We start from the raw sequence: 56281 nt of genomic DNA, 5'->3' as shown, positions 1-56281 counted from the left end.
GGGCTGGGGGCCGGGGCCGGGGCCGGGGCTGGGGGCCGGGGGTGCCTCGCGGGCGGTCGAAGCAGCCCCGAGGCACCCTTGTGACGGTGCGGTACGGGCTGTGACACTGCGTGGATGGGGCGACGGACGCAGGCGGATCGCGACGCGATCACGATAGAGATCGGCTACGCGTTCGTCAGCGGGTGCTTCGCGGCCGCGCTCGTCTTCGGGGCGGTGTACGGCCCCGCCCTCGTCTTCGACGTCTCCCCCACCGCCGACGGGGTGCTCACGGTGACGGCCGGGGTCCTGGCGGGGGCGGTGTTCCTGTTCCGGATCACCCACGTCCTGTGGCGCTTCGCCCGCCGCACGGAGAACGACGGCCGCTGACCGCCGCGTCCCCGGCCGCCGTCAGCCGTCGGCCGTCCCGTCCGTCAGCCCAGAGTGGCGGCGTACAGCGTCTGGTTCCGGTACTTCCAACTCGGTGACTCGTCCCAGGGGTTGGGCATCCGCGTGCCGGTCGCGTACGCGTAGCCGGCGCCGCGCTCGAAGGCGGTGCGGAGCGTGGTGCGCATGGCGGTGGTGTCCGGGACGGCGTGGACGAGGTGCCAGAACGCGGTGCCGGTCGGGTCGAGTTCCGTACCGGCGCGGTAGCCGCCCGACTCTGCGAAAACGTTCCCTCCGAGCCAGCCGCTTCCCGTGTACGCGGCGTACGTGTCCTCGAAGGTGACGAAGACGTCCGCGGTGCGGTGGCCGGGCTCCAGGTAGCAGTCGGCGATGGCGGTGCCGGGGTTGTCGACCACGAGCTCGGCGGCCGTGGGGTCCGCGGCGTCCATGGTGTCCTGCACGTACGCGCGCAGCTGCGCGTAGTGGTCCCGGGTGGCGTTGCCGGGGCCGCAGTCGCGGCTGACGACGTCGAAGAAGATGCCGTCCACGTGCAGCCGGCCGTCGCGGGTCTTGAGGTAGTTGTCCACGGAGGCCTTGACGGCGGCGATGTCGCGGTTGCCGTGGTCCGTGTGGACGTAGCCGAGGACCTTCGTCTTCTCCCCGGTGGCGGTGGTCCCGGCCCGCAGCGCGTCGGCGCGGGCCTGCCAGCGGGCGTCGAAGGGGGCGTCGCCGTTGCCCGGGTTGAGGACGACCACGGACGCGGCGGGGGTGCTGGCGACGAGGTCGCCGAGCATGCGGTCCCCGGCCCATGCGTACGCGGGGACGCCGATCTCCAGTCCCCGCACGCCGGCTGCCCGGGGTCTCGGGGCCGGGACGGCGTCCTCGGCCGCGGTGCCGGCCGAGGCGGGCACGGCGGGCGCCGGGGCGGCCAGTAAGGAGGTGACCAGGACGGCGTACAGGGCCTTCACGGCGCGGGCCATGGCTGTTCCTCCGACGAGGGGCGGGGGCAGGAGCACGACCCGACGAACACTAGACGGGCGCCCGTTCGGTGAAAGCCGAACCACTCGCATTGGTATGAGGAACAGACAAGCGATCCGTCACCTCATCATGTGAATCCCGCGCGTCACGCGGCCGCACGGGCCGTCGTACGGACGGGCGCACGGGCGCACGGGCCGTCATACGGCGGGCAGCCCGATCCCGTGGGCCAGTTGGCCCGCCGCGTGCGTGAAGAAGGTGGCGCGGTCCTCGACGACCCGGTTGAACTGGCCGAACAGCTCGAAGGAGATGAGGCCGACCAGCTGCGCCCAGGCCGCGACCAGGGCGGCGGTGACCTCCGGGGGCAGCCCCTCGGCGAAGTCCGCGGTCATCCGTACGGCCTCGGGGCGCAGGGCGGCGGGCAGCGGCGGCAGCGCGAGGCCGCGCCCGGCGTGGGCGGCCCGGACGATGCCGATGAAGGTGTTGCCGACGCGGGAGGCGGGGGCGACCGTGTCCATGGGGGCGCTGTAACCGGGGACCGGGGAGCCGTAGATCAGGGAGTACTCGTGCGGGTGGCCCAGGGCCCAGGAGCGGACGGCCTCGCAGACGGCCGTCCAGCGCCCGCGGGGCGCGGCGCCGGCGGCGCGGGCGCGGGCGTCGGCCTCCTCGGCGGCGGCGCCGATGCTGTCGTAGGCGTCGACGATGAGGGCGGTGAGGAGCTCGTCGCGGCTCGGGAAGTAGCGGTAGAGGGCCGAGGAGACCATGCCCAGCTCGCGGGCCACGGCGCGCAGCGAGAGCTTGGCGGCGCCCTCGGCGGCGAGCATGCGGCGCGCCTCGTCCTTGATGGCGGCGGTGACCTCGATACGGGCCCGCTCCCGGGCCCCGCGCACGGTAGTCATACGAGCAGTGTGCCAGAAGGCAGAGCACTGCCCAAAAATCAGAGCGTCGCTCCATTCAGAGAGCACTGCTCTTGTTTTGGAGCGGCAATCCGTGCACACTGATCTCAAGCGAGAGCACCGCTCTCCCAACGACCCCGGAGCAGGCCATGAACGCGCCCACCCCGTACTACGTCCAGGCAAGTCCGCTCGCCACCCGCTTCAACGCCCTCTTCGGGAAGCTGGCCCGGCTCGGCATCAGCCTGGCCGGCTCCGCCGAGCTGTCGGTACGCGGCCGCAAGTCCGGCCAGATGCAGCGGATCCCGGTCAACCCGCACACGTACGAGGGCGAGCAGTACCTGGTGTCGGCGCGCGGCCACTCGCAGTGGGTCCGCAACATGCGGGTGGCGGGCGGCGGTGAGCTGCGCGTGGGCCGCAAGGTGCGCACCTTCACGGTCACCGAGATCACCGACCCGGTGCAGAAGGCCGCCGTGCTGCGCACCTACCTGGAGAAGTGGGGCTGGGAGGTCAACCGGTTCTTCCAGGGCGTCACCGCCCGGTCCACCGACGCGGAGCTCCAGGCCACCGCCGGCGACCACCCGGTCTTCCGCATCACGATGTCACACTGACGCGCACGGTTCAGGCGGCGCGGCGCACCCCGGGCCGCACCCCTTGCCGCACCCCGGGCGACCCCGGCCGGCCCCCCGCCCGCCCCGCCCCGCCCAAAAAGCAGCGGCGGCCTCGCCCGCACACCCGGCAAGACCGCCACCCTCGTCCATCCGCCGGCCAGGAAGAGCCCGGCCGCCGTACCACCCGCCCCCTCAGGGCCGGGCCGGCGCTTTAAGCCTTCTCCGTCTCCTGCCCTTGCCCCTGGCCCTGCTCCGGGCCCTCGGCCCGGTTCCGCGCCTGCCGGCCGTCCAGGACGTGCAGCGCCTTGCGGGCGATCGGATACGTCCGCACCAGGTCCGGCAGCGTCGTCGCGCCCCGGGTGATGCGGGCGAAGGCCCGCCATGCCGGACGGAAGCCGGTGATCGCCGCGTGCATCAGCCCCGGCCGGGCCTCGAAGGCTGTCAGCATCCGCTTGCCGATGCCCATCTCGACGCCCAGTCCGGCCTTGACCGCGAACGCGTAGTTCAGGGCCTGGCGGCGCGCGTCCACCGCGTCCTGCGCCTCGGAGATCTTCACCGCCCACTCCCCGGCCAGCCGGCCCGAGCGCAGCGCGAAGGAGATCCCCTCCCGGGTCCACGGCTCCAGCAGTCCGGCCGCGTCGCCCGCGACCAGGACCCGGCCCCGCGACAGCGGCGATTCGGGCTTGCGGCAGCGGGTCAGGTGCCCGGACGAGATGACGGGCTCGAACCCGGCGAGTCCGAGCCGGGCGATGAAGTCCTCCAGGTACCGCTTGGTCGCGGCCCCGTCGCCCTTCGCCGAGATGACCCCGACGGTCAGGGTGTCGCCCTTGGGGAAGACCCAGCCGTAACTGCCGGGCAGCGGGCCCCAGTCGAGGAGCACCCGCCCCTTCCAGTCTTCCGCGACCGTCTCCGGGACCGGGATCTCCGCCTCCAGGCCGAGGTCCACCTGGTCCATCTCGACGCCGACGTGCGCGCCGATCCGGCTCGCGCTGCCGTCCGCGCCGACCACCGCGCGCGCCAGGACGGTCTCCCCGTCGGCGAGGACCACGGCGACCGTGCGCCGGTCGGGCACCGCCGCCCCGTGCTGCTCGACCCGTGCGACGGCCGTCCCCGTGCGGATGGTGGCGCCGGCCTTCTCGGCCTCGGCGACCAGCGCCGCGTCGAACTCCGGCCGGTTGACGAGCCCGAAGAGCATCTGCCGCGCACGGCGGGTCCGGGTCAGCTTCCCGTTCAGCGAGAAGGTGACCGCGTGGATGCGGTCCTTGAACGGCAGGACGAAACCGGGCGGGAGGGCATCGCGCGAAGGCCCGATGATCCCGCCGCCGCACGTCTTGTACCGGGGCAGCTCGGCCTTCTCCAGCAGCAGTACGCGCCGCCCTGCCGTCGCCGCCGCGAACGCGGCCGAGGCGCCGGCCGGCCCGGCCCCGACCACGACCACGTCCCACACCTCACCGGTGCCCCCGGGCACCTCGGCCACCCCGTCCTCCGCCCCCTGAGCGGCCTGCCCTGCTACTGAGTCGGGTCCCCCGACGGTGCTGTCGTCGCTGCTCACGATGTGCTGCTGCTCCTGATCATGCGGTTGCTCCGATGCAGGGAAATCCTACGGCGCGAGTCCGCCCCGTCCTGCTGTGCGAGGATCGGGACTGTCTTTCGCCGTACCCGGCATACGCCCACCACGCGGATGCGGGCGGCGTACCCGACCGCCGAGTACACCCACACGGCGTAGGCGTACACGGCGTACACCTACACAACGTCGCACCCAAGAGGAGCGTGCCCATGTCCCAGAATCCGATCGCCGAGACCATCACCTCGCTGATGCCCCGCGCCAAGCAGGAGCTGAGCGAGCTGGTGGCCTTCCAGTCGGTGGCGGACTGGGCGCAGTTCCCGCAGAGCGAGAGCGAGGGCGCGGCCAACTGGGTGGCCGACGCGCTGCGCGCCGAGGGCTTCCAGGACGTGGCGCTCCTCGACACCCCCGACGGCACCCAGTCGGTGTACGGCTTCCTGCCCGGCCCGGAGGGTGCGCCGACCGTCCTCCTGTACGCGCACTACGACGTGCAGCCGCCGCTGGACGACGCCGCCTGGATCTCCCCCGCCTTCGAGCTGACCGAGCGCGACGGCCGCTGGTACGGGCGCGGCGCCGCGGACTGCAAGGGCGGGTTCATCATGCACCTGCTGGCGCTGCGCGCGCTGAAGGCCAACGGCGGGGTGCCGGTGAGCGTGAAGGTGATCGTCGAGGGCTCGGAGGAGCAGGGCACCGGCGGTCTCCAGCAGTACGCCGAGGCGCACCCGGAGCTGCTGACCGCCGACACGATCGTCATCGGCGACACGGGCAACTTCCGGCTCGGCCTGCCGACGGTCACGGCCACCTTGCGCGGCATGTGCCTGATCAAGGTGAAGATCGACACCCTCGGCGGCAACCTGCACTCCGGCATGTTCGGCGGCGCCGCGCCCGACGCGCTGGCCGCGCTGATCCGGCTGCTGGACTCGCTGCGCGCCGCGGACGGTTCGACGACCGTCGACGGCCTGGCCTCGGACGCCGTCTGGGAGGGCCTGCAGTACCCGGAGGCGGACTTCCGCGCCGACGCGAAGGTGCTGGACGGGGTCGGGCTGATCGGCGAGGGCACGATCGCGGACCGGCTCTGGGCCCGCCCGGCCGTCACCGTGCTCGGCATCGACTGCCCGCCGGTCGTCGGCGCCACCCCCTCGGTGCACGCGAGCGCCGGCGCCCTGATCAGCCTGCGCGTGCCGCCGGGCGTGGACACGGCCGCCGCCGTCAAGCTGCTGGAGGCGCACCTGGTGGCGCACACCCCGTGGCAGGCGCGCCTCGACCTCGAGGTCGTGGGCCAGGGCCAGCCGTTCCGGGCGGACACCGACAGCCCGGCGTACGCGTCGATGAAGGCGGCCCTTCAGGAGGCTTACCCGGGCCAGGAGATGCAGATCAGCGGCATGGGCGGATCGATTCCGCTGTGCAACACGCTGAACTCGCTCTACCCGGAGGCGGAGATGCTGCTGATCGGGCTGAGCGAGCCCGAGGCGCAGATCCACGCGGTGAACGAGAGCGTCTCGCCGGAGGAGCTGGAGCGGCTGTCGGTCGCCGAGGCCCTGTTCCTGGTCAACTACGCGGAGTCCAAGCGCGGCTGACCGGCTGACCGACGGATCGGCGGACCGACGGATCGGCGGATCGGCGGATCGGCGGATCGGCGGATCGGCGGATCGGCGGATCGGCCGACCTGCGGATCGGCCGACCTGCGGATCGGCCGACCTGCGGATCGGCTGACCTGCGGATCGGCCGGCCCGTCGGCCCGTCGGCCTGCGCCACGGGCGAAATCCGCTCCCGGTGAAAGGCCGGCCGGGAGCGGAGCCGGCGGACGTACGTTCGGGGCATGGATCTTGTCGAAGTACTCCCGCAGCGGCTCCACATGCTCCGCTTCCCGATCGGCCAGGCGTACCTGTGGCGCGACGGTGAGTCTCTGACCCTGATCGACTCCGGCCACGTCGGCGCCGCCGCGGCGATCGAGGAGGCCGTCCGCTCCCTCGGGCTGCGCCCGGAGCGGCTGGAGCGGATCGTCCTGACCCACTGCCACCGCGACCACATCGGCGCCGCGGAGGAACTCGCCGGGCGCTGGGGTGCGCAGGTGCTGGCGCACCGGCTGGAGGCACCGGTGATCCGGGGCGAGCTCCCGGTCCCGGAGCCGGTCCTGCTGGACTGGGAACTCCCGCTGTACGCGCACGGCCTGACGGTGCCGCAGGCGCCGCCGACGCGGGTCGACCGGGAGGTCGAGGACGGGGAGGTGCTCCCGTTCGGCGGCGGCGCGGTGGTGGTCCACGCCCCCGGCCACACGCCGGGCAGCATCGGCATCCATCTGCCGCGCCACGGAGTGCTGTTCGCGGGCGACTGCATCGCGGGGGTGGGACAGGTGATGCTGGGCGTGTTCAACGTGGACCGCGCGCAGGCCCAGGCCTCGTTCCGGCGTCTGGCGGGGCTGTCCCCGTCGGTGGCCTGCTTCGGCCACGGAGACCCGCTCACCGAGGCCGCGGCGGCCACCCTCCGCGCAGCCGCGGCCATCCCGTAGCCGCGGCCCCGAGGGGCCGGGAGCCGAACTCCCGGCCAAAGGGAGTCAAGGGGAGTCAAGGGGAGTCATGGCGTCGGGCGGCCGGCCTCCAGGTAGAGGGGGCGGCCGCGCTCGCGGGCTCGCAGGGCCCAGCGCAGGCGCTCGTAGCGGACCGGTGGGAGCAGGCCCGCCGCCTCCTCCTCCGTGACGAACCGCCACGCCCGCAGCTCCGGACCCGGCAGCCGGAGCCCCGCGGCGGCGGCGGGCGAGAGGCGGCCCCCGTCGAACAGCAGCCGCAGTCCCCCGTACGCCGGAGCCATCGGCGGCTCCCAGTCCACGACCAGCAGCCCCGGTACGGCGTCCAGCGCCAGGCCCAGTTCCTCCGCGACCTCCCGCACCCCCGCGCCGCCCGGCGCCTCGCCCGCCTCCACGACCCCGCCCGGGAACTCCCAGCCCGGCTTGTACGTCGGATCGACCAACAGCACCCGGTCCTCGTCGTCGAACAGCAGTACCCCGGCCGCCACCGTCTCCCGGGTCGGCTCCGGCGTCTGCACGATGTCGCAGACCCGGGCCGCGTCCGTGCGTACGGCTTCGGCTATCCGCTCCGCCGTCTCCCGTACGCTCAGGGCGCCGTTGTCGATGACGTGCGCGTCCGCCGCCAGCCAGCCGCCCAGCGCCTGCCGGTAGGCGGGGATGTGGTCGTACGCCCACTGCCGCACCCGCACGTCCGCGTCGGCCGGGTCCCCCGGCTCCTCCCGCGTCGCGATCCGCTCGCGCAGGATCGTTTCCGCCGGGGCGAGCAGCACATGCCGCACCGGAATCCGGCGCGCCGCCAGCCCGCCGAAGATCTCGTCCCGGTACTCCTGCCGCAACAGCGTCATCGGCACGACCAGCACCCCGCCCAGCTCCGCGAGCATCGCGGCGGCGGTGTCCACCACCAGGCGCCGCCAGCTCGGCAGGTCCTGGTAGTCGGAGACCTCCACGAGGCGTTTGCGCGGCAGCAGTTGGCGTAGTGAGTCGCCGACGAGCTCCGGGTCGTACAGGGTGCTGTCCGGCAGGATCCCGGTCAGTTCGCGGGCCGTGCTGGTCTTCCCGGCGCCGAATGTGCCGTTGATCCAGACAATCACGTCTACCCCTCTCCCCATGGCTCGTCCGGAGCCCCCAGTGGCTTGCCCGCATCACCCTGCCACGGAAACCCGCTCCTCCGCCCAGTGCTTATCCTCAAGGTCGGAAAGGTCAGAACCAGCCCCGCCCGCCCCGCCGCCTCCGGAGGTTTCCGTCCCGTGCCGCACACCCGCCGCCCGTCCGACCCCCGCTACGGCAACCGGCCGACCATGAAGGACGTGGCGTCCCGTGCGGGCGTGGGCCTCAAGACGGTCTCGCGCGTGGTCAACGGCGAGGCGGGGGTCACCCCGGACACCGTGCGCCGGGTCCAGGAGGCCATCGAGGCGCTCGGTTTCCGCCGCAACGACAGCGCCCGCGTGTTGCGCAAGGGCCGTACGGCCACCGTCGGACTGGTCCTGGAGGACCTCGCGGACCCCTTCTACGGGCCGCTGAACCGGGCCGTGGAGGAAGTGGCCCGGGCCCACGGGGCACTGCTCATCAACGGGTCCAGCGCCGAGGACCCCGACCGGGAGCGGGAGTTGGCGCTGGCGCTGTGCGCGCGCCGGGTGGACGGGCTGATCGTGATCCCGGCCGGGGACGACCACCGCTACCTGGAGCCGGAGATCCGGGCGGGGGTGGCCACGGTGTTCGTGGACCGGCCGGCGGGCCGGATCGAGGCGGACGTGGTGCTGTCGGACAGCTTCGGCGGTTCCCGCGCGGGCGTGGCGCACCTCATCGGGGGCGGCCACCGCCGGATCGGCTTCATCGGCGACCATCCGCACATCCACACGGCGACGGAGCGCCTGCGCGGCTACCGGGCGGCGATGGCGGACGCGGGCCTGCCGGTCGCGGAGCCCTGGGTCTCCCTCGGCTCGACCTCCCCGGACCGCGTCCGCGAGGCGGCCCGCGCGATGCTGACGGGCCCGGACCGCGTCACGGCGCTCTTCGCGGGGAACAACCGGGTGACGGTGACGCTGGTACGGGTCCTGGCCGAGCACCCGGTGCCGGTGGCCCTGGTCGGCTTCGACGACTTCGAGCTGGCCGACCTGCTGCGGCCCGGGGTGACGGTGGTGGCCCAGGACGCGGCGGCCCTGGGCCGGGTGGCCACGGACCGCCTCTTCCAGCGCCTCTCGGGCGCGGCCCTCGCTCCGGCCCGCATCGAACTCCCGACCCGGCTGATCCCCCGCGGCTCGGGAGAACTCCCCCCGGCCGCGTGAGGGTTCGGCTTCAGCGGATCAGCCCCCGCAGTACGGGCACGGCCCCGCCGGCGGCGGTGAGCCCGGCGAGTACGGAGAGGGCGACGGGGACGCCGCCCATGAAGCTCAGCCCGCCGACGGCGCACCCGATCAGCAGGGCGATGACGAGCACGACGGCGGCGTGCAGGGACAGGAACGGCTGTTCCGTTTCACGTGGAGTGGTCATGGCTCGATTGCACCCCCGGCCGAACCGTCGGCAGGCACGTACGGAACGAACCCGGTCCGAGCCGATCGCCCCGGAAACACCTTGAACGACACGGGTGTTCGGCGGAACGCGCCGGCCGTTCCGCGCTGTTCGGGAAAGTTCGGGACTGTTCCGCCGACGTCGTTCTAACCTGGGCGGCCACACATGGCCGAGGGGGGACATGGGGGACATGGAGCCGCAGCCGAACGGCACCTTCACGACCTTCGAGGAGGGACTCGCCGCGCTTACCGATGATCTGACACGATTACGGATCGAGCGGGGCAGGCCCTCGTACCGCGATCTCGAAGCGCGCGCGGCCGGTTCCGGTACCGAGCTCCGGCTGTCGGTGGCCACGCAGAGCGAGATCTTCAACGGCAAGCGGCTCGTCCGGCCCGACACCTTCATGGCACTGATCCGGATCCTGCTGTCGTACGACGAGTACGGCCGGCGCACCGCCGTCCCCTCCCACACCGACCCCGAAGTCGCCGTCTGGCGGCGGCGCTGGCAGGAACTGGCCGCCCTCCAGCCTCCCGGGCACTCGCGCGCCCGCGCACGCACCGGTGTGCCGCAGGCGGCCACCGCGGCCGAGGAGGCGGTCCGGGAGGCCGCCCCGCACGACACGGCCGCCCGACCCCACGCACCCGCCGGTCCGGCCGAACCCCGCGAACCCCACGGGCCCACCGGACAGGCCCGGCCGCCCTGGGATCCCGAACCGCCCGCCCGGCCCATGCCCGGACCGGCTCCCGGGCCGGCCCCCGGGCCGCCCGCCGGACCACCGCCCGGCCTGCACGCCGGCCCGGGCCCGTACGCCCTCCGCCACCGCCTCGTCGGGCACCTCGCCCCGGTCCGGGACCTGGCCTTCTCCCCCGACGGCCGCCTGCTGGCCTCCGCCGGCGGCGACACCGTCCAGCTGTGGGACACCACGACGGGCCTCGGCACCATCACCCCCTTCACCGCGACGCACCCCCTCGCGTTCACCCCCGAAGGGCGGCTGCTGGCGGCCGACTCCAGAGACCCCTGCGTACTCCACCGGATCGACCCCGCGACCGGCCGCCCCGACGGCCCGCCCCTCACCGGCCACGCCTCCCCCGTCACCGGAATCACCTGCGCACCGACCGGAGGCATGGCCGCCACCCTCGAACTCGGCGGCACCGTACGGCTCTGCGACCTGTCCGTCGGCCGCCTCCCGGTCGTCGTCACCCACGGCGGCGGCGCGGACCCGATCGACGCGGTGGCCTTCGCCCGCGACGGCCGGCTGCTCGCCGCCGCCCGCAGTTCACGGGTCTGGGACCTGCTCGGCGGAGGGGTCGCCGGTGCGCCCCGCGCCGCGGCCGCCGGCATTCCGGATGCGATCGCCCTCTCCCCCGACGGGCTGCTGCTCGCCCTCGGCCACCGCGACGGCCGGACGTCCGTGTACGAGGCGGCCGGCGGCCGTGACGCGCTGACCCTCCGGGGCCACGCCGGCCCGGTCTGTGCGCTGGCTTTCTCCCCCGACGGGCGGCTCCTCGCCACCGGCTCCGACGACGCGACCGTACGCCTGTGGGACACGGCCACCGGCCTGCCGGTCGGCCCGCCGCTGAGCGACCACGCCGGCCGGGTCGAGGACATCGCCTTCTCGACCACCGGACGGCTGCTTGCCACCTCGTCGTCCGACGAGACGGTGATGCTGTACGAACGGTCCGGCGCCCCCCGTACGACACGGCTCGCGGCCAAAGCCCTGGCCGTCGCCCTGCGCGAACGTCAGCCGGTCCGGCTGCCGCCCGTCCAGGCCGAAGCCGCCCTCATCAGGGTGGCCTTCTCCCCAGACGGCCGCCTCGTCGTGGCGACCACCGGCGCGGGGTCCGTACACGTGTGGGACCCGGTCACCCGACGGCCCGTCGGTCCGCCCCCGGCCCAGCTCGCCACCCTGCCCTGGTGCCTGGCCTTCTCTCCCGACGGGACCGTGCTCGCCACGGCGTCCGCCAACCGGACCGTGTACCTGCGGGATCCGGTGACCGGCGCGAGGGTCCGGGAGCTGCCGACCGACCACCGCGGCCCGCTGAAACGCCTCGCGTTCTCCCCTGACGGGCAACTGCTCGCCACGGGGAGCACGGACGGCACCGTGGAGCTGTGGAATCCGGCCACCGGCAGACGTTTCCGTGAGCCCCTCAGCGGTCACACCAACGAGGTCGTGGGGCTCGCCTTCGCCCCGGACGGGCGGCGCCTGGTCACCTCCGGCGCCGACGGCCGGGTGCTGTGGCGGGATCCCGGCAGGCCGCTGCTGCCCGACGGTGTCTCGCTCGGCCATCAGGGCGCGGTGTGGTCGGCGGTGTTCTCACCGGACGGGACCCTACTGGCCACGGCGGGCGGTGACGCCACCGTACGGGTGTGGGATCCGGACGGCGGCCTGCCGGTCGGCGAACCGCTGACCGGCCACCGCTCCGCGGTGTACGACGTGGCGTTCTCGCCGGACGGGCAGCTACTGGCCTCGGCGGGCGAAGACGGCGTCGTCCTGTTGTGGCACCCGGCCACCGGCAGGCGCGTCGGCGGTCCGCTCGAAGGCCACGAGGCCGTCAACGCCGTGGCCTTCTCCCCCGACGGGAGCCTGCTCGTCACCGCGGGCCGGGACGGAACCCTGAACCGCTGGATCATCGGCCCGCTGTAAAACGCGCAAGACGTCGCGAGGCCCGGCCGGGGCGTCCCCGGCCGGGCCTCGTCCACCGCGCGGCGGATCAGGCGGTCGCCGTCAGCGTCGCCGAGCGGCGCGGGATCGCGAAGGCGTCCAGCTCGGCGCGGGTCAGGCCGGTCAGGGCGGTGACCTCCTCGGCACCCACCGCGCCGCAGTCCAGGCCGCGGACCAGGTAGCCGGCCAGGGCCTTGGCCGTGGCGGGCTCGTCCATCACGTCGCCCTCGATCTTCGCGACGTACGCCTTCAGTCGCGCGGCAGCGGCTTCGAGGCCCTCGCGGTAGAAGGTGAACACCGCCGCGTAGCGGGTCGGCAGGTGGCCCGGGTGCATGTCCCAGCCCTGGTAGTAGGCGCGGGCCAGGGCCCGGCGGGTGAGGCCGTAGTGCAGCTTCCAGGCCTCGTGTACGTGCTCGGTGCTGCCGATCGGCAGGACGTTCGTGGAGCCGTCGGAGACGCGTACTCCGGTGCCGGCGGCCGCGACCTGCATGATCGCCTTGGCGTGGTCGGCGGCGGGGTGGTCGCTCGACTGGTACGCGGCGGAGACGCCGACGCAGGCGCTGTAGTCGAAGGTGCCGTAGTGCAGGCCGGTGGCGCGGCCCTTGGAGGCCTCGATCATCCGGGCCACGGTGGCGGTGCCGTCGGAGGCGACGATCGACTGGCTGGTCTCGATCTGGATCTCGAAGCCGATCCGGCCCGGGCGCAGGCCGCGGGCGGTCTCGAAGGCCTCCAGCAGCTTGACGAAGGCGCTGACCTGCTCGGCGTACGTGACCTTCGGGAGGGTCAGGACGAGACCCTCGGGCAGCCCGCCGTGCTCCAGCAGCCCGGACAGGAAGATGTCGGTGGTGCGGATGCCGCGGTCGCGGACGTTGGACTCCATGCACTTCATGCGGATGCCCATGTACGGGGCGTTCGTGCCGTTGGAGAAGGCTTCGGAGACGAGGCGGGCGGCGCGGGCGGCCGCCTGGTCCTCCTCCTCGTCGGAGCGGACGCCGAAGCCGTCCTCGAAGTCGACGCGGAGGTCCTCGATGGGCTCGCGCCGCAGCTTGGCGCGGACGCGGTCGTAGACGGGGACGGCGAGCTCGTCGGAGATGCCGAGGACCTTGGCGAAGGTGGCGGCGTCCGGGGCGTGCTCGTCGAGGGCGGCGAGGGCCTGGTCGCCCCAGGAGCGGATGGTGTCGGCGGCGAAGACGTCACCGGGGACGTAGACCGTGTGGATGGGCTGGCGGGTGCCGGGGTCGCCCGGGTAGTGGCGCGCGAGCTCCGCGTCCACCGGGGCGAGGGAGGCGCTGATTCCCTCGCTGACCGCGCCTGCGAGGCTCGTCGCCACCTTCTCCTGCTGACCCATCGTGCACTCTCCTCTTTTTCCGCTTCACGGAAGCTTAGATCCGCATAGCAGAATTTAATGATGAGTACATTGTCTAGTCAATGGTTGCAGGAAACAGCTCGGGGCCGCGTGGTGAGTCACCACGCGGCCCCGAGTCACAGCATCGACGCAGGTCAGCCCTTGCGGGCCTTGATCTCGTCGGTCAGCTGCGGGACGACCGCGAAGAGGTCGCCGACCACGCCGTAGTCGACCAGGTCGAAGATCGGGGCCTCGGCGTCCTTGTTGATGGCCACGATGGTCTTCGAGGTCTGCATGCCGGCCCGGTGCTGGATCGCGCCCGAGATGCCGGAGGCGATGTACAGCTGCGGGGAGACCGACTTGCCGGTCTGGCCGACCTGGTTGGAGTGCGGGTACCAGCCGGCGTCGACGGCGGCGCGCGAGGCGCCGACGGCGGCACCGAGGGAGTCCGCGAGCTCCTCGATGATGTGGAAGTTCTCGGCGCCGTTGACGCCGCGGCCGCCGGAGACCACGATCGCGGCCTCGGTCAGCTCGGGGCGGCCGGTCGACTCGCGCGGGGTGCGGGAGACGACCTTGGTGCCGGTGGCCAGGGCGCCGAAGGTGACGGCGAGCGCCTCGACGGTGCCGGCGGCCGGGGCGGCCTCGACCGGAGCCGAGTTCGGCTTGACGGTGATGACCGGGGTGCCCTTGGAGACGCGGGACTTGGTGGTGAAGGACGCGGCGAAGGCGGCCTGCGTCGCGACCGGACCCTCGTCACCGGCCTCCAGGTCGATGGCGTCGGTGATGATGCCGGAGCCGATGCGGACCGCCAGGCGGGCGGCGATCTCCTTGCCCTCGGCGGAGGAGGGGACGAGCACGGCGGCCGGGGAGACGGCGTCGTACGCGGCCTGGAGCGCGTCCACCTTCGGTACGACGAGGTACTCGGTGAACTCGGGGGCGTCGGCGGTCAGGACCTTGACCGCACCGTGCTCGGCGAGCACGGCGGCGGTGTTCTCGGCACCGGCGCCGAGGGCGACGGCGACGGGCTCGCCGATGCGGCGGGCCAGGGTCAGCAGCTCGAGGGTGGGCTTGCGGACGGCGCCGTCCGCGTGGTCGACGTAGACGAGGACTTCAGCCATGGGAATGCTCCTGCGAATGCGAAGTAGTCAGGGGGCGATCGAGAGGGTTTCGGCCGAAGCTCTTAGATGAACTTCTGGCCGGCCAGAAACTCGGCCAGCGCCTTGCCGCCCTCGCCCTCGTCCTTGACGATCGTGCCGGCGGTGCGGGCCGGGCGCTGCGTCGCGGAGTCGACCGCGGTCCAGGAGCCTTCGAGGCCGACCTCGTCCGACTCGATCTCCAGCTCCTCCAGGTCCCAGGACTCCACCGGCTTCTTCTTGGCGGCCATGATGCCCTTGAAGGAGGGGTAGCGGGCCTCGCCCGACTGGTCCGTCACGGAGACGAGCGCCGGGAGGGAGGCCTCCAGCTGCTCGCTCGCGGAGTCGCCGTCGCGGCGGCCCGTCACGGTGCCGTCCTCGACCTTGACCTCGGAGAGCAGGGTGACCTGCGGGACGCCCAGGCGCTCGGCCAGGATCGCCGGGAGCACGCCCATGGTGCCGTCGGTCGAGGCCATACCGGTGATGACCAGGTCGTAGCCGGCCTTCTCGATCGCCTTGGCGAGCACCAGCGAGGTGCCCATGACGTCGCTGCCGTGCAGGTCGTCGTCCTCGACGTGGATGGCCTTGTCGGCGCCCATGGACAGCGCCTTGCGCAGCGCGTCCTTGGCGTCCTCGGGGCCCACCGTCAGGACGGTGATCTCGGCGTCGTCGGCGTCTTCGGCGATCTGCAGCGCCTGCTCGACGGCGTACTCGTCGAGCTCCGACAGCAGACCGTCGACGTCGTCGCGGTCGACCGTCAGGTCATCGGCGAAGTGCCGGTCGCCGGTGGCGTCGGGCACGTACTTCACACAGACAACGATCCTCAGGCTCACGCCGGCTCTCCTACCGCATCGTCTTTTTTCTGATACCGCCTTGTGCAGGCAGCATAGGCGCCTTGTCGGGCGGATCCCGGTCGGGGCGGCCCGCGCTCCGAAGGGAATGTTACTCGCCAGTACACCGTGGGTGCCCCGCGGTGGCAAGGCCGGTGAACTGTGATCTGTCCAACGCCGCCCGAACCCGCCCCAGCAGGGACGTTTCAGTCGCGCAGCGCGTTGAAGCGGCCCTGGTGGTACAGCAGCGGCCGGCCCTCCCCGGCGGGGTCCCCGGCCACCGCCTCCGCGATGATCACCCGGTGCGCCCCGGCCGGCACGCGCGCCACCACCCGGCACACCAGCCACGCCAGTACGCCGTCCAGCACCGGAACCCCGTACGGACCCGGGGCCCAGCCCGTGCCGGACCCGAACCGGTCGGCTCCGCTGCGGGCGAACAGGCCCGCGAGGTCCTCCTGGTGCTCGCCGAGTATGTGGACGCCGAGGTGCTCGGAGTCGCGTATCGCGGGCCAGCTGGAGGCCCCCGTGGCGATGGTGAAGGACAGCAGTGGAGGATCGGCGGAGACCGAGTTGAGCGAGGTCGCGGTGAACCCGACGGGGCGGCCGCCGTCCTCGGCGGTGATCACGGCCACTCCCGCGGCATGCCGGCGGAAGACGGAGCGCAGCAGGTCGGGCGAGCCGGGCCGGCCGGAGTCGGCGGTGGCGGTGGCGGGGACGGTGGAGGCGGTCGGGGCCGTCATGGAGGTGCTTCCTTCTGCCGCGGAGGCGGCGGGCACGGGCGCGGTGGGATCGGGTCGGGGACCGGGTTCGTTCAGTGGCCCCGACAACGCGCGCTCGCGTAGCGGACGAGGTCCACGTGGGCCCGCCCGTAAAGCAGGAGTTCATACCGCATGCCGCCAGCCTGGCGATCTCCCGTGTACACAGTCAAGCCGCATCGGGCAGATGCGAGGCGCGTCACGCTGCGTGCGGGCGCGTGCACCGGCGTACCGGCGGTCGGGCCGACCGCCGGGCCGATGATCGGGCCGGCCGCCGCGCGCGTCATACCGCGGCGCCCAGCGCGGCGATCACGTCCGCCTTGCGCGGCATCCCCACCGCGCGCCGCACGATCCGGCCCTCGGCGTCCAGGACGAGCACGGTCGGTGTCTTCTCGATGCCGAGGGCGCGCACCAGCTCGAGACGGGCCTCAGCGTCGATCTCGATGTGCCGGACGCCCTCGACCAGGCCGGTCACGTCGGCGAGGATCCGCCGGGTGGCCCGGCAGGGCTGGCAGAACGCGCTGGAGAACTGCACCAGGGTGGCCCGGCGCCCAAGCGGTACGCCCAGTTCCGCCGCGCCCAGCCGTGCCAGGCCCGTGACCTGCCCGTCCTCATCGCCGTGCACGCTGCTCCCGTCGCCGCGGACCCCGTTGCCGCATCATTGAATTGCGTTCGTACGGTGATCCGAGCGCCCCGGCCGCGCGCCGCATTCCCGGCGTGATGAGAATCTCCTCGGGCACGGTCGTCTGGGCTGGCCAGCAGCCCGCGTATGGGGCACGATCCCCAAGGGCAGCGTACCTACGCAGCCGTAACTTCCGGCCGGGAGCACCTCCCCAGGCAGAAAGCGGGGTCTCCCCCTCATGGCTGAGTTCGTCTACCCTCCGGTGATCGGCGCCGCCCACACCCTCTTCAAGGCGCTGGACATCCGCATCGACATGAAGGGCACGGAGAACATCCCGCGCAAGGGCGGGGCGGTACTCGTGTCGAACCACATCGGCTACCTCGACTTCATCTTCGCCGGCCTGACCGCGCGGCCGCAGAAGCGCCTGGTCCGCTTCATGGCGAAGGAGTCGGTCTTCCGCCACAAGGTGTCCGGTCCGCTGATGCGCGCGATGAAGCACATCCCGGTCGACCGCAAGCAGGGCGAGACGGCCTACCAGCACGCCCTCGACTCGCTGCGCGCGGGCGAGATCATCGGCGTGTTCCCGGAGGCGACGATCTCCCAGTCGTTCACCCTCAAGAGCTTCAAGTCGGGCGCCGCGCGCATGGCCCAGGAGGCCGGCGTCCCGCTGATCCCGGTGGCGCTGTGGGGCACCCAGCGGCTGTGGGCCAAGGGCCGCCCGAAGAACCTCAAGCGCAGCCACATCCCGGTGACGATGCGGGTCGGCGAGCCGATCGAGGCGCCCTCCGACCAGTACGCCGGTGCCATCACCCGCCGCCTGCGCGAGCGGGTGCAGGAGCTGCTCGACGCCGCGCAGAGCGCCTACCCGGGCAAGCCCAAGGGCCCCGAGGACACCTGGTGGGTGCCGGCGCACCTGGGCGGCACCGCGCCGACGGCCGCCCAGGTCAAGGAAGCGGGCTGATCCCGCACCACCAGGTCGGGTGATCCTGCGGCCCCGCCGTTCACGGCGGGGCCGTTCGTACGTGCGCTTCCCATCTCCGTCGGGAGGTTCCGCCACAGCTCCGGCCGGTCGGCGGACCCCTGGAGGGCCCCCAGCGCGGCCGGGTGCGCCGCGGCGTACAGCTCGGGGTAGTCGACCTCGCCGAGTTCGGGGCGTACGGGGAAGGCGAGCCGCTCGGCGTCCAGTGCGAACCGGGCGTCCACGCCTGGTTTGTTCCCCCGCGGGTCCTGGCGGGCCCAGTCCGCGGCCCCCGGCAGCCGGAGGGCGATCAGCCCGTGCACGACGGGGTTCGAGCCGTCGTCCTCGGTGAGCCGCTGGTAGCAGAGGCCGGCCGGGATGCCCCTGGCCCGCAACAGGGCGACCAGCGCATGGGACTTGGCGAAGCAGATGCCGTTGCGGGTGCGCAGCACGTCCGAGGCGCGCCAGGAGACGCGCAGGTCCCCGGAGTCGGCGGAGTGCGGGATGGTGTCGCGGACGAACTCGAAGGCGACCTTGACGTATGAATATGCGTCGCCGGTGGCGGTCCAGAGGGCGTCGGCGGTCTCCCGTACGAGCGGGTGGTCATGGTCGATGACCTCATCTGCCGCCAGATAGGCGCGCGCATCCGGGCTTTGCGGGATCAGCTGCATGGCCCGGAGCATAGGCATACCCCCGACCGCGAATCAATGGATTTGCGGTCGGGGGTATATCTATTCAGATCTTCAGCGGGACAGCTCTTCCTTCAGTGCCTGGAGGAAGCCGTCCACGTCTTCCTCCTGGGTGTCGAAGCCGCACATCCAGCGCACGTGGCCGGCGGCCTCGTCCCAGAAGTAGAAGCGGTAGCGCTTCTGCAGCCGCCGCGACACCTCCTGCGGCAGCTTCGCGAACACCGCGTTGGCCTGCACCGGGTAGAGGATCTCCACCCCGTCGGTCTCGCGCACCCCCGCCGCCAGCCGCTGTGCCATCGCGTTGGCGTGCCGGGCGTTGCGCAGCCACAGGTCCTTGGCGAGCAGCGCCTCCAGCTGCACCGACACGAACCGCATCTTGGACGCGAGCTGCATCGACATCTTGCGGATGTGCTTCATCTGCCGGACCGCGTCCGGGTTGACGACCACCACGGCCTCGCCGAACATCATGCCGTTCTTGGTGCCGCCGTAGGACAGCACGTCCACGCCCACCGTGTTGGTGAACGTGCGCATCGGCACGTCGAGTGAGGCCGCGGCGTTGGCTATGCGGGCACCGTCGAGGTGGACCTTCATGCCGTGGGCGTGCGCGTGCTCGCAGATCGCCCGGATCTCGTCCGGCGTGTAGACCGTGCCGAGCTCGGTGTTCTGGGTGATCGAGACGACCTGCGGCATCGCCCGGTGCTCGTCCTCCCAGCCCCAGGCCTGCCGGTCGATGAGCTCGGGGGTGAGCTTGCCGTCCGGGGTCGGGACGGTGAGCAGCTTGAGCCCGGCCATCCGCTCCGGGGCGCCGCCCTCGTCGACGTTGATGTGCGCCGTCTCCGCGCAGATCACCGCACCCCAGCGGTCCGTCAGGGCCTGGAGGGCCGTGACGTTCGCGCCGGTGCCGTTGAAGACCGGGAAGGCCTCCGCGTACGGGCCGAAGTGGCTGCGGATGATCTTCTGCAGATGCTCGGTGTACTCGTCCTCGCCATAGGCGACCTGGTGGCCGCCGTTGGCCAGGGCGAGGGCCTCCAGGATCTCCGGATGGACCCCCGCGTAGTTGTCGCTCGCGAATCCGCGCACCGCCGGATCGTGGTGGCGGTGGGCATCGGTCTTCACGGTTGCGGAGTGAGCCACAGACGCTGTCCGTTCACATCGATGGCGGGCCGCTCCCAGACGCCGGCGATGGCCTCGGCCAGCTCCTTGACGTCGGTGAAGCCCGCGAACTTCGCATTGGGGCGCTCGGCGCGCATCGCGTCGTGCACCAGTGCCTTGATCACCAGGATCGCAGCCGCGGCGCCCGGGCCGTCCTCGCCCCCCGCCTTGCGGAAGGAGTCGGCGAGGGCGAGCGTCCAGGCCTCGGCGGCCGCCTTGCCCGCGTTGTACGCGGCGTTGTTGGCGACCGGCTTGTGCGCGCCGGACTGGCTGATCAGCACGTAGCGGCCGCGGTCACTGCGCAGCAGCCCGTCGTGGAAGGCGAGCGAGGTGTGCTGGACGGTGCGGATCAGGAGCTTCTCCAGGAAGTCCCAGTCCGCGAGGTCCACGTCGGTGAAGGTCTTGCTGCCGCGCCAGCCGCCGACGAGGTGGACGACCCCGTCGATGCGGCCGAACTCCTTCTCGGTCCGCTCGGCCCAGGCCTTGGTGGCCTCCAGGTCGAGCAGGTCCACGGTGTCACCGGTGACGGTGGCACCGCCGTGGGCGTAGCGGGCCGCGTCCACGGACTCCGCGAGGCGCGTCGGGTCGGCGTCGGCCGCGACGACCACGGCACCGGCCTCGGCGAGGCGGACCAGGGCGGCGCGACCGGCGGGGCCGCCGGCCCCGGCGACCGCCACGACGGCACCGTGGAGCTTGCCGTTCCCGGACTTCCCTGCGCTGTTCATCTGTGCAGCCTCCTGTGCGCGAGCGCTCACGCGGCGACCCGCTCGGCCGAATCGGCGTTCACTGCAGTGATGCCCTTCGTGGAGGCGATCACTCCCTTGAGCTTCTTGGCGAGCGCCTCATAGAACATGCTCAGCGGAAACTCGTCGGGAAGCACGTCGTCGACGAGCTTGCGCGGCGGCTGCGTCAGGTCGAGCGCGTCGGGGCCCTTGGCCCACTTGGAGCCCGGGTGAGGGGCGAGGTAGGTGGAGACGAGCTCGTACGCCTTGAACCAGTGGACGAGCTTCGGGCGGTCGATGCCGGCCCGGTAGAGGTCCTCGATCTCGGCGCACAGCTGGTTGGTGACCTGCGGGGCACGCATCCAGTCGATCTTCAGCTTGTTGTCCGTCCAGCGCACGACGTCGTGCTTGTGGAGGTACGCGAAGAGCAGCTGGCCGCCGAGGCCGTCGTAGTTGCGGTTGCGGTCACCGGAGACCGGGAAGCGGAACATCCGGTCGAAGAGGACGGCGTACTGCACGTCACGGCCGTGCTCGTTGCCCTCGGACTCCAGCTTCACGGCCTCCTTGAAGGCGGTGAGGTCGCAGCGCAGCTCCTCCAGGCCGTACATCCAGAACGGCTGGCGCTGCTTGATCATGAAGGGGTCGAACGGCAGGTCGCCGTGGCTGTGGGTGCGGTCGTGGACCATGTCCCACAGGACGAAGGCCTTCTCGCAGCGCTCCTGGTCCTCGACCATGCGGGCGATGTCCTCGGGCAGCTCGATGCCCAGGATGTCGACGGCGGCCTCGGTGACCTTGCGGTAGCGGGCGGCCTCGCGGTCGCAGAAGATGCCGCCCCAGGTGAAGCGCTCGGGGGCCTCGCGGACGGCGATGGTCTCCGGGAAGAGCACGGCGGAGTGCGTGTCGTAGCCCGGGGTGAAGTCCTCGAAGGTGATGCCGAGGAAGAGCGGGTTGTCGTACCGGGTGCGCTCCAGCTCGGAGAGCCACTCGGGCCACACCATCTTCAGGACGACGGCCTCGAAGTTGCGGTCGAGGTTGCCGTTCTGCGTGTACATGGGGAAGACGACCAGGTGCTGGAGCCCGTCGGCACGCTCGGCGGCCGGGTGGAAGGCCAGCAGGGAGTCCAGGAAGTCCGGCACCTTGAAGCCGTCCGCCACCCACTTGCGCAGGTCGGAGACGAGCGCGCGGTGGTACGCGGCGGCGTGCGGCAGCAGCGGCGACAGCGTCTCCACGGCGGCGATCGCCCGCTCGACGGCCGCTGCGACCTCGGTCGGAGCCGGGGCGCCCGCGGCCTCGAAGTCGATCGAGCCGTCCTTGGCCTGCCAGGGGCGGATCTCCTCCACGGCGGCCTTGAGCTCGGGCCACGCCGGGTGGTCGACCACCCGCGCACCGGCGGCTATCACCGCACCGCCAGAACCCGGCACAAGAATTTCCGTCATGTCACTTCCTCCACAGGAGAACCTCGCGTCAACACAGCGTATGCGTGCGGGCCTGTCCTGCTCAAGGGGCTGCGCGGGAAATTATCCTGCGCGACCCCTGTCGGCACCGTAATTCTTCCCGCCGTCCACCGTCCGAGCGAGCGCTTCGCCCCTTTCGCGCACCGCCACTCGCACCCGCCGGCCCTTCGGGCGGCCACCCGAAGGGCCGGTGGGTGACGTCCGTCACTCAGGCGGTGCGGAAGTGCGGGATGACCTTCTCGCCCCACTGCCGCAGGGTTTCCATGCAGGCCTCCTGCGGCACCGTGCCCATCTGGATCAGGCACATGACCTCGTCCGCACCCGCCTCCTTGAGCCGCTGCACGTACGCGATGGCGTCGTCGGCGCTCCCGTACGCGTGATCGGCGTGGAAGGTCGCCGTCGACGTGGGCCGTACCGGTACGGCCTGCTCGTGCAGCCGGGCCACCACCTGCTCGGCCGCCCGGCGCATCAGCGCCGCCTCGTCGGCGCCCGCGACCACGGCCTCGTCCGGGATGCCGGCGCCGCCGTACCAGTGGCCGATGGACTGGGCGAAGAACCGCTGGCCGCGGATGCCGATCCGGCGCGCCTCGGCCGGATCGTCGAGCACGATGGTCGGGCAGAGCACCGAGAAGTGGTCGTTGACCGCGGTGGAGACGAAGCGCGCGCCGTCCCGGCCGGCCACCGCCCCGTCGTACACGGCCCGCATCCCGGCGATGGACTCCGGCCCGGCGAAGCCCATCACCAGGGCCCCCACGCCCAGTTCGGCGGCCTGTACGAGGGTCTCGGCGCGGCTGCACGCCAGGAACAGCGGCGGGTGCGGGGTCTGGCGCGGCCGCGGCAGGATCGGGTGCGGGTCGATGTCGATCAGCTCGCCGTGGTACTCCAGCTCCTCCTCCTGCCAGGCCTTGCCGATGATCCGCAGCGCCTCCTCCACCTCCTGCGCGGTGCGCTCCCGGTCGACCCCGCACAGGGAGGTCTCCTGCTCGGTGCCGCCGCGCCCGGCTCCGAGGTCGAGGCGGCCGCCGGAGAGCAGGTCGAGCATGGCCGCCCGCTCGGCCACCCGCACCGGGTGGTTGAAGTGGAAGGGCATGCAGACGACCCCGTGGCCGATGCGTATGGTGTGCGTCCGGGCCGCGACCCAGGTCAGGAAGACCTCGGGAGCCGACATGTGCGCGTACCACTTCAGGGAGTGGTGCTCGACGGCCCAGATCCGGTCGAATCCCACCCGCTCGGCGAGCACGGCCTGCTCCACGCAGTCGTGGATGACCTGGTGCTCCCGCTCCACGGTCGGGTCGGCGAGCTGAGCTTCGAAGATCACGGAGAATTTCACGATGCCTCCAGGGTTGCGTCCCGTGCCCGGCCTTACTTCAATTCGGAATATGACTAGTAGTCAGACGTCGAAGAAGCAAGACCTGCCGGCCACCGCGTGGGCCGTGCTCGGGCTGCTGTCCTTCCCCGGGGAGCGCACCGGGTACGAGCTGAAGAAGTGGGCGGACTCCTCGCTGCGCTTCTTCTACTGGTCCCCGGCCATCAGCCAGATCTACGCCGAACTGCGCCGGCTGGAGGAGCTCGGGTACGCGGCCTCCGCGCGCTCGGGACCCGAGGAGGCCCGGGCCAAGCGCCGCTACGCCATCACCGACGCGGGGCGCGCGGCCCTCGCCGGCTGGGCCTCGGACACCGCGGAGGCCGGACCCCCGGTGCTCAAGCACGGGCTGCTGCTGCGGATCTGGCTCGGCCACCTCGCCGAGCCGGAGCTGCTGCGCGCGATGGTCGGCGAGCACCTGGAGCGCACCCGGGGCGAACTGGCCGCCGTACGGGAGGCCATGGCGCAGGCGGGGGACGTACCGGAGTGGGCCTTCCCCGCGCTCGCGCTGCGCTGGAGCGAGCGGCAGCACCTGGCCGAACTGGAGCTGGGCGAGGCCCTGCTGGCCGATCTCGCGGAGCTGGACCCGGCCACTGCGGGAGCCCCGGCCGGAGCCCAGGCCGCGGACCGTCAAGGCGGCGGGGACGCGCCCACGCCCGGGTGACGCGGCAGGGCCGCCGCGGCGCGCGCGGCGGCGTACGGCCCTGGCGGGAACCGGCCGAAGGGCCCGTTCCGGGCGCTGCACGGGCGGTCCCATCGCATCCCCGGCGCACTAGCATGCGTCCTCACCGCCCGGGCCGGTAGGGACACCGTGACCGTGCGGCGAGCCGCCGTCGACGGAAGCGAGAGAACCTTGACTTTCCTCACCATCGGTCACCGCGGGGTCATGGGTGTCGAACCGGAGAACACCCTGCGCTCGTTCGTCCGCGCGGAACGTTCCGGGATGGACGTCATCGCGCTGGATCTGCAGCTGAGCAAGGACGGCGTGCTCGTCGTCCTGCATGACGCCGAGGTGGACCGCACCACCGACGGCTCCGGAGCCGTCGCCGACCTGACCCTGGCCGCGCTGCGCGAGCTGGACGCCGGCCAGGGTGAGCGCGTGCCGGTGTTCGAGGAGGTCCTGGACGCGGTCCGGACCCCGCTCCAGGTGTCGGTCCAGGACGGGCCGACCGCGGCGGCGCTGGCGGAGCTGCTGCTGCGCCGCGACCTGGGCGCACGGGTGGAGGTGGCCTCCTTCCGCGACGAGGTGCTCGCCGAGACGGCCCGGCTGCTGCCGGGGGTGCGCGGCTGCCTGTACGCGGACCGGCACCTCGCGCACCGCGCGACCGTCGTGGACCGGGCGCTGGCCGTCGGCGCGCACACGGTCGCCCTGAACATCCGCGAACTCGCCCTGGACACGGTGGAGTCCGTGCACGCGGCCGGGCTGCGGGTGACCGGCTGGACCGTCAACACCCTGCAACAGCTGCGGGTGGCGCGGGCGCTCGAACTGGACGGCGCGGCCACCGACTTCCCGGAGATCCGCAGCACGGGCCGGTTCATCGCCTGACGGCGGCTCCCGCTGCGCGCTACAGCGGCTTGACCAGCAGCTCGAAGGCCAGGTCGTCGCGGAGCGGGACGCCGAAGCGCTCGTCGCCGTAGGGGAAGGGGCTCAGTTCGCCGGTGCGCAGGTATCCGCGGCGCACGTAGTACGCGATGAGATCCTCCCGTACGTTCACCACCGTCATCCGCATCTCCTTGGCGCCCCACGTCTCGCGGGCGCGGCGCTCGGCCTCGGCGAGTATCTCCTTGCCGAGGCCGCCGCCCTGCAGGCCCGGGCGGACCGCGAACATCCCGAAGTAGACGTGGTCGCCCCGGTGTTCGAGCTGGCAGCAGGCGACGAGCTCGCCCGCGCGCTCGACGGCAAGCAGGACGCTGTCGGTGGAGTCGATGATCGCGCGGACCCCCGCGGGGTCGGTGCGCTGCCCGTCCAGGTAGTCCGCCTCGGTGGTCCAGCCGGCGCGGCTGGCGTCCCCGCGGTAGGCCGACTCGACCAGGATCACGAGTTCCGGTACGTCCGCCTCCACGGCACTGCGGAAGTTCAGGGCGGTGGGGTGGGCGGTCGACATCGGGTGCTCCCGTTCTGCTCGGCGGCATATGACATGCCCGGTGCGGCAAGGAGAGCCTAACCCGGGGCGGCGTGCGGGCATCCGGGCCGGGGCATCTCTTCCCGTGACGCCGACGAACCGGGAGGTTCCGCCGTGCACGGTCCCGCGATGTCCTTTCCCGCTTCCCTCTCCGCCTGGCTGCTCGTACTGCTGTGTGCCGTGAGCGGTGCGTACTGCCTGTGGCGGGTGCGCAGATCGGAGCGGGAGGCGCGCGGCGGGGCGGGGGGCGAGGCGCTGATGGGGTTCGGGATGGCGGTGATGGCCGTGCCCTCGGGCATCGGGCCGTGGGGGCCCGGGATCCTGCTGGCCGTCTTCTGCGGGGCCGCGCTGCATGCGCTGTGGCTGCTGCGCGGCGGGGTGCACCACGCGCACCACCTGGTCGGCTCGCTGGCGATGGCGTACATGGCGCTGACGATGGCCGACGGGCACGGGCACGGCGGGGGCCCGCCGCTCGTCACCGGGGCGCTGCTCGTCTATTTCGCGGGGTACGTGCTGCTCGGCGGGGCCCGGCTGGTGACGGCGGGCGGGGGCGCGCAGCCGGTCGCGGGCGGGCCGCCTGCGAGGGCCGCGGAGCTGACGCGGGCGTGCCGACTCGCCATGGGAATGGGGATGTTGGCGATGCTGCTGAGTCTGTGAAGGTCTGGGAGCCGGCGGACAAACGTGTCCTGCGTCACCAATCACGAAAGGCCGTACCCGCAGGTAGCCCCCCGCTCATAGGCTGGCGGACATGATGGTCCCCGCCGCACTCCTGTTGCTCGGCGCCCTGACCGCGGTACTCGCCCCCCGTCTGCTGGCCCGGGCCGAATGGCCCGAGCGGGAGCCCGTCGTCGCGTTGTGGGTGTGGCAGTGCGTGGTGGGCGCGGTGCTCCTGTGCTTCGCCCTGTCGATGCTGCTGAGCGCGGCCGCCGCCTGGCTGGCGGTCCGGGGCCGGCTCTTCGCGGCGGCCCCGCACGGGGTGGTCGACGCGTACGCGCTGGGCCCGACCGGCGGCCCGTGGGCCGTGGGGACCGCGCTGGCGCTGGCGGGCGGCGGGCTGTGGACCGGGGCCCGGCTGACCCGGGAGGTGCTGCGGGCCCGGGCCCGGCGCCGGGCGCAGGGCGCCGAGCTGCTCGTACGGGCGCCGCTGCTGCCCGGGGAGGACCCGGCCGGGGCGCGGCTCGTCGTCCTGGAGGGGACGCGGCCCGACGCGTGGTGGCTGCCGGGCGCGGCCCCGCAGCTGGTGGTGACCACGGCCGCCCTCGGACGGCTCAAGGGGAGCCAGCTGGACGCCGTACTGGCGCACGAGCAGGGGCACGCGCAGGCCCGGCACGACTGGCTGCTGCACTGCTCGCGGGCGCTGGCGGGCGGGTTCCCGCAGGTGCCGGTCTTCGCGGCGTTCGAAGCGGAGATGCACCGGCTCGTCGAACTGGCCGCCGACGACGTGGCCTCGCGGCGGTTCGGGAGGCTGACAATCGCGCTGGCGCTGGTCGGGCTCAACGAGGACCGGGGGGTGTTCGGGGCCTACCCGAGCCCGCAGCCGCACGTGTCGGACCGGGTGCGGCGGCTGCTGTCGGCGGCGCCCCGGCTGTCGGCGGGCCGTCGGCTTCGGCTGACCGCACTGGCCACACTGGTCCCGGCGATCCCGCTGGTCGTGGCCCTGATGCCGGGCCTGAGCGCCCTCACCTGATCCCGTAGGGCCCGCTCGCGCCCGCCCGTCTGAGCGGACAGGCCGAAATCCGACGTTCCCCCGAGGTGTGGAAGTCCCTGCTCTGGGTGATCCCCCGCGTCACCCAGAGCAGGCGACCCCGTGCGCTGAGTATATTGGCTGGGAGCCAGTCAACGCAGGAGTAAGCATGTCCCCGCGCAGCGCATCGGTCAATGAAGAATTGCGCAGACGTTCCCGGGAGCGGCTGCTCCAGGCCACGGTCGAACTCGTCGCCGAACGCGGCTACGAGTCCACGACGCTCGGCGACATCGCCGACCGGGCGGGCACGGCCCGCGGCCTGGTCTCGTACTACTTCCCGGGCAAACGGCAGCTGCTCCAGTCGGCCGTCCACCGGCTCATGCACCTGACCCTGGAATCGGCCCTGGAGCGCGAGCCGCGCAGCGACGACGGTCGCGAGCGGCTCGCCCGCGCCGTCGACGCGATCCTCGGGCTCGCCCGGGACGAGCCGCTGCTGATGCGGACACACATGGCGGGCATCCTCCAGGCCGAGGGGTTCGTGCAGTGCCCGGAGCAGCAGCGGCTGGCGGAGCTGCTCCGGGACACGGTCACGCGGTACGGATCGGCGGACGTGGACACCGACTACCCGCTGCTGCGGGCGCTGCTGATGGGCGCGGTGGTCGCGGTCCTGCTGCCGGGGGCTCCGATGCCGCTGGCGCGGCTGCGGGCGGAGCTGTTCCAGCGCTACGGGCTGGACTGGGAGCTCGGCTTCCCGCCGGACGGCGGACCGCCCGGCGGAACGTTTCCCTCAACAGGCTCCCCCTAGGTCATGCTCAGTGGTATTCGGGCTGGGTCTGCACGTTGAGCCGGTCCATCCACACCCATTTCGCGCTCTCGGTGCGCCAGTCGTCGATCCGCAGCACGTCGAGGCCCTTGGCGATGTCGTTCGAGTAGACGTACCCGTTGTAGTAGTACGCCGACCAGGACCCGCCGAGTCCGAGCTGGTCCGTGGTGAGCGGGCCGCGCTCGAAGTAGCCGATCTCCTTGGGCCGGGCGGAGTCGGTGAAGTCCCACACCGAGACGCCGCCCTGGTACCAGGACTGGACCATGATGTCGCGGCCGCCGCCGACCGGGATCAGCGATCCGTTGTGCGCCACGCAGTTCTCGGTGTCGGCCTGGAGGCGCGGGATCTTGAAGTAGCTGCGGAAGACGAGTTTGCGCTGGTCGCCGCGGCCGGTGATGTCGTAGATGCCGTCCGCCCCGCGGTTCGGGCCGGTGGCCTCGTTGCAGGTGGCGCCGCCACCGCCGCCCAGCTCGTCGGTGAACACCACCTTGTCGGCCTTCTCGTTGAAGGTCGCCGAGTGCCAGAACGCGAAGTTCACGTTGTCCTGCACCCGGTCGATGACCCGAGGCTGCTCGGGCTTGCTGATGTCGAAGAGGATGCCGTCACCCATGCAGGCGCCGGCGGCCAGCTTCTTCGACGGCAGCACGGTGATGTCGTGGCAGCCGGTGGTCTTGCTGACGCCGGGGTTGGTGGGCGCGCCCGGGTTGCCGCCGTCCGGAAAGAGGACGGGGAAGGCGACGACCGCCGCCTGCGTCGGGTTCTTCTTCGGGACCTTGATCACGGAAATGCCGTCGTGCGGCGGCTGGCAGTCGGGGAACGCCTCGTTCGGGGAGTAAGAGGCCACGTAGAGGTAGATGTCGCGCTCGCCCGGCACCAGCGTGTGGGTGTGGGAGCCGCAGTTGGTCTCCACGGACTTGATGTACTTGGGGTTCTTCTTGTCCTTGATGTCGAAGATCTTGATGCCCTCCCACGAGGACTTCTCCGTCGCGGGCTGCGAGACGCTGTTGCAGGAGTCGTCGCTGCGCGAGGAGTCCGTGGAGAGGAAGAGCAGGTCCCCCTGGACGGAGACGTCGTTCTGGCCACCGGGGCAGAGCACCTGGCTGACGGTCTTCGGGGCCTTCGGGTTGCCGATGTCGTAGATCGTGAAGCCGTTGTAGTTGCCGGCGTAGGCGTACTTGCCCTGGAAGGCCAGGTCGGTGTTGATGACGCCGGGGTAGGTGCTCGGGATGTTGGTCAGGTGCTTGACGTTGGCGCTGTGCACGATCTCGTCCTGGCCGGGGATCTCACCCGGGGCGAGGACGCGCCCGCCCGCCGCCGGGTCGGCGCCCCGCGTGGAAGCCCTGCCGGGCGATAAGTCCCCGGGATCGGGGGTGGCGGCCGCGGGGCCGGCCGCGAACAGCGTGGTCAGCAGCCCGGCCGCGGCCACGGCCGCCCCCAGACTCCTGTGCCGCACTCTGGTGGTGAGCTTCGAGGTCACTGTGCCCTCCCGTGGAGTCCGATCGATTCCGCTCGCGGTGGGAACGCGCCCGCTCGTGGTGGGAACGCGCCCGCCGGGGTACCGGAGCGGTCCCCGGCAGTATGTTCCCTTCATGGACATGGCAAAAGGGTTACTCGGCCGAACGACCGCGGCGGCCATGGCCGCCGGGATCCTGCTCGCCCTGGCCGGCTGCCGCGACGGGGACGGCGGCGACGGGGCCAAGAACGGCGGCGCGGCGGTCATCGCCCCAGGCAGACCGGGCGAGAAGGCCCGCACCCTCTCCCCCGAAGAGGCCGCGAAGCGGCAGCCGGACGACGGCCCGAACGCGGCCGACCGGACCTACGTACAGCACATGATCGAACACCACCGGCAGGCCCTCACGATGAGCGCACTGGCCCCGGACCGGGCCTCGGCGGACGCGGTCAAACGGCTCGCCGAGCGGATCACGGCCGCCCAGCAGCCCGAAATCGGCGCGATGGAGAAGTGGTTGGCGCGCTACCCGGCACCCTCCGGGGCCCCGGCGGCCGGCCACGACCACGGCGCGATGCCCGGCATGGCGACCGGGCAGCAGCTCGAACAGCTCGCCGGGGCGAAGGGCGCCGGCTTCGACAAGCTCTTCCTCACCCTGATGACCGCCCACCACGAGGGCGCCGTCAAGATGGCGGGCGAGGCGCTGGCCGCCGGAAACAACGGCGCGGTGGAGGAAATGGCCAACGAGGTGGTGGCCACCCAGACCGCCGAGATCCACCGGATGCGCGCGATGGGCTGACGGCCGCCGGGCCCGGTGGCATGCTGGGAGCACCTGCGGGAGGAGCTCCGCCGTGCTTCGTGTCGCCGTCGTCGGTTCGGGCCCCAGCGGGGTCTACGCCGCTCAGACCCTGGTACAGCAGCGTGAGGTGCCGGGCGTCCGGGTCGACGTGCTGGACCGGCTGCCCGCGCCGTACGGGCTGGTGCGCTACGGGGTGGCCCCCGACCACGAGAAGATCAAGTCGCTCCAGGGCAGCCTGCGCACCGTGCTGGAGGACGAGCGGATCCGCTTCCTCGGCAACGTCGAGGTCGGCGGACCGCAGCTGCCCACCGCACGGCTGCTGGAGCTGTACCACGCGGTGGTGTACTGCGTGGGCGCCGCCCGCGACCGGCTGCTCGGAATCCCCGGCGAGGAGCTGGCCGGGGTGCACTCCGCGACGGCGTTCGTCGCCTGGTACAGCGGCCACCCGGACGCCGTGGCCGAGGCCTTCGACCTGCCCGGGGTGGGCTCGGCGGTGGTCGTCGGGGCGGGCAACGTGGCCGTGGACGTGACGCGGATGCTGGCCCGGGGCGAACCGGAGCTGGCCCCTACCGACATGCCGCAGCCGGCCCTGGGCGCGCTCGCGGACAGCGGGGTGAAGTCGGTGTCGATGGTGGCCCGACGCGGGCCCTCGCAGGGCAAGTTCACCACCAAGGAGCTGCGGGAGCTGGGCACGCTGCCGGGCGTGGCCGCCGTGGTGGACCCCGCCGAGCTGGCCCTCGACCCCGCGTACGCCGACCAGGACGCGGCCGCCGCGCTGCCCGCGGTGGCCCGGCGCAACCTGGAGGTGCTGCGCGGCTGGGCCGGGCAGGACCCGGGCGGCGCGCAGCGCCGGATCGGCCTGCGGTTCTACCTGCGCCCGGTGGAGGTGCTGGCCGGCCCCGGCGGCCGGGTCGCCGGGATGCGCTTCGAGCGGACCGCCCCGGACGGCCGCGGCGGGGTCACCGGGACGGGCTCGTACGAGGACATCGAGGCGCAGTTGGTGCTGCGCTCGGTGGGGTACCAGGGGGTTCCGCTGCCGGGTCTGCCGTTCGACCCGGTGAAGGCCACGGTTCCGCACGCCGCCGGCCGGGTGCTGCGCGAGGGCCGGGCCTCGGTGGGCGAGTACGTGGCGGGCTGGATCAAGCGCGGCCCGACCGGGGTGATCGGCACCAACCGGCCCTGCGCCAAGGAGACGGCGTCCTCGCTGCTCCAGGACGCGGCGGTGCTGGCCCGGCGGGAGCTGCCGGGCGATCCGCTGGACGCGTTGCGGGCGGCCGGGCTGCACCCGGTGGAGTGGCCGGGCTGGCTGGCGATCGAGGCGGCGGAGGCCGATCTCGGGCGCTCGCTGGGCCGCCGCTCGGTGAAGATCCCGGACTGGCCGGGCCTGCTGGCAGCGGCGAACGCGGGCGCCTGAGCCCGGGCCGGCGCGGCCCGGCCCGGCACCCGGCGCCCTAACGCGCGAGGCGTGCCTCTTCCGCGGCGGCCGCCGCCAGCACGCTGTCGAGCAGCCCCGGGAACAGGCTCTCCAGCTCCGGGCCGCGCAGGCCGTTCATCTTCGCCGTCCCGCGGTAGACCTGGCGGACCACACCGGCCTCCCGCAGGACGCGGAAGTGGTGCGTGGTCGTCGACTTGGTGACCGGCAGGTCGAAGTACGAGCACGCCAGCTCGTCCGGCGTGGCCGCGAGGTCCCGCACGATCGACAGCCGGATCGGGTCCGACAGTGCGTGCAGCACCGTTTCGAGCCGGATCTCGTCGAGCCCGGGATGGGCGAGCGCACGGGTGGTGGCCGTATCCGTCACGTCTGGCCTCGTCTCCTCCGGCTCCCCTGTTCGTACGAGAACCACCGTAGTACATCGGCTGCCACCGGAAGGAACGCACACACGTGCTCGCGGTGGCGGCTACCAGGCACGGTGGTACGAGACGGGCACCCGTACCCCGGTGCCCGGTTCGGCGGCCCGTTCGGCGCCCAGCGCGGCGGCCGCGGTGCGGGCCCAGTACGGGTCGCGCAGCAGCTCGCGGCCGAGCAGGACCGCGTCCGCCTGCCCGTCGGCCAGGATCGCGCCGGCCTGCTCCGGCTCGGTGATCAGCCCGACGGCGGCCACCGGGAGGCCGGTCCGGGCCTTGACCTCGGCCGCGAACGGCACCTGGAAGCCGGGCCCCGCCGGGATGTTCGCCTTCGGGGCCATCCCGCCGGTGGACACGTCCAGCAGGTCCACCCCGCGGCCTTGGAGCAGTGCGGCCAGCCGGACCGTGTCCTCGGGGGTCCAGCCGGACTCCTCCAGCCAGTCGGTGGCGGAGACGCGGAAGAACAGCGGCAGCTCCTCGGGCCACACCGCCCGTACGGCGTCGACGACTTCGAGGGCGAAGCGGACCCGGTTCTCGAAGGAGCCGCCGTACGCGTCGGTGCGCCGGTTGATCTGCGAGGAGAGGAACTGGCCGATGAGGTAGCCGTGGGCGCCGTGGATCTCGACGACCTCGTAGCCGGCGGCCAGCGCGCGCCGCGCGGCGGCCGCGAACTGGCCGGTGATCTCGTGGATTTCCGCGGTCGTCAGCTCGTGCGGCACCGGGTCGCCCTCGGCGAACGGCACCGGGCTCGGGGCGCTCGGCAGCCAGCCGTCCGCCTCGGGGCCGACGTATCCGCCGCCCTCCCAGGGCCGGCCGGTCGAGGCCTTCCGCCCGGCGTGGGCGATCTGGACGCCCGGAACGGCGCCCTGGGCCTTGATGAAGGAGGTGATCGGGCGCAGCGCCTCGACCTGCGTGTCGTTCCAGATGCCGAGGTCGTACGGGGAGATCCGGCCCTCCGGGGAGACGGCGGTGGCCTCCTGGAGGATCAGGCCGGCGCCGCCCACCGCGCGGGCCGCGTAGTGCGCGAAGTGCCAGGCGTGGGCCACGCCCGCGTCCGGACCCGAGGCCTCCGCGACGTACTGGCACATCGGCGCCATCCAGATCCGGTTCCGCGCGGTGACCGAGCGCAGGGTGAACGGCGCGAAGAGGGCCTCGGCGTGGGTGGCGGGGACGTGCGTGGCGGGGGCTATGGGGGCAGCACTCATGAAGGACTCTCCGGAGGTGGCCGGGCACGCCGCGGATCGGCGGCTTGTACGAGAGTCAGCGTACTACGATTTATGCCGTACTACGAGACCTCTCGTACAAGCTCGTCGAGCTCGGCGCGCAGCGCCTCCGCCAGGGCCGTCAGGTCCGGCACGGCGGCCGCGTCGGCGACCAGGCCGTAGTGGACCGTGCCCTTGTAGGTGGAGACCGCGACCGCCAGGGAGTGGCCGCGGGCGAGCGGGGCCAGCGGATAGACCTCGCGGACCCGGCTGCCGCCGAGCGAGAAGGTGAAGCCGGGCAGCGGGACGCTCGTGACCAGGATGTCGAAGAGCAGCCGGGCCGCCTGGGCGACCAGGGGGCCGCCGAGCCGGTGGCCGAGGGGGTGGACGTGGTCGGCGAGCAGGGCGACGGCCCCGGCGCCGCGGGCGGGTCCGGCCTCCTTGTTGCGGTCCATTCCGAGCCGCACCCGGTCCAGGCGCAGCAGCGGGTCCGGTTCGGCGATCGGGAGCCGCAGCAGGTAGCCGGAGAGCCGGTTGCCGTACGCGGCGCCGCCGGGCCGGCGGCGGGATACCGGTATCAGGGCGCGCGGGCCGGGCCCCTCCGGCTCCGGGTCGCCGCGGCCCAGCAGCCAGCGCCGCAGGGCGCCCGCGACCATGGCGATCAGCACGTCGTTGACGGTGCCCCCGGCGACCTTCCGGATGCGGTTGACGTCGTCGAGGTCGAGCGCCAGGCCGGCGACCACGCGGGTGCCGGTCTGCGCCGGGACGGCCGTCAGGGCCGCCGGGACCCCGAGGGGCAGTCCGGCGCGGGCCACGGAGGCGCCGATCTCCAGCGCCTGGCCGACGTCCTGGACCCGGGCGGCCAGCATCCCGGGGAGGCTGCGCAGGGCGGAGCCGGCGGCGGGCCGCGCCGCCGGGACCGGTCGCGCGGGACCCCGTATGGTCGCGCCCTCGTCGAAGAGCATGGCCGCCAGCGCCAGGGCCCCGAGCCCGTCGGCGAGGGCGTGGTGGAACTTGAAGAGCACCGCGAAGGAGCCCGCATCGGGCCCGGCCAGGACGTGCGCCTCCCAGGGCGGCCGGCCCCGGTCCAGCGGCCGCGCCATCAGGGGCCCGGCGGCGGCCCGCGGGTCGGGGGTGCGGACGAGGAACACGTGCCGGGCGGGATCGAAGTCCGCGTCGGGCGACCAGGCGGCGGCGCCGATCGGCAGCAGCACGTCGTGGATGCGGCGGCGCAGGCCGGGGACGGCGGCGCAGCGGGCGGTGAGCAGTGCGGCGGCGCGGACGGCGGGGTCGGGGCCGGCGTCGGCGCCGGTGCCGGTGCCGGTGCCGGTGCCGGGGGTGTCGCGCGGGGTGGCTTCGAAGACCGCGAGGGCGCCGAGGTGCATGGGATGGGCGGCGGATTCGATCCGCCAGAAGGCGAGGTCGAGCGGTGACAGGTGCTCGGTGGCCACGTATTGCCTCTCGCGTGCGGTGGCAGAGGTGGAAGTCAACCCCCATCGGCCTCCTACGATCAAGTAGCCACCCTTTGGATACGCCTGTTGATCGATGACGACCGACTGCTCGGCGCAGCGGACCGGCGGCCCGGCCGCTGTCGGTGGCCGGGAGCAGACTGGCCGAAACGGTACGCAGCGACCGGGACGGCGAAGTCCGGAGGGGGTGTTCCGGACCCTGGACGGCGGCGCCCGCCGGACCCCCTCCAACGACGGCGTCTCGGCGGTGTTCCTGCCGGATCCGCATCCGGAGTTCGGCCGGCGCGTGCCACGACGACGGGGACGGCTGCCGGGTGCCGGCCGGGCACCTGCCCGACGTCCTGTACGAACGGGCTGCGGTCATCGCTCACCGAATCGGCCAGTAGAGTGACTCGCTGTGGCAGCACGACCGTTGAACGAGATCGTCGAGCCGGGCTGGGCCCGGGCTCTGGAGCCGGTGGCGGCGCAGATCGCCGCGATGGGCGACTTCCTGCGCGCCGAGATCGCCGCGGGGAGGACGTACCTGCCCGCCGGGGCGAACGTACTGCGCGCCTTCCAGCAGCCCTTCGACGAGGTGAAGGTGCTCATCGTCGGCCAGGACCCGTACCCCGCCCCGGGGCACGCGATGGGCCTGTCCTTCTCTGTGGCGCCCGACGTCAGCCCGTGGCCGCCCAGCCTCGACAACATCTTCCGCGAGCTGTACGCGGACCTCGGGGTGCCCCGGCCGGCGAACGGGGACCTGACCCCGTGGACCCGGCAGGGCGTGCTGCTGCTGAACCGCGCGCTGACCACCGCCCCGCGCAAGACCGGGGGCCATCGCGGCAAGGGCTGGGAGGCCGTCACCGAGCAGGCCATCCGGGCGCTGGCCGCGCGCGGGAAGCCCCTCGTGTCGGTGCTGTGGGGCCGCGACGCGCGCAATCTGCGGCCGCTGCTCGGCGAGTTGCCGGCCGTGGAGTCGGTCCACCCCTCCCCCATGTCCGCAGCCAACGGGTTCTTCGGTTCGCGGCCTTTCAGCAGGACCAACGACCTGCTGGTCCACCAGGGAGCCCAGCCGGTGGACTGGCGGCTTCCGGCCGCCGGTTGATCTTTCGCTGGCCTTTCTGTTGAACGGTATACGACATTCCACGGATAAATACGGACAGAAGCCGCCCGTTCAGGCCCTGCCCGAACACTCGGTTCCGATAAGCCAGTAGCATGCGGCGCCATGAGCTCCCCCACTGGGCCCGCGAATGGCCTGCCCGTACGAATGCCGCGACCCCGCCCTGCCGGACGGCACCGCCGACCCGAGCCCGCGGTGGCGCCCGAGGGCGCGCCCGCGCTGGTGCTCGCCGTGCCCGGTGCCCCTTCGGCCGCCTCCCGGGGGCTCGCGGAAGAGATCGTCAGCATCGGCCGCTCCGAGCTGCCGGGCCTGGACGCCCGCATCGGCTTCCTCGAAGGCGATGACGCCGAGGGCGCTGAGGGCGCCGAGTTCCCGGCCCTCTCCCACGTGCTGACCTCGGTCGCGGCCGAGCGCGTCGCCCGCGCGGAGTTCGCCCGCGCCGCCGGCCACGAGGTGCCCGCGCCGACCGGCCCGGACGCCGTGGTCGTCCCGCTGCTGGCCGGCCCCGACGCCGACCTGCTGCGCCGGATGCGCCAGGCCGTCATGGACTCCTCGGCCGCCGCCGAGCTGGCCGAGGTGCTCGGCCCGCACCCGCTGCTCGCCGAGGGCCTGCACGTGCGGCTCTCCGAGGCCGGACTGGCGCGCGCCGACCGCGCCCGGCTGTTCACCGTCACCACCGCCGCGGACGGCATCATCGTGGCCACCACCGGCGGCGCGGAGGCCGTCCAGGCCGCCGCGGTCACCGGCATGCTGCTGGCCGCGCGCCTCGCGGTGCCCGTCAAGGCCGCCGCGCTCGACCAGGAGGGCTCGGTGGCCGCGGTCGCCGAGCAGCTGCGCAGCGAGGGCTCGACGCAGCTCGCGCTGGCCCCCTACCTGATCGGCCCGGAAGCCGCCGAGGGGCTGCTGGACACGGCCTGCAAGGAGGCCGACTGCGCGGCCGCCGAGGTACTCGGGGCCTACTCGGCGCTCGGCAAGCTGGTCGTCACCCAGTACTCCGCTGCGCTCGGCCTCACCCAGGGCGCCGCTGCCCACTGATCCCGCACAGGTCCGCTCGTACGAGGGCCCGCGCCCCGGGGGTTCAACCCCTGGGACGCGGGCCCTCGTCCGTGCGGACGCGGACGGCGGGCAGCCGCCAGTCGGGCAGCCAGCGGTCGGGCAGTCGGGTCAGGCGAAGACCACGCAGGTCGCGGCCGGCACCGCCACCGAGCCGGTCCGGCGCGGCTGCCCGGTCAGGGGGTCGACGTCGAACCAGGTGACGTCCCCGGAGCGCTCGTTGGCCGCGTACAGCCGGCGCCCCGAGGGGTCGGCGGCGAGGTCCCGGGGCCAGCTGCCGCCGCACCCCACGGTGCCCACCAGCCGCGGCTTCTCGGGCCCGTCGGCGAGCGAGAGGGTGGCGATGGCGTCGGCTCCGCGCACGGCCGCCCACACGAAGCGGCCGTCGGGCGAGGCCACCACGGCCGACGGGTAGGCCCGTACGGCCCCTGGAGCGGTCGCAGACGCGATCGGAACCTCATCGACCGGTTCCAGCCGCCCGGAGCCGGCGTTCCAGCGGCAGACGGTCAGCTGCGGCTCCAGCTCGTGCAGGACGTAGGCCACTTCGCCGCCCGGGTGGAAGGCGAGGTGGCGCGGGCCCGTCCCGGCACGCAGCAGGGTCTCGCCGCACAGGCGCAGCGCCCCGGTGGCCGGGTCCGGCGCGCAGACGCGGACCGAATCGGTGCCGAGGTCCACGCTGAGCACCCAGCGGCCGCTCGGATCGGGCAGCACCTGGTGGGCGTGCGGCCGTTCCTGGCGGCTCGCGTCGGGGCCGGAGCCCTCGTGCGCGAGGACCGAGGCGGGCCCGCAGAAGCTGCCGTCCGCGGCGAGCGGGAGGCTGCTGACGCTGCCGGAGGTGTAGTTGGCGGTCAGCAGCCGGCGCCCGGCCACGCTGAGGTGGGTCGGTCCGGAGCCGCCGACGCGGACGGCGGGACCGAGGGCGGTGAGGCCCTCGGGGGTGGGCCGGAAGGCGGCGGCCGCACCCTGGTCCGTCTCGCTCACGGCGTAGAGCACCCCGGTGCCCCGGTCGAGGGCGAGGTACGAGGGGTCCGCGACCGCGTCGGTGGCGGAGAGGAGGGTCAGCGCACCGGTCGCCGGGTCCACGGCCGCGGTGGTGATGCCGCGGCCGCCTCCCGAGGTGAACGAGCCGATGCGGGCCCGCAGTCCGCCGCCCCGGCCGCCCCGGCCGTCCCTGCCGTCCCTGCCGTCCCGGCCGTCCATGCCCGCCGTCCCGTCCGTGTCCGCCGTGCCGTTCGAAAGCTCCGTACCGTCCGCGCCGCCCACGGGATGCCCCTCTCCACCGTTCGGATCGATCCGTGCGGAGCCGACGGTAACAGAAGGGTCTAGACCAGATCCCGCCCTTGGGCCCGCTCCCGCGCGCCCGGGTGGTGGACGTACGCCGTCGAGCTCGGCCGGTCGTCGTACGTGCGGTGGAAGACCGGGGTCGCGGAGCCCGAGATCGGCGGCACGATCCAGGACCAGTCGGCGCCCACCTCCCGCCCCTTGCGCTCCTCGCGCTCCATGTGGCTGAGGAAGCGCCGGGACTCGGTGTGGTGGTCCGCGATGGTGACCCCGGCCCGGTCGAAGGAGTGCAGTACGGCCCGGTTGAGCTCGACGAGCGCGCGGTCCTTCCACAGCGAGCGGTCGCTGGCGGTGTCGAGGCCGAGGCGCCGGGCGACGGCGGGCAGGAGGTTGTACCGGTCGGTGTCCGCGAGGTTGCGGGCGCCTATCTCGGTCCCCATGTACCAGCCGTTGAAGGGCGCGGCCGGATAGTGGATGCCGCCGATCTCCAGGCACATGTTGGAGATGGCGGGTACGGCGTGCCAGCGCAGCCCCCAGGCCGCCCAGCCGGCGTCGTCGGGGTGCTCGATCGGGACCTCCAGCACGGCGTCCGCGGGGGTCTCGAACCAGCGGGGCTTGTCGTCGACGCCCTGGACCACCAGCGGCAGCAGATCGAAGGGGGTGCCCGCGCCCCCGGTCCAGCCGAGGCCGAGCAGGGCACTGGTGAGCGGTGCGTTGCGGGCGTCGCCCACGGTGACGGAGTGGTGGTCGCCGTATCCGGCGTACCGGACGAGTTGCTCGCTCCAGATCAGCGGGCCGGGGCGGTCCGGGGTGTCCGGGGCGAAGACGGTGATGGTGGGTCTGACCCGGCCGCCGTTGGTCGCGTCGCGCAGGTGCTCGAAGCACTCGGCGGCTATGTCGTCGGCGTCGGTGAGCTCGCGGCGGTCGCGCACCCGCAGCGAGTTCCAGTACAGCCTGCCGATGCAGCGGTTGCTGTTGCGCCAGGCGACACGGGCCCCGTGGACGAGCTCCTGCGGGGTGTGCCGGTAGCTTCCGGTGTCCGCGAGCTCGGCCCGCACGGCGGCGAGCCGGGCCCGCGGATCACCCGCCGGCGGATTCTCCCGGTGGAAGAGTCGGATGAACTCCTCGGCTGCTTCCCACACTTCGGCTGTGGTCGAGCGCTGTTGAAGTATTTCCATCCCGGGCGGTTACCCCCTGTCCGACCAGATCCACCCTGTACGTGCCGGATGAATGTGCTATCAACACTCACCCGTTGTACATGCCGCAGGTCAGCGGCGTACGGCACGCGCAACCGGAACAACTCCACCGGGTGATCTTCGGGCCATTGCCCTGCGGAGCGGTTCTGACAGGGCGTAAGATCCGCCGCCATGCGGGCCGTGACCTCGTGGATCTCCTGGATCGGGCCCGGGGCCGGGGCCGGATCAGGCGCCGATGGCGAGGGGCGCGCGGGGGTCGGTGCGCAGGGGGGCGTGGAGGGCCACGAGGGCGTGCTCCAGGCCGTGCAGGTGCGCGAGGGCCGGCTCCGCGGCGGCGGGCCGGGGGTGGGCGGGAACGGCGCGTTCCGCCGCGGCCCGGGGGGCGGTCAGCGCCTCCACGGCGCTCTCCACCCGCCAGCACGCGGCGGCCAGCCGGGCGTCGTGCGAGGCCTGCGGGTCGGCGGCGACGGCCACCAGTCCGCGCACCTCGCGGGCGCAGTCGTCGAGCAGCCCGAGGACCTGCCGGGCCCGGGCCTTGCGGGCGCGCAGCGGGCTCAGCGGGTGGACCAGGGGCGCGAGGGCCATCCGTACGCGGGCCAGCAGCAGTTCGAGTTCGGCGGCGTGCGGGGCGGGATCGGCGTCGGGGTCCCCGGCGAGCCGGTCGAGGGAGGCCGCCGTGGAGGCCCGTACGCAGTGCAGGGCGCGCTGGATCCAGGCGTCGTTGGCGGCGTGGGTGGTCACCGGGAGGACGAGCACCACGGCGAGGGCCGCACCCAGCGCGCCGATCGCGGTCTCCTCGAAGCGCAGGAGCAGCAGGCCGGGGTGCAGGACGCCGAGGAGCCCGTAGAGCAGTCCGGCCATGACGGTGACGAAGAACATCATCCAGGAGTACGAGGGCGCCGCGGTGTAGAAGATCCCGAAGACGCATACGGCGACCAGGGCGGCGGTCGGCGCGGGCGCCCCGTGCAGGGGTACGGCGATCAGCAGCCCGGCGGCGATGCCGACGACCGTGCCGAGGACCCGGCGGAATCCGCGGACGAGGGTCTCGCCGCGGGAGGCGGTGTTGACGAAGATCCACCATGCGGTGCCGACGGCCCAGTACCAGCGGTCGTCGGAGAGCGCCTGGCCGATGCCGAGCGCGAAGGCGCAGGCGGCGGTGGCCTGGAAGGCCTGCCGCGTGGTCGGCCGGGCCAGACCGGTGCCGGGCAGGCCGGGCGGCGCGGCGGGCGGCGGGGTGCGCCGCTCGATCGGCCAGAGGAGGAACCGCACCGCTCCGGCGGAGAGCAGCGCCAGCCCCACGGCGGCGTACAGCTCGGGCAGCTGGCCGGGGACGGCGTGCAGGAACTGCGTGACGAAGAACATCATGAAGCCGAAGATCCCGAGGGCGTGCCCGCGCGGCCCCCAGCGGCGGGCGTAGACCCCGGCGAACACGACGGCGAGGAAGGCGGCGTCCCGGGCGAGCGGCACCCCGTGCAGGGTGGTGGCCAGCGCGAGGACGGGGAATCCGGCGACGGGCAGCAGGGCGCTGGTCACGCGCTGGGCCCGCACGGTCGCGTCGAGCACGGTGAACAGGGTGAGCAGGGCCGCCAGTCCCCCGGTGATGGAGGCGGTGAGGGAGAGGCCGCAGACCTCGGCCACGGCGACGGCGAGCCCGACGCCGAGCACGGCCCGCAGCGAGTTCCTCAGTCTCAGGCGCCCCGGATCCGGAGCCACGAACATCCTCTTCACGGCGGTGTGCCGCCCCCCTTGCAGTGGTGCGCGCCGGTCCGGCGTCCGCCCGGGGGTGGTGGGCGGCAGGCGGGCACGGCGAAGGCACCGCGCTCCGGACCGGCCTCGTTGCCGTCCGGCGCTGCGCGGCGCCGTAAGTACATGGATACGACACAGATAAGCATCCGAGGGCCCACTGGCTCAACACACCTCCCTATCACTGGGCCATTGGTCCAGTACCGGAGGGTATTCATCGGCCACTCGCGGCCAACGGACCAGCGTTCGCTCAGGCGGGGCGGCGGGCGTAACAGAAGAAGTGCTCCTCGGGCTCGATCCCCTCGGGCCGGAACAGCGCGGTGTGGTGCTCCACCACCTCCAGCCCGGCCTCGCCCAGCAGCCGCAGGTGCTCCGCCGGGGACAGGCTGCTGACGGTGACCTCGTGCCCCATCCAGACGATGTCGAGGTCGCTGATGTCCCCCGGCACGGTCGCGAGTACGAAGTACCCGCCGGGCGCCACCCACGAGGCCATCCGCTCCAGGGCTGCGGCCACTTCCCGCTGGTCCATGACGAGCAGCGGGAAGAAGGAGCACACCGCGTCGAAGGGGCCCTCCGAGGGCACGTACGTCCGGACGTCTGCCTGCTCGAAGCGGGCCTGCGGGACCCGGGCGCGCGCGAGGTCGACCATGTGCGCCGAGACGTCGATGCCGGTCACCGCGCAGCCGGCCCGCGCGAGCGCCTCGGCGGCCGGTCGGCCCGTACCGCTGCCGACGTCCAGTACGCGGGCGCCGGGGGCGAGGCGGGCGGTGAGCCAGTCCAGTGCGGCGAGCTGTCCGGGGACGCGCCCGAACACCTCCTCGTACCGTGCGCCCACGTCGTCGAAGACCTCTGCCGCGGACTTGCCGCCCTTCATCGGCTCCCCCACCTTCACCCTCGATTCGTGTGCGCCGCCGCCCGGCCGGCCGGTCCGGACGCCGTGGAGGTTCTGCCCGGGCCGGTGGACCGGAAACGCCGCGGGTCCCCGCGCTCAGCCCGGGGACTGGGCCGCGGCGCGGCCCGACGCGATGAGCTGGAGGTCCGCGGTCAGGGAGTCGAGCCAGGCCGTCGTGGCGAAGTACGCGAGCCCGGCATCGGGCGGCGCCGCGTCGGTGGGCGCGGGCAGAGTGTCCGGAAGCAGGGCTTCGGGGGCGCCGGGTGGGCCGGGTGCGCCGTGCCGGGTCTTGCGCGGGACGTCGGCCGCTGCCGCCGCGCGGCGCAGCCCCGCCGCCACCCGGGCCGCGTACTCCCGCAGTCCCGCCGCCTCACTGCGCGCGAGCGGGCTCCCGTCGGCGCTGCCCAGCACCCGCCCGCCGCCCCAGAGCACGTGGTGCCCGGTCATCACCGCGGCCTGCCAGTCGGCGCCGGGCGCCACCGGGCGCTGCGTCTCGCTCTGGTACTGGGCGTACGCCGACTCCGCCATCGTCAGCGTGGTCCGGACCCGGTGCTCCTCGTCCCCGGTGGATTGCGGGAGCCGCCCGGGCGCCGCGACGACGGCGGTGGTCGTCTCGACGTCGTCGGCGCAGGCGCGCAGCAGCCGGGCCACCGCCCGGCCCAGTTCGTCATGGGCCCCGCGCGGCCAGGCGAACAGCCCGCACACGATCCCGATCGCGCTGCCGATGAGCACGTCCAGGAAGCGGACCTCGGCCAGCTGCCAGGTGACCGGGGACAGCTGGGCGAAGACGAGGGCGACGACCAGCGTGAACAGGGCCTGCGCCCAGCCCACGCCCCGTACGGGACCGAGGGTGAACGTGAGCAGCATCAGCGGCGCTAGCACGATCGCGTACAGGGTCGTCTCCTCGCGGGCCAGCGCGAGCACCGTCCCGGCGGCGAGCGCGCCCACGCAGGTGCCGATCAGCGCGCTGCGCACGGTCTCCCGGGTCTGCACGGCGGTGGTCCGGGTGAGGCTGATGACGGCGAGCATGGCCCAGAAGCCGTGCGGCAGGGAGTCGAGCCCGGCCACGGTACGGGCGACGGCGAGCGCCACCGCGATCCGTACGGCGTTCTGGAAGTGCACGGAGCGCGGCCCCGTGTGCGCGGCGAGCCGGTGCCACCAGAGGCGGGGGGTGCTCTGCCGGACGTACCAGAACCGGTCCGCGGCGTCCGCGTCCGGGTGCGCCCCGCGCCCCTCCACGGCGATCTCCGCCGCCGTGCGGAGCGCCACGGTGGCGTCCGCGACCTCCAGCAGCGCGGCCTGCCGGCGTCGGGACTCGGGCAGGTCGGCCGGGATACGGGCGTTGCGGGCGCGCAGGCGCAGCAGTTCCGCCGAGTCCACCGGGGGCCGGCGCCCGTCGCGGAGCAGGGTGGCGGTCCCGGTCGTCGATTCCCGGACCGCGCCGAGGAGGTCGAGCCCGGCTTGTCTCGGCTCCCGCCCGGCCGGCGGTGCGGGCAGGTTCCGCAGCCGGGAGAGCAGGGTGCGCGCGGTCAGCCCGGTGTGGGCCATGGCCCGCTCGCGCAGACCCGGCCCGGCGGGCCGTTCCGCCTCCGGGACGTGGGAGGGGCGCAGCGCCTCGGCTGCCGCCCGGGCCCGGTCGGCGGCCGGAGCGGCCAGTACGTGGGGCGGCCGCCCCAGCGCGGCGGCGCACCGGGCCGCTTCGGCCGCTGCGCCCGCGGCCCGCTCCGCGTACGTCACCGGGCGGGGGTCGGGCAGGATCCAGGCCTCGGCGAGGACCAGCAGCAGGAGGCCGGCGAGGGTGCCGACCAGCCGCTCGCCGAGGGTGTGCGGGAGGTACGGCGGGAAGCTCGGCAGGATGTACAGCAGTTGGAGCCCGGGCGCGGCGCCCGCCGGCCGGGGTCCGGCCGCCGCCGAGAAGGCCAGGCAGAAGCCGACGACGGCCATGCCGAGGACGGCGGTCCAGGTCCGTACGGCGAGGAAGGTGCCCAGGGTCACCAGGAAGCAGGCCACCGGGAGCAGCTTGACCATGACGGCGGCCCGCTGCCTTCCGGTGCCCGGGATCCGGGCGAGCCCGGCCAGGGAGACGGCCGAGAAGAGGGCGTAGGTCGCGCCGATGGGCCGGTCGAATCCGTACAGGAACACGAAGAAGGAGCCGCAGGCGGCGAGCGTGGTCCGGACGGCCCGGCGGGCGGCCGCCGGCACTGGGCCGGTGCCCGTCCGCAGTTCCCGTTCGAGTTCCCCAAGGGCTCGCACGTTCTCAGAATCCCACGGGGACGGCCGCGGGACCTGGGGACGAGGAACTCAGGGGTCGGAACTCAGGGGTGGGTGTTCCAGCCGGCGATCACCGGGAGGTCGTGTTCGGTGGACAGGATGCTGACCGTGCCGGTGCGCAGCAGGAAGAGCCGGCCGTCCTGCGGGGGCAGGCCCAGGTAGCGGGCGGTCAGGACGCGCAGGAAGTGGCCGTGGGCGACGATGACGGCGTCGCCGCGGTCCTCGGCGAGGACGGCGGCCGCCCGGGCCAGGGCGCGGTCCGCGCGGGCGCCGACCTGGGCGGCGTTCTCGCCGGGGTGTTCGGCGTCGCCGGGCGGGACTCCGTCGGTCCACAGGGACCAGTGCGGCCGGGTCCGCTGGATCTCGGCCGTGGTGATGCCCTCGTAGCCGCCGTAGTCCCATTCGTACAGGTCGGGGTCGGTGACGCCGTCGCTCAGTCCGGCGAGTTCGGCCGTGGCGACGGCCCGGCGCAGCGGGCTGGTCAGCACCAGGGCGAAGTGGCGGTCGCGGAAGTACGGGGCCAGCGAGATGGCCTCCTCGACGCCGGTGGCGGTCAGCGGGATGTCGGTCCGCCCGGTGTGGCGCCCATTGGCGCTCCAGGCGGTCTCGCCGTGCCTCACCAGCAACAGGTCGCTCATGTTCCGGACCATAAACCCTCCGGCGTGTCGGCGCCGGGGGATTCCCGCCCCGACCGACCCGGCCCGGGAGCAATCGATGCGCAAACGCTGCGAGTGGCTCGTCCGGGACGCACTCGCGAGGCTCGGGCCATGGATGGAAGCGAGCGCGAGGAGTGCGTCGCGGCGGGTTTCGCGGCGGCTTTCGCGGCGGGCGACGAGCGGTGCATGGAGGCCGTCTACCGGCGCTGGCGGCCGCTGGTGCACTCGCTCGCCCACCGGTGCCTGGGCGACGAGCGGGAGGCCGAGGACGTCACCCAGCAGGTGTTCCTCGCCGCCTGGCACGGCCGGCGGCGCTACCGGCCCGGGCCCGGCGGGCTCGGGGCCTGGATCACCGGCATCACCCGCCACAAGGTGGCCGACGCCCTGGAGGCGCGGACCCGGCGGGCCCGGGCGGCCGCGGCCGCGGCGCGCGCCTCCTGCGGTGCGGCCGAGCCTCCCGCGGGCCCGGCCCGGCAGGAGGCGGAGCAGGTCCTCGACCGGCTGCTGGTCCTCGGGGAGCTGGCCCGGCTGCCCTCCGAGCAGCGGCGGGTGCTGCACCTCGCCTTCTACGCGGACCTGACCCAGACGCAGATCGCCGTCCGCACGGGGCTCCCGCTGGGCACCGTCAAGAGCCATATGCGAAGGGCTCTGCACCGGCTGCGCCGGTCGCTGCCCGCGGCGGCCCGAGCGACTCGATGACCGCGAGGCCCGAGCGCAGCCCGTACAGCCGCTCGGCGCGCGGCGCCGGTACGTCCGCGCCCCAGCCGGGTCCGGCGAGCAGCAGTGCCGGACGGCTCCGGGCACCGCGCAGTCCCCACTCGATGCCCGCCACGGACCGGGCCAGGGCCGGGTCGGCGGTCGTACGGGACTGCGCCCACAGGACGACGGTCCGCGGGCCGGTGCGCCGCACGGCGTCGCGCAGGGCCTCGGCGGGCAGGGCGGCCCCGAACATCCGGGCCGGCACGCCCCGCTGGCCGAGGGCCGCGGTCAGGGCCTCGATGGGCAGGCTGTGCTGCTCGCCGGGGACGCAGGCGAGGAGTACCGGCGGGCTCCGGGGCGGCTCGGGCAGGGGCCGGATCCGGTGCAGCGCCGCGGAGACCTGCCAGGACAGCAGGTGCTCGACCTCCACGTAACGCTCCCCGGCGGTGGCCCATTTGCGGCCCACGGCGTGCAGGGTCGGCGCGATGACCTCCTCCCAGGCCGTGACCAGGCCGTCCTCGGCCAAGGCCGCCTCCAGCAGTTCCGCCACGGTCGGCGCGTCCAGGCGTACGGCGGCCCGCGAGAGCCCCCGGCACTCCGGGCGGACCGCGCCCAGCGGAAGGGCGTCGGGCCCGCCGGGAGCAGTCGACGGCTCCGGCGCGGCGGGGCGCGTTCCGGGGGCGCCGCCGAGCGCGGCCCGGGCCGCCTCGGCCGGCGGCACCCCGTCGGCGGTGAGCCGGCACATCAGCTCCAGCCGGGCGATGTCCCCCGGGGTCCAGCGGCGGTGCCGGCCGGGCTCGCGGCGGGCCGGGCCGATCGCGTACCGGCGCTCCCAGGAGCGCAGCGTCGTCGGCGAGACCCCGAGGTGGCGGGCGACAGCGCCGGTGCTCAGCGCGGCGGCGCGCCGGGGCTGGGGTGGTGTCTGGGGCGGGGGTGATGTCTGGGGCGGCGGTGGTGTCTGGGGCACGCGGTCCACCCGCTCACGATAGGGCGCCGGGGCGGCCGGGACCGCCGTTCACTGCGCTCCCCGTCCGCTCCGGAACCGTTCGAGCCCGTCGGCGAGTTCCACGATCCGGTCCGGGTAGGCGTAGCGGGCCCGCTCGGGCGCGGGCAGGCGCCAGGGCTCGTGCACCTTCGGGGCGTCCAGCCCGGCGAGCTCCGGCACCCAGCGGTGCACGAAGCGGCCCGACGGGTCGTAACGCAGGCCCTGGCGCACCGGGTTGAGGACCCGGTTGGGGCGGGTGTCGGTGCCCGTCCCGGCCACCCACTGCCAGTTGAGCTGGTTGTCGGCGAGGTCCCCGTCCACCAGGAGGTCCAGGAAGTACCGGGCGCCGATCCGCCAGTCCACGTACAGGGTCTTGGTGAGGAAGCTGGCGGTGAGCAGCCGGCCCCGGTTGTGCATCCAGCCCTCGTGGCGGAGCTGGCGCATGGCCGCGTCGACCACCGGGTAGCCGGTGCGGCCCTCCTTCCAGGCCTCGGTCTCCTCCTCGGCGGCCGCCCCGGTGCGCCAGTGGTCGCGGCGGTCGCGGTAGTCGCGTACGGCGGTCTCGGGGCGGGCGGCGAGCACTTGGTGGTGGAAGTCGCGCCAGCAGATCTGCCGGACGAAGGCCTCGGCGCCGGGGTCCGCGGCGGGGCCGGCGGCGGCGCGGGCGCGGTGGACGGCCTCGGTGGGCGAGAGCGTGCCGAAGTGCAGGTGCGGGGAGATCCGGGAGGTGGCGTCGCCGGCCAGGTCGTCGTGGGAGTCCGCGTAGCGGGAGAGGCCCGCGCGCAGCCAGCGCCTGAGCAGGTCGCGGGCCTCGCGCTCGCCGCCGCGGGCAAGGCCCGGGGAGACCCCGGTGACGTCCGCGCGCCGCGGCAGCGGGTCGGAGCCGATGCCGTCGGGCACGCGGACGGAACGCGGCGCGGGGGCGACGGGGCGGGGCGGCAGCTCGGACCAGCGGCGGAAGTACGGGGTGAACACGGCGAAGTGGTCGGAGCCGGCGGGGAGCACGGCCCCGGGGGCGGCCACCGTGATCACGGCCTCGTGTACGTAGAGCCGCACGCCCTCGGCTTCGAGGGCGGCGCGGAGCCGTTCCTCGCGGGCGTGGGCGTAGCCGCTGACCCCGGCCGCCATGTGGACCTCGTCGGCGTCGCACTCCCGGACGAGGGCCCGGACTTCGGCGACGGCGTCGCCGGACCGCAGCACCAGACGGCCGCCGCGCTCGCGCAGTCCGGCGTCGAGGTCGGCCAGGCAGTCGGCGAGGAAGGCGAGCCGGTTGGGCGCGGCGAAGCCGGCCGCGTCCACGGCCCGGTCGCGGACGAAGAGCGGCACCACCCGGTCGCAGGAGGAGAGGGCCGCGCGCAGCGGCGGGTGGTCGTGCAGGCGCAGGTCGGAGGTGTACAGGACCACCGCGACGTTCATGGGTTCTCTCGCTCCGCGTCGGGACCGGGGGGACGGCTGTCGTCCGGTACTTCGGCGGACGGGGGCCGGTCGGATGCGGGCCTGTCGGACAGGGACCGGTCGGACGCGGGCCTGCCCGACGCGGGCCGGTCGGACGCGGGCCGGTCGGACGCGGGGTCCCGGGTCGCGGCGGCCTCCTCGTCCAGGCGGCGCGCGGCGCGGGCGATGTTGCGGGCCATGCCGCCGAAGACGACGGCGTGGAAGGGCGACACGCTCCACCAGTAGAGGTGGCCGAGCAGCCCGTGCGGATGGAACAGGGCCCGCTGCCGGTACCGGGCGCCCCGGACCGCACCGCCCTGGTCCCGGCCCGGCGGCGCGGCCGGGTCCGCGTACATCTCCAGCCAGGCCAGCCCCGGCAGCCGCATCTCCGCGCGCAGCCTCAGCAGGCGGCCCGGTTCGATCTCCTCCACCCGCCAGAAGTCCAGGGAGTCCCCCACGCGCAGCCGGGCGGCGTCGCGTCGGCCGCGCCGGATGCCGACCCCGCCGACGAGCCGGTCGAGCCAGCCCCGTACGGCCCAGGCCAGTGGGAACGAGTACCAGCCGTTCTCCCCGCCGATGCCCTCCACCACCCGCCACAGCGCGGCGGGCGAGGCGTCGACCGCGCGTTCGCGCCGGTCGGTGTAGAGGCTGCCGCCCGCCCAGTCGGGGTCGGTCGGCAGCGGGTCGCTGGGCGCACCGGGCGGGGAGGCGGAGGACCAGCGGGTGGTCACGTTCGCCTCGCGCACCCGCCGCAGGGCCAGGGACACGGCCCGGTCGAAGCCGATCGGGGCGCCGGGCGGGTCGGGGACGTACCGCGCGATGTCGTGTTCCGCGCACACGACCTCGTGGCGCAGGGATTCGGCGAGCGGCCGGGCCAGCGCCCGTGGCACGGGCGTGACCAGGCCGATCCAGTGGCTGGACAGCCGCGGGGTCAGCATCGGGACGCGCAGGATGAGCCGGTGGGGCAGGGCGGCGACGGCGGCGTAGCGGCGCATCATCTCCTCGTACGTGAGCACGTCGGGGCCGCCGATGTCGAAGGCGCGGCTGACCTCGGGCGGCATGGTGGCGCTGCCCACGAGGTAGCGCAGGACGTCGCGGACGGCGACGGGCTGGACGCGGGTGCCGACCCAGCTGGGGGTGACCATGACGGGGAGCCGTTCGGTCAGGTAGCGCAGCATTTCGAAGGAGGCCGAGCCGGATCCGATGATGACGGCGGCGCGCAGGACGGTGGCCGGCACCCCGGAGCCGAGGAGGATCTCGCCGACCTCGGCGCGGGAGCGCAGGTGCGGGGACAGGTCGCGGACCGGGATCCCGGCCGGGGTGAGGCCGCCGAGGTAGACGATGCGGCGGACGCCGGCCGCACGGGCCTGCTCCGCGAAGACGCGGGCGGCGGTGCGGTCGCGGTCCTCGAATCCGGATCCGGCGCCGAGGGCGTGGACGAGGTAGTAGGCGACGTCGATGCCGCGCAGGGCCGCCGCGACGGACTCGGCGTCGACGACGTCGCCCCGGACGACCTCGGTGCTCCCGGCCCACGGGTGGTCGCGCAGCTTCTCGGGGGACCGGGCCAGGCACCGGACGCGGTGTCCGGCGTCGAGGAGCTCGGGCACGAGGCGGCCCCCGATGTATCCGGTGGCCCCGGTGACCAGGCAGTGCAGACCGGTGGTGGCCTTCATCGCTCTCTCCGCTCCTCGGACGTGTCCGCCCGGCAGTCAGTCCCTCAAGGGATTCCCGTGGACGGGTCGCTGCGGATGCACCTCGACCGCACTCGGCGGAAGGGCACCGCACTGGGCCATTGGTACAGTCACGGCATGGCGGTGGACGAGCTCGACACCCGGATCCTGCGTCTGCTGATCGAACAGCCGCGCACCAGCGTCCGTGAGTACGCCCGGATCCTCGGGGTCGCGCGCGGCACCCTCCAGGCCCGGCTGGACCGGCTGGAACGCACCGGGGTGATCACCGGAACGGGCCCTTTCCTCTCCCCCGCGGCCCTCGGGCATCCGGTGCTGGCGTTCGTGCACATCGAGGTCACCCAGGGGCACCTGGACGAGGTGGGCGAGGCCCTGGCCGCCGTACCCGAGATCATCGAGGCCTTTTCGATCACCGGCGGCGGGGACCTGCTGACCCGGGTGGCGGCCCGGGACAACGCGCATCTGGAGGACGTGATCCAACGGCTGATCCAGCTGCCCGGCGTGGTCCGCACCCGTACGGAGGTGGCGCTGCGCGAACGCGTCGCGCACCGGCTGCTGCCGCTGGTGGAGTCCGTGGGACGGGCTGCGCGCACATCCTGACGGGCGCCCGGGGCAGGTACGAGGCCTCGGTGGGATCACCCCCCGCCTGAATCACCCCGCGGAGTTACCCCGGGCCGGTCAGGGCTCCGGCGATCGCCCGGCCGGTCGGTGCCGCGGTCAGATAGGGCCGTACGTCGTGCGCCCGAGCCCCGTTGTGGATCGACAGGTCCCGCACCCGCTCCCCGAAACGCGGCCCGAGCTCCTTGGCCAGCGCCACGAGGTCGCCCCGGTCGGCGACGTTGGTCCACTGCCGCACGGGCGCGGGCCAGCGGCCCCGCCCCCGGGAGGGCTCCGGCCGGAGCCGGTCGAAGATCAGGTTCCGCACGCCGAGCGGGGATCCCAGGGTCACCAGCGACACATCCGGCCGGTCCGGGCTCGCGCACAGGGTCTCGTACGCGACGACCGAACCGAGGGAGTGCGCGACGATCGCCTCGGTCCGGTCGGTCACGGCCGCGGCGAGGCGCCCCTGGATCTCGTCGCGCAGCGCGGGCTCGGTGAAGTACCGCCGGACCTGGCGGGGGGCGCCGATCATCAGGCGTTCGCCGATCCCGGCGAAGAAGGCGGAGTGGCTGAGCGCGTCCAGGGCCCGCTGGACCAGGTGCGGGGTGCGCAGCCGCGTGCGGTCGCCCGGTCCGGAGACCCGGGTCTCCAGGGTGGCGGCGTGCTCCCACCACCGGAGCAGGAGTTCGCGCTCGATGCCGTCCTCGACGTCACCGGCGTCGAGCTCGGGTGCGCCGAGGCCTCGGTGGCCCTTGGGGCGGAAGAGGTCTCCGTAGAAGGCCATCGAGACCTCCTCGCGGGGGACGCCCGGGTGCCCGGCGAGGGTCAGGCCGTCGGCGAGCGCGGGGCACCACTCGGTGAGCAGGGTCTCGGGGCCCAGGACCTCCTGGGCGATGCCGTGGACGAGGACGATACGGCTCACGCGCGGACCTCCGTCAGGCTGAGGGCGACGACGCCCATGTCGGTGGCGACGCAGACGCGTCCGGCGGGGTCGACGGCGAACCCGTTGATGCCGCTGCCGATGTGGATCTCCGTTGTCCACAGGCCCGGCCGGCTCATGTCCCAGACCCGCATCAGACCGTGCTGGTCGGCGGCGATGAGCGTGTCGACGCCCCGGACGTCCATGACGCGGATGGCGCCGACCGCGGAGGAGAACGGCGCCAGCTCGGTGCGCAACCGCCAGCCGCCCGCGCGGGCGTGGACGCGCAGGCTGCCGTCGCCCGCTCCGGTGACGACGAGGTCCTCACCCGCGACCCGGGCCAGTTCGAGCCCGGTGGCACCGAGCTCGTGGCCGCCGAGCGGTTCGGCGAGCGGGCGGCCCGTCTCCAGGTCCCAGAGCCGGACGGTCCCGTCGTAGGAGCAGCTGGCGACGGTGTGCGTCCCGTCGACGAGAGCGGTCCGCAGTCCGGCGATGTTGGAGGTGTGGCCGGTCATGGGGACGCCGAGCGGCGCCTGGGTCCCCAGGTCCCAGGCGTGCAGGGCGTAGTCGTCGGAGACCGAGACCACGATCCGGCGCTCGCCCAGCGCGTACGTTTCGGCCCGGAACGAGGTGCCGGGCCGCTTCACGAGCCGACGGCGCGGCTCCAGGGTCCACACGTCGGTGTACATCCAGCTGCTCCGTACGACCACGGTGTCCCCGCCCAGGCGGGCCGCGGTGACATGGCTGAGGGCCAGCGTCTCGAACGTGAGCTGCGGCGCCACCTGCCGGCCGTCCGCCAGGTCGTGCACGCGGACGGCGCCGTCGAGCCCTCCCGTCACGACGAGGTCGCGCCCGCGCTCACCGGGGACGATGTCGGCGGACACCAGGGTCTGTTCCACCCCGCACAGCGGCTCCCCGACCGGGTGCAGGGCGACGAGGTCCCAGACCCGCACGTCCAGGGAGCCGGAGGTGATGACGACGGGCACCCCGTCCGCATGGCCGAAGACCGGAAGGGTCTCGGCGCCGAGGGGGCCTCGTGAACAGAACACTTCCAGGGGCGGGCCGAGGGGCTCCCCCGTCTCCACGTTCCAGATCCGCACCGCGTTGTCGAGGCCGCTGGTGGCGAGGACCGGAGCTCCCCCGATCTGCCCGAGGGCGCCCGCCACCACGAATCCGGTGTGGCCGCGGAAGGGTCCCGCCAGCATCTTCCCGTCGGCCACGTCGTGGACGTGCACGTTGTTCCCCGCGAGCGAGGCCAGGACGACGGCGCGCGAGCGGTGGAAGGCCACCCCCACGATCCGGGCCGACAGGGTCAGGTCCATGACGTCGAAGTGGGCCGGTCGCCGGGCGGCCGGGGTGGCCCCGTCACCTGTGAGGTGCCACAGGTAGGCGTGGCCCAGGGAGGTGGAGAGCACGATCTCCATCCCGCGCCCCGCCCGGCGCACGGCCAGCCGGCGGATGCCTCCCACGTGACCGGCCAGCGGGGAGCCCACCGGCGCGCCGGAGGCGGCGTCCCAGACCCGGGCCGTGCCGTCCTCGCTCCCGCTGACCACGACGGACCTGCCGTCCAGCTCACCGAAGGCAAGGCAGCGCACCGCGTTGGTGTGGCCGGTCAGCACCAGGCTCGCGCCGGGACCGCGCAGCGGGTCCCACAGGCGGACGGTGGTGTCGGAACCGCCCGTGGCCACCCTCGGGCGGGCGTGGACCATCTCGCAGGCCACAGCCGTGACCTGCCCCGTGTGGCCCTCCATCGGGGCGCCGAGCTGCTCACGGGTCTGCAGGTCCCAGACCCGGGCCGTGCCGTCCTCGCTCCCGGTGACGGCCAACGACCGGCCGGGCCCGGCACAGAAGGCGGTGGCGCAGACGGGCTGGGTGTGGCCCTCGGGTGGCTGGTCCGCCGTCAGGTCCCAGATCCGGGCCGTCCGGTCGTCGCCGACCGTGACGGCGAGCGCGGCCTCGCCGTGGTGGGCGAGCGCCGCCGCCCTGATGTCCTCCACGTGGCCGCGCAGCTGGTGGGCGAGCGGTTGCAGGGTGCGCAGGTCCCACACGCGGGCGCTGCGCGTGCCGCTGGTCAACGCCACCGGCCTGCCCCCGAGTACGCCGACCGAAGCCGAGAACACCCCGCTGCGGGTGATGTGGACGTGCGCCATGACGGGCTCGCCGATCTGGCGGCGCTCGGCGAGGTCCCACCGGCTGAGCATGCCCGCCTCGTCGCCGACCAGCGCCACGGTCCGGCCGTCGAGCTCCGTCGCGCACACCGCCGTGACCGCCATGGCGGGGCCGATCAGCGGGCTGCCGTCGAGGCGGGCGTCGCCGCCGTCGAGGATGCCGGAGAGGTCCCACACGTGGACGGCCTTGTCCTCGCCGCCAGTGACGGCGATGGGGCGCCCGTCGAGCTCGCCCAGGTCCGCGGCGCGCACGGAGCGCCGGTGGGCGCTGAGATCCCGGCCGAGCTGGCGGCGTCCGACCAGGTCCCAGACCCGGGCGGTGCCGTCGGCGCTCGCGGTGAGCACCACCGGGTGCCCGCGCACCGTGCCGACCACGATGGACTCGACGCGGTTGGTGTGGCCCGTGAGCGGCGCACCGTACTCCTGGCCGGCGGAAAGGTCCCAGACGCGGACGACTCCGTCGTCGCCTCCCGTCAACGCCACGGTGTAGTCGCCCAGTTCCCCGATGGCGATCGCGCTCACCGCGATCCCGACCGGCAGCGGGTCCCCGATCCGGCGCTGCGCCCGGAGGTCCCAGACGAGGGCCGTACGGTCCACGCTCCCGGTGACGGCGATGGGGCGGCCGTCGAGGAGGCCCACCGCCACGCAGACCACCGTACGGGTGTGCCCGGCCAGCAGCCGGTGGACCCCGCTCGTCGACCACCAGGCCCAGCGCGCCGACCAGGGCCGGATGACGGCGAGCTCCTCGACCCGATCGGCGAGCCGGTCCGCCCCGCAGCGCCGGGCCGACAGCTGGAGGTCGGCCGCCCGTTCGCCGAGCGGGCGGTCGGCGGTGAGCCGGTGGGCCACCTGTTCGTACGCGCCCCGGATCCGGCGGGCCCCTTCGCCCTCGATGGTGGCGAACGCGCGCAGCAGCGAGAGGGGTTCGCCGGCCAGCAGGAAGCCGGGGTCCTCGACCAGTTCGGCGAGCCGCCCCGCCTCGGCGGCGTGCGTGGCCAGGTGCTGGCGTACGTAGGCCACTGCGGCGAACCAGTCGGGGTGCCCCTCGGCCGCCCCGGGGACCAGCGACCTCAGGGCGTCCACCACCGACTGCTGGATCTCGGCGGGCGGCCGGTCGGCGGTGGCGCGCAGGTGCTCGGCCAGGGCCTTGTGGTAGAGCCGGTACACCGAGCGCCGGTCGTCGTCCACGACCTCCGCGATGTAGGCCTCGGCGACGTCGAGCAGCCAGCTGACGTCCTGTTCCTCGCAGGGCACCCCGGAGATCACCGAACTCAGCGCGGTCCACACCCGGCCGCGGGGCAGCCCCTTGCCCTCCGAGAAGGCCAGCGCCAGCAGCATCCGCCGGACTCGGGGCTCATCGGGGCCGAAGCGGGCCAGGTAGTCGTCGAAGGCCTCGCCGACCTCGCTGGGCAGCGCCTCGGCCCAGCCCGGCTTCGTGATGTCGACGGCGGTCTCGTCGGAGCGCAGCGTACGGGCGGTGGTACGGGCGTACAGGTACACACCGGCGGCCTTGTCGGCCACGCCGCGCGCCACCGCGCGGGCCAGTTCGGGACGGCCGCGGTAGGGGGTGCGTACGTCGGCCTCCTCGGCGGCGAGCAGCACCCGGGCCACGTACCCGGTGACGTCCTCGTGCCCGGCCCGGTACTCCTCGCGGTCCAGGTCCAGGCAGACGAAGGTGGGTCCGAGCGGGGTGACAAGCTCGTGCCGGGTGCCGACGAGGAGGCGCACACCCTGGATCTCCGACATCGGGCGCAGCAGCTCGCGGGTGATCCGGCGGGGCTCGCCGTGGCCCCCGGCGTCCGCGGCGGTGTCGGATCCGGCCTCGTCCACGGCGTCGACGACGATGATCAGCGGCGACCCCTGGCGGCCCCGCCGCGTGAGTTCCTGGAGCAGGGCGGCCGCGCCGTCGGCCTCGTTGCCGAGCGCGGCGGCGATCCGGTCCACGATCTCTTCGAGGCGTTTGTGACGGGCGTGCACGGCGGCGGTGACACAGCCCTCGGGGACGACGGTGCGCGGGTCCCCGCCCGTGAGGTCCAGCCGGGCCCGGTACGCCGGGTCGGAGAGGGCGACGATCCGGCCGAGGACGGCGGACTTGCCGCATCCCGGGCTGCCGGTGACGACCCGGCCCCGGCAGTCGCCGTCGGGGGCGGTCAGCCAGCCCACCAGCTCGGACAGCACGCTCACCCGGCCGCTGAAGTAGAGGCCCTGCTCGGACTCGAACTCCACGCCGCGCGAGCGGGGGCCGAAATGCTCGGTGAGGTCGCGGGCGACGACGCGGCGCTGGACCTCCAGGTCGGTGCCGAGCGGCGGTAACTCCTCGCGGTAGCCGGAGTTGGCGAGGAAGGGGGCGAGGCCGGTGACCAGGCCACTGGCCAGTTCGGCGCGCTGGCCGCGGCCGTCGGCCTCGAAGCGTTCGTTGACGGCCTTCACGAGCTCGGTCAGGTCGAGGTACTGCTGGCGCTGCCCGGTGCGTTCGGTCGTGGTCGTGATCGCGTCGCCGAGGGCGGCCACGAAGGCCCCGTCGTCGGCGACGTCCTTGCGGCGGGCCGAGGCGAGGAACCAGAGGCCGGCGGAGGCGTCGGCGGCCGCGCCCCGGTACACGATGGTCTGCAGCGCGACGGCGGAGGCGTCCGCGCTGCCCGCGCCGGCGGAACAGGTGTCGAGGATCAGCAGCAGATGGCGCAGGCCGCCCTTGCAGAGGATGCGGACGAGGTCCTCGGTGGCCAGGGCCGTGGCGGCGAGGTCGGCGTCCTGCGAATCCCAGCAGAGCAGGTAGTGCCGGTCGCGCTCCTCGACGGCGCCGTGGCCCGCGAAGTAGACCACGACGACGTCCTCGCCCGTGAGGGCGGTGTCGGCGGACCAGTGGCGGAGCTTCTGGCGCAGCTGTTCGGCGCCGTCGTACTCACCGAGTCCGGAGAGGACCGCGTCGTATCCGAAGGACCGGAAGAGCGCCGACATGTCACGGATGTCGGAGGGGACGGATGCGAGTTGTTCCTCGGGGGGAAGGTGCAAGTACCTGCCGCTGCCCATGCCGATGAAGAATCGTCGCCCCACCCAGCCGCCCCCCGCCGCTCGCCGCACC

At 73.8% G+C, this 56281-nt stretch carries 48 protein-coding genes and 2 pseudogenes; 19 read left to right on the top strand and 31 right to left on the bottom strand.

The genetic code is table 11. From position 1 onward, the window contains the following. The first annotated feature begins 114 nt into the window (after positions 1-114). Entirely contained in the window at positions 115-366 is a 252-nt protein-coding gene (locus tag IF02_RS0128555; protein ID WP_030161935.1) for a DUF6332 family protein, read from the top strand. Positions 367-410: 44 nt separating this feature from the next. Here the strand turns inward: IF02_RS0128555 and IF02_RS0128550 are convergent, their stop codons facing one another. Together IF02_RS0128550 and IF02_RS0128545 are read right to left on the bottom strand one after the other, a co-directional pair. Next, complete coding sequence (locus IF02_RS0128550) at positions 411-1343, bottom strand: spherulation-specific family 4 protein (protein ID WP_078622392.1); 933 nt, start codon at positions 1341-1343, stop codon at positions 411-413. 195 nt (positions 1344-1538) lie between these two features. After that, on the bottom strand, positions 1539-2237 hold the full coding sequence (locus IF02_RS0128545; protein ID WP_030161931.1) for a TetR/AcrR family transcriptional regulator: 699 nt from the start codon (positions 2235-2237) through the stop codon (positions 1539-1541). A 146-nt stretch (positions 2238-2383) separates the two neighbouring features. Between IF02_RS0128545 and IF02_RS0128540 the strand changes: the two genes are divergently transcribed. Continuing rightward, positions 2384-2842 (top strand): nitroreductase/quinone reductase family protein, encoded by a 459-nt coding sequence (locus IF02_RS0128540; protein ID WP_030161929.1) that lies wholly within the window; start codon positions 2384-2386, stop codon positions 2840-2842. Between the two features lie 211 nt (positions 2843-3053). Here IF02_RS0128540 and IF02_RS0128535 read toward each other — a convergent pair whose 3' ends face one another. Beyond that, a complete protein-coding gene (locus IF02_RS0128535; RefSeq protein WP_051696623.1) occupies positions 3054-4289 on the bottom strand; it encodes a geranylgeranyl reductase family protein in 1236 nt (411 codons plus the stop codon). A gap of 329 nt (positions 4290-4618) precedes the next feature. Here IF02_RS0128535 and IF02_RS0128525 point away from each other — a divergent pair, with 329 nt between their 5' ends. Next, on the top strand, positions 4619-5983 hold the full coding sequence (locus IF02_RS0128525) for a dipeptidase (RefSeq protein WP_030161925.1): 1365 nt from the start codon (positions 4619-4621) through the stop codon (positions 5981-5983). A 242-nt stretch (positions 5984-6225) separates the two neighbouring features. Next, a complete protein-coding gene (locus tag IF02_RS0128520) occupies positions 6226-6915 on the top strand; it encodes an MBL fold metallo-hydrolase (RefSeq protein WP_030161924.1) in 690 nt (229 codons plus the stop codon). Positions 6916-6980: 65 nt separating this feature from the next. Here IF02_RS0128520 and IF02_RS0128515 read toward each other — a convergent pair whose 3' ends face one another. Next, positions 6981-8039, bottom strand: coding sequence for an NUDIX hydrolase (locus IF02_RS0128515; protein ID WP_106977373.1), 1059 nt, complete (start codon positions 8037-8039; stop codon positions 6981-6983). A gap of 138 nt (positions 8040-8177) precedes the next feature. On the opposite strand from IF02_RS0128515, the gene IF02_RS0128510 reads away from it, so the two are divergent. After that, positions 8178-9215, top strand: a complete 1038-nt coding sequence (locus IF02_RS0128510) for a LacI family DNA-binding transcriptional regulator (protein ID WP_030161921.1) — start codon at positions 8178-8180, stop codon at positions 9213-9215. A gap of 10 nt (positions 9216-9225) precedes the next feature. On the opposite strand, the gene IF02_RS0128505 is transcribed toward IF02_RS0128510, so the two are convergent. Further along, positions 9226-9420 (bottom strand): hypothetical protein, encoded by a 195-nt coding sequence (locus IF02_RS0128505; RefSeq protein WP_030161920.1) that lies wholly within the window; start codon positions 9418-9420, stop codon positions 9226-9228. A gap of 208 nt (positions 9421-9628) precedes the next feature. On the opposite strand from IF02_RS0128505, the gene IF02_RS0128500 reads away from it, so the two are divergent. Then, positions 9629-12082 carry a WD40 repeat domain-containing protein gene (locus IF02_RS0128500; RefSeq protein WP_234318356.1) on the top strand — a complete coding sequence of 818 codons (2454 nt, stop codon included), beginning with the start codon at positions 9629-9631 and terminating at the stop codon, positions 12080-12082. A gap of 67 nt (positions 12083-12149) precedes the next feature. Here IF02_RS0128500 and IF02_RS0128495 read toward each other — a convergent pair whose 3' ends face one another. From IF02_RS0128495 to IF02_RS0128475, 5 genes are all read right to left on the bottom strand, one after another. Beyond that, the gene (locus IF02_RS0128495) at positions 12150-13448 is read right to left on the bottom strand and encodes a DUF6986 family protein (protein ID WP_030161918.1); all 1299 of its coding nucleotides are present in this window, start codon (positions 13446-13448) and stop codon (positions 12150-12152) included. Positions 13449-13600: 152 nt separating this feature from the next. After that, positions 13601-14563: an electron transfer flavoprotein subunit alpha/FixB family protein gene (locus tag IF02_RS0128490; protein ID WP_030161917.1), complete on the bottom strand. Its 963-nt coding sequence runs from the start codon at positions 14561-14563 to the stop codon at positions 13601-13603. 62 nt (positions 14564-14625) lie between these two features. Beyond that, positions 14626-15411 carry an electron transfer flavoprotein subunit beta/FixA family protein gene (locus IF02_RS0128485; protein ID WP_030161916.1) on the bottom strand — a complete coding sequence of 262 codons (786 nt, stop codon included), beginning with the start codon at positions 15409-15411 and terminating at the stop codon, positions 14626-14628. A gap of 203 nt (positions 15412-15614) precedes the next feature. Beyond that, positions 15615-16148: a flavin reductase family protein gene (locus tag IF02_RS0128480; RefSeq protein WP_030161915.1), complete on the bottom strand. Its 534-nt coding sequence runs from the start codon at positions 16146-16148 to the stop codon at positions 15615-15617. A 298-nt stretch (positions 16149-16446) separates the two neighbouring features. Next, complete coding sequence (locus tag IF02_RS0128475; protein ID WP_051696619.1) at positions 16447-16788, bottom strand: TlpA family protein disulfide reductase; 342 nt, start codon at positions 16786-16788, stop codon at positions 16447-16449. A 235-nt stretch (positions 16789-17023) separates the two neighbouring features. Between IF02_RS0128475 and IF02_RS0128470 the strand changes: the two genes are divergently transcribed. Continuing rightward, a complete protein-coding gene (locus IF02_RS0128470) occupies positions 17024-17746 on the top strand; it encodes a lysophospholipid acyltransferase family protein (protein ID WP_030161911.1) in 723 nt (240 codons plus the stop codon). Positions 17747-17817: 71 nt separating this feature from the next. On the opposite strand, the pseudogene IF02_RS0128465 reads toward IF02_RS0128470, so the two are convergent. From IF02_RS0128465 to IF02_RS0128445, 5 genes and pseudogenes are all read right to left on the bottom strand, one after another. Further along, a pseudogene (locus IF02_RS0128465) lies at positions 17818-18414 on the bottom strand (transglutaminase-like domain-containing protein); the annotation flags it as partial. A 72-nt stretch (positions 18415-18486) separates the two neighbouring features. Beyond that, positions 18487-19548 (bottom strand): threonine aldolase family protein, encoded by a 1062-nt coding sequence (locus tag IF02_RS0128460; RefSeq protein WP_030161907.1) that lies wholly within the window; start codon positions 19546-19548, stop codon positions 18487-18489. Then, positions 19545-20309, bottom strand: coding sequence for an SDR family NAD(P)-dependent oxidoreductase (locus IF02_RS0128455; protein WP_030161905.1), 765 nt, complete (start codon positions 20307-20309; stop codon positions 19545-19547). The genes IF02_RS0128460 and IF02_RS0128455 overlap by 4 nt, the downstream gene beginning before the upstream one ends. Before the next feature lie 26 nt (positions 20310-20335). Next, complete coding sequence (locus IF02_RS0128450) at positions 20336-21742, bottom strand: DUF6421 family protein (RefSeq protein WP_030161903.1); 1407 nt, start codon at positions 21740-21742, stop codon at positions 20336-20338. 226 nt (positions 21743-21968) lie between these two features. Next, on the bottom strand, positions 21969-23090 hold the full coding sequence (locus IF02_RS0128445; RefSeq protein WP_030161901.1) for an LLM class flavin-dependent oxidoreductase: 1122 nt from the start codon (positions 23088-23090) through the stop codon (positions 21969-21971). Between the two features lie 49 nt (positions 23091-23139). Here IF02_RS0128445 and IF02_RS0128440 point away from each other — a divergent pair, with 49 nt between their 5' ends. Then, a complete protein-coding gene (locus tag IF02_RS0128440; protein WP_051696618.1) occupies positions 23140-23787 on the top strand; it encodes a PadR family transcriptional regulator in 648 nt (215 codons plus the stop codon). 189 nt (positions 23788-23976) lie between these two features. Further along, positions 23977-24669, top strand: a complete 693-nt coding sequence (locus tag IF02_RS0128435) for a glycerophosphodiester phosphodiesterase (protein WP_030161897.1) — start codon at positions 23977-23979, stop codon at positions 24667-24669. A 19-nt stretch (positions 24670-24688) separates the two neighbouring features. Here IF02_RS0128435 and IF02_RS0128430 read toward each other — a convergent pair whose 3' ends face one another. Beyond that, positions 24689-25228: a GNAT family N-acetyltransferase gene (locus IF02_RS0128430; protein WP_030161895.1), complete on the bottom strand. Its 540-nt coding sequence runs from the start codon at positions 25226-25228 to the stop codon at positions 24689-24691. Positions 25229-25375: 147 nt separating this feature from the next. On the opposite strand from IF02_RS0128430, the gene IF02_RS0128425 reads away from it, so the two are divergent. From IF02_RS0128425 to IF02_RS0128415, 3 genes are all read left to right on the top strand, one after another. After that, entirely contained in the window at positions 25376-25903 is a 528-nt protein-coding gene (locus IF02_RS0128425; RefSeq protein ID WP_030161893.1) for a DUF5134 domain-containing protein, read from the top strand. A gap of 91 nt (positions 25904-25994) precedes the next feature. Continuing rightward, a complete protein-coding gene (locus IF02_RS0128420) occupies positions 25995-26933 on the top strand; it encodes a M56 family metallopeptidase (protein ID WP_030161891.1) in 939 nt (312 codons plus the stop codon). 166 nt (positions 26934-27099) lie between these two features. Further along, the gene (locus IF02_RS0128415; protein ID WP_030161889.1) at positions 27100-27735 is read left to right on the top strand and encodes a TetR/AcrR family transcriptional regulator; all 636 of its coding nucleotides are present in this window, start codon (positions 27100-27102) and stop codon (positions 27733-27735) included. Positions 27736-27742: 7 nt separating this feature from the next. Here the strand turns inward: IF02_RS0128415 and IF02_RS0128410 are convergent, their stop codons facing one another. Next, a complete protein-coding gene (locus tag IF02_RS0128410; RefSeq protein ID WP_030161887.1) occupies positions 27743-29230 on the bottom strand; it encodes an LVIVD repeat-containing protein in 1488 nt (495 codons plus the stop codon). Positions 29231-29342: 112 nt separating this feature from the next. Between IF02_RS0128410 and IF02_RS0128405 the strand changes: the two genes are divergently transcribed. After that, complete coding sequence (locus IF02_RS0128405) at positions 29343-29999, top strand: DUF305 domain-containing protein (RefSeq protein WP_051696617.1); 657 nt, start codon at positions 29343-29345, stop codon at positions 29997-29999. A 52-nt stretch (positions 30000-30051) separates the two neighbouring features. Then, positions 30052-31413, top strand: coding sequence for an FAD-dependent oxidoreductase (locus IF02_RS0128400; protein ID WP_030161883.1), 1362 nt, complete (start codon positions 30052-30054; stop codon positions 31411-31413). Positions 31414-31450: 37 nt separating this feature from the next. On the opposite strand, the gene IF02_RS0128395 is transcribed toward IF02_RS0128400, so the two are convergent. The 3 genes from IF02_RS0128395 to IF02_RS0128385 form a co-directional block, all read right to left on the bottom strand. Next, positions 31451-31798, bottom strand: coding sequence for an ArsR/SmtB family transcription factor (locus IF02_RS0128395; protein WP_030161881.1), 348 nt, complete (start codon positions 31796-31798; stop codon positions 31451-31453). Between the two features lie 99 nt (positions 31799-31897). After that, on the bottom strand, positions 31898-33049 hold the full coding sequence (locus IF02_RS0128390) for an NADH:flavin oxidoreductase/NADH oxidase (RefSeq protein WP_051696616.1): 1152 nt from the start codon (positions 33047-33049) through the stop codon (positions 31898-31900). Positions 33050-33129: 80 nt separating this feature from the next. Next, the gene (locus tag IF02_RS0128385; RefSeq protein ID WP_030161877.1) at positions 33130-34497 is read right to left on the bottom strand and encodes a wax ester/triacylglycerol synthase family O-acyltransferase; all 1368 of its coding nucleotides are present in this window, start codon (positions 34495-34497) and stop codon (positions 33130-33132) included. A gap of 193 nt (positions 34498-34690) precedes the next feature. On the opposite strand from IF02_RS0128385, the pseudogene IF02_RS36265 reads away from it, so the two are divergent. The 3 genes and pseudogenes from IF02_RS36265 to IF02_RS0128375 all read left to right on the top strand — a co-directional run. Next, positions 34691-34804 (top strand): annotated as a pseudogene (locus IF02_RS36265) (exo-alpha-sialidase); the annotation flags it as partial. Between the two features lie 108 nt (positions 34805-34912). After that, on the top strand, positions 34913-35599 hold the full coding sequence (locus IF02_RS0128380; RefSeq protein ID WP_030161874.1) for a uracil-DNA glycosylase: 687 nt from the start codon (positions 34913-34915) through the stop codon (positions 35597-35599). A 120-nt stretch (positions 35600-35719) separates the two neighbouring features. Then, positions 35720-36649 carry a sirohydrochlorin chelatase gene (locus tag IF02_RS0128375; RefSeq protein WP_078622386.1) on the top strand — a complete coding sequence of 310 codons (930 nt, stop codon included), beginning with the start codon at positions 35720-35722 and terminating at the stop codon, positions 36647-36649. 129 nt (positions 36650-36778) lie between these two features. Here the strand turns inward: IF02_RS0128375 and IF02_RS0128370 are convergent, their stop codons facing one another. The 6 genes from IF02_RS0128370 to IF02_RS0128345 form a co-directional block, all read right to left on the bottom strand. Then, positions 36779-37867, bottom strand: a complete 1089-nt coding sequence (locus IF02_RS0128370) for a lactonase family protein (RefSeq protein ID WP_051696622.1) — start codon at positions 37865-37867, stop codon at positions 36779-36781. A gap of 122 nt (positions 37868-37989) precedes the next feature. After that, complete coding sequence (locus tag IF02_RS0128365; RefSeq protein ID WP_030161868.1) at positions 37990-39126, bottom strand: nitric oxide synthase oxygenase; 1137 nt, start codon at positions 39124-39126, stop codon at positions 37990-37992. A gap of 243 nt (positions 39127-39369) precedes the next feature. Beyond that, entirely contained in the window at positions 39370-40863 is a 1494-nt protein-coding gene (locus IF02_RS0128360; RefSeq protein WP_030161866.1) for an FUSC family protein, read from the bottom strand. Positions 40864-41137: 274 nt separating this feature from the next. Next, a complete protein-coding gene (locus IF02_RS0128355; protein WP_030161864.1) occupies positions 41138-41761 on the bottom strand; it encodes a class I SAM-dependent methyltransferase in 624 nt (207 codons plus the stop codon). Positions 41762-41875: 114 nt separating this feature from the next. After that, entirely contained in the window at positions 41876-44032 is a 2157-nt protein-coding gene (locus IF02_RS0128350; RefSeq protein WP_106977371.1) for an FUSC family protein, read from the bottom strand. Positions 44033-44094: 62 nt separating this feature from the next. After that, positions 44095-44688 (bottom strand): histidine phosphatase family protein, encoded by a 594-nt coding sequence (locus IF02_RS0128345; RefSeq protein ID WP_030161860.1) that lies wholly within the window; start codon positions 44686-44688, stop codon positions 44095-44097. A 129-nt stretch (positions 44689-44817) separates the two neighbouring features. Between IF02_RS0128345 and IF02_RS0128340 the strand changes: the two genes are divergently transcribed. Further along, entirely contained in the window at positions 44818-45405 is a 588-nt protein-coding gene (locus tag IF02_RS0128340) for an RNA polymerase sigma factor (protein WP_051696615.1), read from the top strand. Here IF02_RS0128340 and IF02_RS0128335 read toward each other — a convergent pair. The 3 genes from IF02_RS0128335 to IF02_RS0128325 are packed head-to-tail and all read right to left on the bottom strand — an operon-like array spanning position 45332 to position 49497. After that, positions 45332-46372 carry a MerR family transcriptional regulator gene (locus tag IF02_RS0128335; RefSeq protein WP_078622393.1) on the bottom strand — a complete coding sequence of 347 codons (1041 nt, stop codon included), beginning with the start codon at positions 46370-46372 and terminating at the stop codon, positions 45332-45334. The two genes, IF02_RS0128340 and IF02_RS0128335, sit on opposite strands and share 74 nt — an antisense overlap. A 48-nt stretch (positions 46373-46420) precedes the next feature. After that, positions 46421-47806 (bottom strand): cryptochrome/photolyase family protein, encoded by a 1386-nt coding sequence (locus IF02_RS0128330; RefSeq protein WP_030161857.1) that lies wholly within the window; start codon positions 47804-47806, stop codon positions 46421-46423. Then, on the bottom strand, positions 47803-49497 hold the full coding sequence (locus IF02_RS0128325; RefSeq protein WP_078622385.1) for an SDR family oxidoreductase: 1695 nt from the start codon (positions 49495-49497) through the stop codon (positions 47803-47805). The genes IF02_RS0128330 and IF02_RS0128325 overlap by 4 nt, the downstream gene beginning before the upstream one ends. A gap of 135 nt (positions 49498-49632) precedes the next feature. On the opposite strand from IF02_RS0128325, the gene IF02_RS0128320 reads away from it, so the two are divergent. After that, on the top strand, positions 49633-50112 hold the full coding sequence (locus IF02_RS0128320; protein WP_030161854.1) for an Lrp/AsnC family transcriptional regulator: 480 nt from the start codon (positions 49633-49635) through the stop codon (positions 50110-50112). 64 nt (positions 50113-50176) lie between these two features. Here IF02_RS0128320 and IF02_RS0128315 read toward each other — a convergent pair whose 3' ends face one another. Both IF02_RS0128315 and IF02_RS0128310 read right to left on the bottom strand, forming a co-directional pair. Continuing rightward, on the bottom strand, positions 50177-51034 hold the full coding sequence (locus tag IF02_RS0128315; RefSeq protein ID WP_030161851.1) for a hypothetical protein: 858 nt from the start codon (positions 51032-51034) through the stop codon (positions 50177-50179). Continuing rightward, on the bottom strand, positions 51031-56229 hold the full coding sequence (locus IF02_RS0128310; RefSeq protein WP_078622384.1) for a caspase family protein: 5199 nt from the start codon (positions 56227-56229) through the stop codon (positions 51031-51033). Before IF02_RS0128310 ends, IF02_RS0128315 begins: the two co-directional genes overlap by 4 nt. Positions 56230-56281 lie beyond the last annotated feature (52 nt).

The organism is Streptomyces sp. NRRL S-244 (assembly GCF_000717915.1).
Taxonomy (GTDB): domain Bacteria; phylum Actinomycetota; class Actinomycetes; order Streptomycetales; family Streptomycetaceae; genus Streptomyces.
The sequence above is the reverse complement of the archived record's forward strand: the minus strand, read 5'-3'. Positions and strand labels throughout refer to the sequence as shown.

Coding starts and splice junctions, on each gene's coding strand:
- IF02_RS0128555 (WP_030161935.1), top strand. CDS start 115: ATGGGGCGACGGACGCAGGCGGATCGCGACGCGATCACGATAGAGATC.
- IF02_RS0128550 (WP_078622392.1), bottom strand. CDS start 1,343: ATGGCCCGCGCCGTGAAGGCCCTGTACGCCGTCCTGGTCACCTCCTTA.
- IF02_RS0128545 (WP_030161931.1), bottom strand. CDS start 2,237: ATGACTACCGTGCGCGGGGCCCGGGAGCGGGCCCGTATCGAGGTCACC.
- IF02_RS0128540 (WP_030161929.1), top strand. CDS start 2,384: ATGAACGCGCCCACCCCGTACTACGTCCAGGCAAGTCCGCTCGCCACC.
- IF02_RS0128525 (WP_030161925.1), top strand. CDS start 4,619: ATGTCCCAGAATCCGATCGCCGAGACCATCACCTCGCTGATGCCCCGC.
- IF02_RS0128520 (WP_030161924.1), top strand. CDS start 6,226: ATGGATCTTGTCGAAGTACTCCCGCAGCGGCTCCACATGCTCCGCTTC.
- IF02_RS0128515 (WP_106977373.1), bottom strand. CDS start 8,039: ATGGGGAGAGGGGTAGACGTGATTGTCTGGATCAACGGCACATTCGGC.
- IF02_RS0128505 (WP_030161920.1), bottom strand. CDS start 9,420: ATGACCACTCCACGTGAAACGGAACAGCCGTTCCTGTCCCTGCACGCC.
- IF02_RS0128500 (WP_234318356.1), top strand. CDS start 9,629: ATGGAGCCGCAGCCGAACGGCACCTTCACGACCTTCGAGGAGGGACTC.
- IF02_RS0128495 (WP_030161918.1), bottom strand. CDS start 13,448: ATGGGTCAGCAGGAGAAGGTGGCGACGAGCCTCGCAGGCGCGGTCAGC.
- IF02_RS0128490 (WP_030161917.1), bottom strand. CDS start 14,563: ATGGCTGAAGTCCTCGTCTACGTCGACCACGCGGACGGCGCCGTCCGC.
- IF02_RS0128480 (WP_030161915.1), bottom strand. CDS start 16,148: ATGACGGCCCCGACCGCCTCCACCGTCCCCGCCACCGCCACCGCCGAC.
- IF02_RS0128470 (WP_030161911.1), top strand. CDS start 17,024: ATGGCTGAGTTCGTCTACCCTCCGGTGATCGGCGCCGCCCACACCCTC.
- IF02_RS0128455 (WP_030161905.1), bottom strand. CDS start 20,309: ATGAACAGCGCAGGGAAGTCCGGGAACGGCAAGCTCCACGGTGCCGTC.
- IF02_RS0128450 (WP_030161903.1), bottom strand. CDS start 21,742: ATGACGGAAATTCTTGTGCCGGGTTCTGGCGGTGCGGTGATAGCCGCC.
- IF02_RS0128440 (WP_051696618.1), top strand. CDS start 23,140: ATGACTAGTAGTCAGACGTCGAAGAAGCAAGACCTGCCGGCCACCGCG.
- IF02_RS0128430 (WP_030161895.1), bottom strand. CDS start 25,228: ATGTCGACCGCCCACCCCACCGCCCTGAACTTCCGCAGTGCCGTGGAG.
- IF02_RS0128425 (WP_030161893.1), top strand. CDS start 25,376: ATGTCCTTTCCCGCTTCCCTCTCCGCCTGGCTGCTCGTACTGCTGTGT.
- IF02_RS0128420 (WP_030161891.1), top strand. CDS start 25,995: ATGATGGTCCCCGCCGCACTCCTGTTGCTCGGCGCCCTGACCGCGGTA.
- IF02_RS0128415 (WP_030161889.1), top strand. CDS start 27,100: ATGTCCCCGCGCAGCGCATCGGTCAATGAAGAATTGCGCAGACGTTCC.
- IF02_RS0128405 (WP_051696617.1), top strand. CDS start 29,343: ATGGACATGGCAAAAGGGTTACTCGGCCGAACGACCGCGGCGGCCATG.
- IF02_RS0128390 (WP_051696616.1), bottom strand. CDS start 33,049: ATGAGTGCTGCCCCCATAGCCCCCGCCACGCACGTCCCCGCCACCCAC.
- IF02_RS0128375 (WP_078622386.1), top strand. CDS start 35,720: ATGAGCTCCCCCACTGGGCCCGCGAATGGCCTGCCCGTACGAATGCCG.
- IF02_RS0128370 (WP_051696622.1), bottom strand. CDS start 37,867: ATGGACGGCCGGGACGGCAGGGACGGCAGGGACGGCCGGGGCGGCCGG.
- IF02_RS0128365 (WP_030161868.1), bottom strand. CDS start 39,126: ATGGAAATACTTCAACAGCGCTCGACCACAGCCGAAGTGTGGGAAGCA.
- IF02_RS0128360 (WP_030161866.1), bottom strand. CDS start 40,863: ATGTTCGTGGCTCCGGATCCGGGGCGCCTGAGACTGAGGAACTCGCTG.
- IF02_RS0128355 (WP_030161864.1), bottom strand. CDS start 41,761: ATGAAGGGCGGCAAGTCCGCGGCAGAGGTCTTCGACGACGTGGGCGCA.
- IF02_RS0128345 (WP_030161860.1), bottom strand. CDS start 44,688: ATGAGCGACCTGTTGCTGGTGAGGCACGGCGAGACCGCCTGGAGCGCC.
- IF02_RS0128340 (WP_051696615.1), top strand. CDS start 44,818: ATGGATGGAAGCGAGCGCGAGGAGTGCGTCGCGGCGGGTTTCGCGGCG.
- IF02_RS0128330 (WP_030161857.1), bottom strand. CDS start 47,806: ATGAACGTCGCGGTGGTCCTGTACACCTCCGACCTGCGCCTGCACGAC.
- IF02_RS0128325 (WP_078622385.1), bottom strand. CDS start 49,497: ATGAAGGCCACCACCGGTCTGCACTGCCTGGTCACCGGGGCCACCGGA.
- IF02_RS0128320 (WP_030161854.1), top strand. CDS start 49,633: ATGGCGGTGGACGAGCTCGACACCCGGATCCTGCGTCTGCTGATCGAA.
- IF02_RS0128310 (WP_078622384.1), bottom strand. CDS start 56,229: ATGGGCAGCGGCAGGTACTTGCACCTTCCCCCCGAGGAACAACTCGCA.